The sequence below is a fragment of the Clostridium sartagoforme genome (assembly GCF_039521405.1).
Classification (GTDB): Bacteria; Bacillota; Clostridia; order Clostridiales; family Clostridiaceae; genus Clostridium; species Clostridium sartagoforme.
Genome location: NZ_BAAACH010000010.1, coordinates 57,672 through 110,661, shown reverse-complemented (window position 1 = coordinate 110,661; position 52,990 = coordinate 57,672). Strand labels below are relative to the sequence as shown.

The 52,990-nt window shown below is 30.0% G+C and carries 52 protein-coding genes, 1 pseudogene, 2 riboswitches and 1 other annotated feature; of the genes and pseudogenes, 44 read left to right on the top strand and 9 right to left on the bottom strand.

The annotated features are described in order from the left end of the window. A pseudogene (locus ABDZ60_RS03760) lies at positions 1 to 514 on the bottom strand (helix-turn-helix domain-containing protein); the annotation flags it as partial. A 566-nt stretch (positions 515 to 1,080) separates the two neighbouring features. On the opposite strand from ABDZ60_RS03760, the gene ABDZ60_RS03755 reads away from it, so the two are divergent. Together ABDZ60_RS03755 and ABDZ60_RS03750 are read left to right on the top strand one after the other, a co-directional pair. Next, positions 1,081 to 1,737 carry a Vat family streptogramin A O-acetyltransferase gene (locus tag ABDZ60_RS03755; protein WP_016208153.1) on the top strand — a complete coding sequence of 219 codons (657 nt, stop codon included), beginning with the start codon at positions 1,081 to 1,083 and terminating at the stop codon, positions 1,735 to 1,737. A 143-nt stretch (positions 1,738 to 1,880) separates the two neighbouring features. Next, positions 1,881 to 2,429, top strand: coding sequence for a flavin reductase family protein (locus ABDZ60_RS03750; RefSeq protein WP_016208152.1), 549 nt, complete (start codon positions 1,881 to 1,883; stop codon positions 2,427 to 2,429). Positions 2,430 to 2,570: 141 nt separating this feature from the next. On the opposite strand, the gene ABDZ60_RS03745 is transcribed toward ABDZ60_RS03750, so the two are convergent. Beyond that, on the bottom strand, positions 2,571 to 3,437 hold the full coding sequence (locus ABDZ60_RS03745; RefSeq protein WP_343776137.1) for an AraC family transcriptional regulator: 867 nt from the start codon (positions 3,435 to 3,437) through the stop codon (positions 2,571 to 2,573). Between the two features lie 356 nt (positions 3,438 to 3,793). Here ABDZ60_RS03745 and ABDZ60_RS03740 point away from each other — a divergent pair, with 356 nt between their 5' ends. The 8 genes from ABDZ60_RS03740 to ABDZ60_RS03705 all read left to right on the top strand — a co-directional run bounded on the left by ABDZ60_RS03740 (position 3,794) and on the right by ABDZ60_RS03705 (position 8,538). Continuing rightward, complete coding sequence (locus ABDZ60_RS03740) at positions 3,794 to 4,642, top strand: sialate O-acetylesterase (protein WP_016208150.1); 849 nt, start codon at positions 3,794 to 3,796, stop codon at positions 4,640 to 4,642. A 63-nt stretch (positions 4,643 to 4,705) separates the two neighbouring features. Then, positions 4,706 to 5,227 carry a PadR family transcriptional regulator gene (locus ABDZ60_RS03735; protein ID WP_016208149.1) on the top strand — a complete coding sequence of 174 codons (522 nt, stop codon included), beginning with the start codon at positions 4,706 to 4,708 and terminating at the stop codon, positions 5,225 to 5,227. Between the two features lie 294 nt (positions 5,228 to 5,521). Beyond that, positions 5,522 to 5,845, top strand: a complete 324-nt coding sequence (locus ABDZ60_RS03730) for a PadR family transcriptional regulator (protein WP_047001235.1) — start codon at positions 5,522 to 5,524, stop codon at positions 5,843 to 5,845. Beyond that, a complete protein-coding gene (locus ABDZ60_RS03725; protein ID WP_343776134.1) occupies positions 5,845 to 6,192 on the top strand; it encodes a DUF1048 domain-containing protein in 348 nt (115 codons plus the stop codon). The genes ABDZ60_RS03730 and ABDZ60_RS03725 overlap by 1 nt, the downstream gene beginning before the upstream one ends. A 9-nt stretch (positions 6,193 to 6,201) precedes the next feature. Next, positions 6,202 to 6,552: a DUF1048 domain-containing protein gene (locus ABDZ60_RS03720; RefSeq protein WP_343776132.1), complete on the top strand. Its 351-nt coding sequence runs from the start codon at positions 6,202 to 6,204 to the stop codon at positions 6,550 to 6,552. Positions 6,553 to 6,693: 141 nt separating this feature from the next. Further along, positions 6,694 to 6,882 carry a cysteine-rich KTR domain-containing protein gene (locus ABDZ60_RS03715; RefSeq protein WP_016208145.1) on the top strand — a complete coding sequence of 63 codons (189 nt, stop codon included), beginning with the start codon at positions 6,694 to 6,696 and terminating at the stop codon, positions 6,880 to 6,882. Positions 6,883 to 6,999: 117 nt separating this feature from the next. Then, positions 7,000 to 7,761: an ABC transporter ATP-binding protein gene (locus tag ABDZ60_RS03710; protein ID WP_343776129.1), complete on the top strand. Its 762-nt coding sequence runs from the start codon at positions 7,000 to 7,002 to the stop codon at positions 7,759 to 7,761. Continuing rightward, positions 7,762 to 8,538 (top strand): ABC transporter permease, encoded by a 777-nt coding sequence (locus ABDZ60_RS03705; RefSeq protein WP_343776127.1) that lies wholly within the window; start codon positions 7,762 to 7,764, stop codon positions 8,536 to 8,538. A gap of 32 nt (positions 8,539 to 8,570) precedes the next feature. On the opposite strand, the gene ABDZ60_RS03700 is transcribed toward ABDZ60_RS03705, so the two are convergent. Genes ABDZ60_RS03700 through ABDZ60_RS03690 form a run of 3 tightly spaced genes read right to left on the bottom strand, consistent with a single transcriptional unit; the run spans position 8,571 to position 10,332 of the window. Further along, positions 8,571 to 9,362 (bottom strand): ABC transporter permease, encoded by a 792-nt coding sequence (locus ABDZ60_RS03700; protein ID WP_016208142.1) that lies wholly within the window; start codon positions 9,360 to 9,362, stop codon positions 8,571 to 8,573. Positions 9,363 to 9,365: 3 nt separating this feature from the next. Next, on the bottom strand, positions 9,366 to 10,004 hold the full coding sequence (locus ABDZ60_RS03695; RefSeq protein ID WP_016208141.1) for an ABC transporter ATP-binding protein: 639 nt from the start codon (positions 10,002 to 10,004) through the stop codon (positions 9,366 to 9,368). Positions 10,005 to 10,023: 19 nt separating this feature from the next. Beyond that, complete coding sequence (locus ABDZ60_RS03690) at positions 10,024 to 10,332, bottom strand: PadR family transcriptional regulator (RefSeq protein WP_016208140.1); 309 nt, start codon at positions 10,330 to 10,332, stop codon at positions 10,024 to 10,026. 345 nt (positions 10,333 to 10,677) lie between these two features. On the opposite strand from ABDZ60_RS03690, the gene chrA reads away from it, so the two are divergent. The 6 genes from chrA (at position 10,678) to ABDZ60_RS03660 (ending at position 16,142) form a co-directional block, all read left to right on the top strand. After that, positions 10,678 to 11,871, top strand: a complete 1,194-nt coding sequence (gene chrA, locus ABDZ60_RS03685) for a chromate efflux transporter (RefSeq protein WP_343776124.1) — start codon at positions 10,678 to 10,680, stop codon at positions 11,869 to 11,871. Between the two features lie 63 nt (positions 11,872 to 11,934). After that, a riboswitch (Fluoride riboswitch) is annotated at positions 11,935 to 12,008 on the top strand. Between the two features lie 55 nt (positions 12,009 to 12,063). Continuing rightward, complete coding sequence (locus ABDZ60_RS03680; protein WP_343776122.1) at positions 12,064 to 13,248, top strand: cation:proton antiporter; 1,185 nt, start codon at positions 12,064 to 12,066, stop codon at positions 13,246 to 13,248. A gap of 79 nt (positions 13,249 to 13,327) precedes the next feature. Beyond that, entirely contained in the window at positions 13,328 to 13,792 is a 465-nt protein-coding gene (locus ABDZ60_RS03675) for a flavodoxin family protein (protein WP_343776120.1), read from the top strand. 240 nt (positions 13,793 to 14,032) lie between these two features. Continuing rightward, positions 14,033 to 14,590: a sigma-70 family RNA polymerase sigma factor gene (locus ABDZ60_RS03670; protein ID WP_343776118.1), complete on the top strand. Its 558-nt coding sequence runs from the start codon at positions 14,033 to 14,035 to the stop codon at positions 14,588 to 14,590. Continuing rightward, positions 14,583 to 15,287, top strand: a complete 705-nt coding sequence (locus ABDZ60_RS03665; protein ID WP_343776116.1) for a DUF4367 domain-containing protein — start codon at positions 14,583 to 14,585, stop codon at positions 15,285 to 15,287. The genes ABDZ60_RS03670 and ABDZ60_RS03665 overlap by 8 nt, the downstream gene beginning before the upstream one ends. Positions 15,288 to 15,311: 24 nt before the next feature. After that, complete coding sequence (locus ABDZ60_RS03660) at positions 15,312 to 16,142, top strand: hypothetical protein (RefSeq protein ID WP_343776114.1); 831 nt, start codon at positions 15,312 to 15,314, stop codon at positions 16,140 to 16,142. 63 nt (positions 16,143 to 16,205) lie between these two features. Here ABDZ60_RS03660 and ABDZ60_RS03655 read toward each other — a convergent pair whose 3' ends face one another. Beyond that, positions 16,206 to 17,123 (bottom strand): PadR family transcriptional regulator, encoded by a 918-nt coding sequence (locus ABDZ60_RS03655; protein ID WP_343776112.1) that lies wholly within the window; start codon positions 17,121 to 17,123, stop codon positions 16,206 to 16,208. A gap of 413 nt (positions 17,124 to 17,536) precedes the next feature. Here ABDZ60_RS03655 and rd point away from each other — a divergent pair, with 413 nt between their 5' ends. Further along, positions 17,537 to 17,701, top strand: coding sequence for a rubredoxin (gene rd, locus ABDZ60_RS03650; RefSeq protein WP_016208133.1), 165 nt, complete (start codon positions 17,537 to 17,539; stop codon positions 17,699 to 17,701). An 80-nt stretch (positions 17,702 to 17,781) separates the two neighbouring features. Here the strand turns inward: rd and ABDZ60_RS03645 are convergent, their stop codons facing one another. Then, complete coding sequence (locus ABDZ60_RS03645) at positions 17,782 to 18,213, bottom strand: pyridoxamine 5'-phosphate oxidase family protein (protein ID WP_343776110.1); 432 nt, start codon at positions 18,211 to 18,213, stop codon at positions 17,782 to 17,784. A 140-nt stretch (positions 18,214 to 18,353) separates the two neighbouring features. Between ABDZ60_RS03645 and ABDZ60_RS03640 the strand changes: the two genes are divergently transcribed. Next, on the top strand, positions 18,354 to 19,286 hold the full coding sequence (locus tag ABDZ60_RS03640; protein WP_343776108.1) for a helix-turn-helix transcriptional regulator: 933 nt from the start codon (positions 18,354 to 18,356) through the stop codon (positions 19,284 to 19,286). An 87-nt stretch (positions 19,287 to 19,373) separates the two neighbouring features. Here ABDZ60_RS03640 and ABDZ60_RS03635 read toward each other — a convergent pair whose 3' ends face one another. After that, the gene (locus ABDZ60_RS03635) at positions 19,374 to 20,078 is read right to left on the bottom strand and encodes a FadR/GntR family transcriptional regulator (RefSeq protein ID WP_016208128.1); all 705 of its coding nucleotides are present in this window, start codon (positions 20,076 to 20,078) and stop codon (positions 19,374 to 19,376) included. 419 nt (positions 20,079 to 20,497) lie between these two features. On the opposite strand from ABDZ60_RS03635, the gene hypB reads away from it, so the two are divergent. From hypB to ABDZ60_RS03600, 7 genes are all read left to right on the top strand, one after another. After that, the gene (hypB, locus tag ABDZ60_RS03630; RefSeq protein WP_343776105.1) at positions 20,498 to 21,169 is read left to right on the top strand and encodes a hydrogenase nickel incorporation protein HypB; all 672 of its coding nucleotides are present in this window, start codon (positions 20,498 to 20,500) and stop codon (positions 21,167 to 21,169) included. A 97-nt stretch (positions 21,170 to 21,266) separates the two neighbouring features. Next, positions 21,267 to 23,945, top strand: coding sequence for an FAD-dependent oxidoreductase (locus ABDZ60_RS03625; protein WP_343776103.1), 2,679 nt, complete (start codon positions 21,267 to 21,269; stop codon positions 23,943 to 23,945). A 19-nt stretch (positions 23,946 to 23,964) separates the two neighbouring features. Further along, positions 23,965 to 24,306 carry a hydrogenase maturation nickel metallochaperone HypA/HybF gene (locus ABDZ60_RS03620; protein ID WP_016208124.1) on the top strand — a complete coding sequence of 114 codons (342 nt, stop codon included), beginning with the start codon at positions 23,965 to 23,967 and terminating at the stop codon, positions 24,304 to 24,306. Between the two features lie 30 nt (positions 24,307 to 24,336). Then, a complete protein-coding gene (locus ABDZ60_RS03615) occupies positions 24,337 to 25,317 on the top strand; it encodes a DUF5692 family protein (RefSeq protein ID WP_047001218.1) in 981 nt (326 codons plus the stop codon). A 153-nt stretch (positions 25,318 to 25,470) separates the two neighbouring features. Beyond that, positions 25,471 to 26,472 (top strand): energy-coupling factor ABC transporter permease, encoded by a 1,002-nt coding sequence (locus ABDZ60_RS03610; RefSeq protein ID WP_343776100.1) that lies wholly within the window; start codon positions 25,471 to 25,473, stop codon positions 26,470 to 26,472. Next, on the top strand, positions 26,469 to 27,269 hold the full coding sequence (cbiQ, locus tag ABDZ60_RS03605) for a cobalt ECF transporter T component CbiQ (protein ID WP_343776098.1): 801 nt from the start codon (positions 26,469 to 26,471) through the stop codon (positions 27,267 to 27,269). Before ABDZ60_RS03610 ends, cbiQ begins: the two co-directional genes overlap by 4 nt. Before the next feature lie 9 nt (positions 27,270 to 27,278). Further along, positions 27,279 to 28,016, top strand: a complete 738-nt coding sequence (locus ABDZ60_RS03600) for an energy-coupling factor ABC transporter ATP-binding protein (protein ID WP_016208120.1) — start codon at positions 27,279 to 27,281, stop codon at positions 28,014 to 28,016. Between the two features lie 72 nt (positions 28,017 to 28,088). On the opposite strand, the gene ABDZ60_RS03595 is transcribed toward ABDZ60_RS03600, so the two are convergent. Beyond that, entirely contained in the window at positions 28,089 to 28,298 is a 210-nt protein-coding gene (locus ABDZ60_RS03595; RefSeq protein WP_047001214.1) for a cold-shock protein, read from the bottom strand. A 253-nt stretch (positions 28,299 to 28,551) separates the two neighbouring features. Between ABDZ60_RS03595 and ABDZ60_RS03590 the strand changes: the two genes are divergently transcribed. The 19 genes from ABDZ60_RS03590 to ABDZ60_RS03500 all read left to right on the top strand — a co-directional run bounded on the left by ABDZ60_RS03590 (position 28,552) and on the right by ABDZ60_RS03500 (position 52,617). Beyond that, entirely contained in the window at positions 28,552 to 30,153 is a 1,602-nt protein-coding gene (locus tag ABDZ60_RS03590) for an N-acyl-D-amino-acid deacylase family protein (protein ID WP_343776093.1), read from the top strand. Positions 30,154 to 30,528: 375 nt separating this feature from the next. Then, a complete protein-coding gene (locus ABDZ60_RS03585; protein ID WP_343776092.1) occupies positions 30,529 to 32,184 on the top strand; it encodes a peptide ABC transporter substrate-binding protein in 1,656 nt (551 codons plus the stop codon). A gap of 160 nt (positions 32,185 to 32,344) precedes the next feature. Then, positions 32,345 to 33,286, top strand: coding sequence for an ABC transporter permease (locus ABDZ60_RS03580; RefSeq protein ID WP_343776090.1), 942 nt, complete (start codon positions 32,345 to 32,347; stop codon positions 33,284 to 33,286). Continuing rightward, entirely contained in the window at positions 33,279 to 34,343 is a 1,065-nt protein-coding gene (gene opp3C / locus ABDZ60_RS03575; protein ID WP_343776088.1) for an oligopeptide ABC transporter permease, read from the top strand. Before ABDZ60_RS03580 ends, opp3C begins: the two co-directional genes overlap by 8 nt. 13 nt (positions 34,344 to 34,356) lie before the next feature. Beyond that, the gene (locus tag ABDZ60_RS03570) at positions 34,357 to 35,436 is read left to right on the top strand and encodes an ABC transporter ATP-binding protein (RefSeq protein WP_016208114.1); all 1,080 of its coding nucleotides are present in this window, start codon (positions 34,357 to 34,359) and stop codon (positions 35,434 to 35,436) included. Next, positions 35,426 to 36,349, top strand: coding sequence for an ABC transporter ATP-binding protein (locus ABDZ60_RS03565; protein ID WP_016208113.1), 924 nt, complete (start codon positions 35,426 to 35,428; stop codon positions 36,347 to 36,349). The genes ABDZ60_RS03570 and ABDZ60_RS03565 overlap by 11 nt, the downstream gene beginning before the upstream one ends. 275 nt (positions 36,350 to 36,624) lie before the next feature. Continuing rightward, entirely contained in the window at positions 36,625 to 38,118 is a 1,494-nt protein-coding gene (locus tag ABDZ60_RS03560) for a DUF1538 domain-containing protein (protein ID WP_343776085.1), read from the top strand. Further along, on the top strand, positions 38,105 to 38,776 hold the full coding sequence (locus ABDZ60_RS03555; RefSeq protein WP_343776083.1) for a P-II family nitrogen regulator: 672 nt from the start codon (positions 38,105 to 38,107) through the stop codon (positions 38,774 to 38,776). Before ABDZ60_RS03560 ends, ABDZ60_RS03555 begins: the two co-directional genes overlap by 14 nt. Before the next feature lie 399 nt (positions 38,777 to 39,175). Beyond that, on the top strand, positions 39,176 to 40,390 hold the full coding sequence (locus tag ABDZ60_RS03550) for an MFS transporter (RefSeq protein ID WP_343776081.1): 1,215 nt from the start codon (positions 39,176 to 39,178) through the stop codon (positions 40,388 to 40,390). A gap of 141 nt (positions 40,391 to 40,531) precedes the next feature. Then, positions 40,532 to 40,770: a binding site (T-box leader), on the top strand. Between the two features lie 103 nt (positions 40,771 to 40,873). Next, positions 40,874 to 42,457: an ABC transporter substrate-binding protein gene (locus ABDZ60_RS03545; RefSeq protein ID WP_343776079.1), complete on the top strand. Its 1,584-nt coding sequence runs from the start codon at positions 40,874 to 40,876 to the stop codon at positions 42,455 to 42,457. A gap of 153 nt (positions 42,458 to 42,610) precedes the next feature. Continuing rightward, a complete protein-coding gene (locus ABDZ60_RS03540) occupies positions 42,611 to 43,564 on the top strand; it encodes an ABC transporter permease (RefSeq protein ID WP_343776077.1) in 954 nt (317 codons plus the stop codon). A 4-nt stretch (positions 43,565 to 43,568) separates the two neighbouring features. Continuing rightward, positions 43,569 to 44,420: an ABC transporter permease gene (locus ABDZ60_RS03535; RefSeq protein WP_343776075.1), complete on the top strand. Its 852-nt coding sequence runs from the start codon at positions 43,569 to 43,571 to the stop codon at positions 44,418 to 44,420. 2 nt (positions 44,421 to 44,422) lie between these two features. Further along, complete coding sequence (locus ABDZ60_RS03530) at positions 44,423 to 45,394, top strand: ABC transporter ATP-binding protein (RefSeq protein WP_343776073.1); 972 nt, start codon at positions 44,423 to 44,425, stop codon at positions 45,392 to 45,394. 120 nt (positions 45,395 to 45,514) lie between these two features. Beyond that, the gene (locus ABDZ60_RS03525) at positions 45,515 to 46,495 is read left to right on the top strand and encodes an ABC transporter ATP-binding protein (RefSeq protein ID WP_343776071.1); all 981 of its coding nucleotides are present in this window, start codon (positions 45,515 to 45,517) and stop codon (positions 46,493 to 46,495) included. A 144-nt stretch (positions 46,496 to 46,639) separates the two neighbouring features. Then, positions 46,640 to 46,824: riboswitch (Lysine riboswitch) on the top strand. A 147-nt stretch (positions 46,825 to 46,971) separates the two neighbouring features. Next, positions 46,972 to 47,799 carry a transporter substrate-binding domain-containing protein gene (locus ABDZ60_RS03520; RefSeq protein ID WP_343776069.1) on the top strand — a complete coding sequence of 276 codons (828 nt, stop codon included), beginning with the start codon at positions 46,972 to 46,974 and terminating at the stop codon, positions 47,797 to 47,799. A 29-nt stretch (positions 47,800 to 47,828) separates the two neighbouring features. Then, a complete protein-coding gene (locus ABDZ60_RS03515; RefSeq protein ID WP_343776067.1) occupies positions 47,829 to 48,602 on the top strand; it encodes an amino acid ABC transporter permease in 774 nt (257 codons plus the stop codon). Positions 48,603 to 48,614: 12 nt separating this feature from the next. After that, positions 48,615 to 49,355 (top strand): amino acid ABC transporter ATP-binding protein, encoded by a 741-nt coding sequence (locus ABDZ60_RS03510; RefSeq protein ID WP_016208108.1) that lies wholly within the window; start codon positions 48,615 to 48,617, stop codon positions 49,353 to 49,355. A 271-nt stretch (positions 49,356 to 49,626) separates the two neighbouring features. Beyond that, entirely contained in the window at positions 49,627 to 51,639 is a 2,013-nt protein-coding gene (locus tag ABDZ60_RS03505; RefSeq protein ID WP_343776064.1) for a methyl-accepting chemotaxis protein, read from the top strand. Between the two features lie 87 nt (positions 51,640 to 51,726). Further along, positions 51,727 to 52,617: an SDR family oxidoreductase gene (locus ABDZ60_RS03500; protein ID WP_047000390.1), complete on the top strand. Its 891-nt coding sequence runs from the start codon at positions 51,727 to 51,729 to the stop codon at positions 52,615 to 52,617. The last annotated feature ends 373 nt before the right edge of the window (positions 52,618 to 52,990 follow it).

The window sequence follows — 52,990 nt, the reverse complement described above, 5'->3', positions numbered from 1 at the left end:
GAAATCATGCTTTGACGATTTACTTTAACACTTGTGGTGATTATTTTGTAGTGATTTCTTATCTGCTCTTTAGGCAATTCAGATAAGAAATCTTTTTCTTTTTCTAAATGTAATATAGGTATTTTGCCAGTTAATGTATGGCATGTACTATTAATTCTATTGTTTAAATTAGAGATGTATCTTCTAAATGAAGATTGCGCGCAATCTAGTTCATGATTATCTTTAAGATATTGCCATAAAATGCGCTTAGAATAAAATACTTGAATTGAATCTTTACTAAGAGCTCTTTTATAATAGGCTCAAAAGCTTCTATTTTAGATTTGCAGTTTCTAGTGGTAGGTTTCACATATCCATTTAAATATTTGCCTACGGTTCGAGGATCAACTCCAAGTTCTCTAGCTATTTGGCTTTTATTTATTTTCAAATTGTTTACCTCCATAAGTGACTTTAGTTTATGAAGATCTTCTAACTTATCTATTTTAATTTCTGAATAAATGTTTGTTTGTATAATCATAATTACCCCCAATAAATCTTGAGTAATTATAATTTATTCAAACTAATTTGTACATTCTTATATGATCATTTACTTGCATTCTTATCTTATCATTTATAATCAATAAAAAAGGAAGAAATATATAGAAGTATATACCGCACCTCTTAGAAGCTAATATGACTATTTTTAAATATATTGAAGGATGGTATAACAGAAAAAGGCTGCACTCATAACTAAATTACATCACACCACAGCAATGTGAATTATTAGCTAGAAGTGCAGCATAAAAAAAAGTCTGACTTTTGGTGTCCAAGATATTGACATAAGACCAAAGATTAAGTAGACACGTTAGATATCATGAGGTCGAGTTGACAGGATAGATGTAAAGATTAGTTGTAATAAAAAGTTTATATGTGATAGAGATACGTATAAGTATTTATTATGAAATAAATGAGAATTAAAATAAAATTAAAAAAACTTTTAACTGGTTTACAGAAGAATGTGGTAAGATTGGTCAATTAATTTATGAATAGATTGAATTTACATGTTTATGTGTAGTTTAAGAAAACTAGAAGGAGTGAATATTTATGCTTGGACCTAATAAAGATAAACTTTATCCAAATGAAAATATAAAGACAGTTTGCTATATAAGCAATTTAACTAAAAGATCTAATGTTGAGATTGGTGAATATACCTATTATAGTGATAATAAAAAGTCTCCAGAGAAATTTTATGACAGTATAGAGCACCATTACGAATTTTTGGGAGACAAACTAGTAATAGGAAAGTTCTGTGCAATCGCAGAAGGTATTAGATTTATTATGAATGGTGCAAATCATAGAATGGATGGAATCACAACCTATCCATTTAATATCTTTGGCAGTGGATGGGAGAAGGTAACTCCCACACTGGAGCAACTTCCTTTTAAAGGTGACACAGTAATTGGCAATGATGTGTGGATAGGTCAAAATGTAACTATTATGCCAGGTGTTAAAATTGGAGATGGTGCAATTATTGCCTCTAACTCAACAGTAGTAAAAAGTGTTGGACCATATGAAATATATGGTGGAAATCCGGCTAAATTTATCAAAAAGCGATTTAGTGATGAAAAGGTTGAATTCTTGCTAAAGCTTCAATGGTGGAACTGGGATGAAGAGAAAATATTTAATAATCTTGAGAAGCTAACTTCGGAGAGTGGCTTAGAGAAGTTAATGAATAATACCTTAGATACTAGTTTGAAGTAGAGAAAAAAATAAATTATGCCTCGTAATGGGCATACTTTATCTATATAATAATTCATAATAAAGAAAAAGTCTATTAATTTATTTATTTTCACTTTATAATTCATATTGTCGCGACAAATAAAGATTTCAATAGGAGAACAATTATGAATAAGAAGAAGATAGCCAATATCCCTTTTGGGCCGTATATTACAGTTTTGGCAGGGGCAACTGTTAAGGGAAAACCTAACTATGCAACTATTGGGGCGTACGGAGTTGTAAGCCAAAAACCTGTACTTTATATTTCATTGAAAAATACTCATTGTACAACTAGTGGAGTATTGGAAAATGGATTTTTCACTGTAAATATCCCGTCATCTGGGGCTGTTGAAAAAACTGATTATTGCGGCACTGTTTCTGGTAATAAAGTAGATAAATCAGAGATTTTTGAATCATTTTATGATGAAGCAGGAAATGCACCAATGATAAAAGAATGTCCTGTAAATTATCTTTGTAAGGTAATACAGATTATACCAATATTTGATTTTACAATGTTTATAGGTGAGATTGTTGCTGTATATGCAAATAAAGATTGCTTAGAAAACGGAAGGCCTAACGCACTAAAAGTCAAGCCGACAGTTTTAATGGATTCAGGATACTTTGATTTAAATAATAGAGTAGGATCTATCTTTAAAACATGTAAAGGAAGTAGATAAAATTATATTACATTTATAATATTTTACGTAAAAGCTCATAAAGGAGCCGATAACCACAGGGTATACTCTCCTAGGTTACCGGCTCTGTGTCTATATTCTGTCGCTTTATACACTTATAATTATTTGTATATTTTTTAGTGTCTATTTTTTCGCAACAGGAATCCAAACTTCACTATAAGCATAATCTTTTTTATGCTCATTCATTTTAGTAAAAGAAAAAGTAGGGGCGTTGATTAATTCATAATTAGAAGAAGGAAGCCATTCTGAATAAATTTTTGCCATTGTTTCTTGCAATGTAGAAGGAAATGGTCCTTCATTTGGGAATATAGCCCAAGTACAGGCTTTGACTGGCACCTTTTCTAATAGATTACTTACTTCATTTTCAGTTGTTAAAACACCTATGAGATGAGTTAAATCTCCCTCTTCTTTTAAGAAATTTGCATCAGCCTCATAAGAAGCATTAATTATTTCATAAGGTTCAATATTTTGAAGAGAATGCATCTCTTTTCTTTGTTCGTCTGTTATGCTCTGTGCAAGCTTTACAATTTCGTTATTTACACCTTGAAATTGCATAGGAACACGTTTACTTACACCTACTAAATTAAATGCTTGTTTGTCTTCGATTCTAAATTCCATAGAAATTCCTCCCTTAACAGTTATTATAAATGATAGTTTGGGAAATGATTTACTTATGCCTTTTTTTATGGAATCTGAGGGTAAAAAACTACTCCATTTTTTAAAAGCTCTAGTAAATCCATCCATTGATTGATAGCCATATTTTAAAGCAACATCTGTTACTTTTTCTCCATTTAATAAATCCTTATTTGCTTCTGATAATTTTCTGTTCTTTATATATTCATTAAGGGTTAAACCTGAAAGATAGAAAAATATCTTTCTAAAGTGATAGTCAGAAACTCCAGCATATTCAGAAATTATTTCAAGAGATAGGTTATCATCGGTTATATGATCTTCAATGTAGTCAATCACATGATTTAATTCGTGTAACATATTTCCCTCCTTTTATATTCACATAGTACCAAATATGATTTTATTATGCTCGACTTTTCTAATATAAAAAATATCGAATCTTAATATAATTTTCCACATTATATCACCTAATAAACATGCATACCTTTAAAATGTATTATGAATTTTTATCCTGTTATTCAGGGTATTTTTACATTATATAAAGTATTGATATAAGAATAAAATAGTAAGTAAACAAATATATTATTGACAAATAGTCTAATTAGACTATAATATTTAAGTGTTAGTAGTCTAATTAGACCATAACAAAGTTTGTTTATTTTAGATTTAGAAAATTTACTTGATGCTTAATAACATCAAAAGGAAGGATGAAGAAAATGATTAAATCATTTTTAATGTTAGGACAGTCAAATATGGCTGGGCGAGGGTTTATTAATGAAGTACCAACAATTTATAATGAGAGAATACAAATGTTACGTAATGGTAGATGGCAGATGATGACTGAGCCTATTAATTATGACCGCCCTGTTTCAGGAATAAGTCTAGCAGGTTCATTTGCTGATGCATGGTGTAGTGAAAATAAAGAAGATATAATTGGATTAATTCCTTGTGCTGAAGGTGGAAGTTCACTGGATGAGTGGGCTATAGATAAAGCACTTTTTAGACATGCAATAAATGAAGCTAAATTTGCTATGGAAAGTAGTGAATTAATAGGGATTTTATGGCACCAAGGAGAAAGTGATAGCATTAATGGTAATTATAAAGTATATTACCAAAAATTACTTTTAATTATTGATACTCTTAGAAAGGAGTTGAATGCACCAAATATTCCGATTATTATTGGAGGATTAGGAGATTTTCTAGGTAAAGAAGGGTTTGGGAAAAATTGTACTGAATATAATTTTATTAATCAAGAGTTAAAAAAATTTGCTTTTGAACAAAATAATTGTTACTTTGTCACAGCATCAGGTTTAACTTCTAATCCTGATGGCATTCATATTGATGCAATTTCTCAAAGAAAATTTGGTTTACGATATTTTGAAGCCTTTTCTAATAGGAAACATATATTAAATCCATTAATTAATGAAGATGATATGTTAAATATTAATTATTCTAGAGAAAATACCAGAGGAGAAAAAATATATATAAAAAGTATGGATTTTGCATTAGGTAGAATATCATATGATGAATTTCAAACTCAAATCATGCAAATCAACAATAATTAAATCTTATGATTATGAAATAACTAATAATATAATTTTGATGAGAAATATAAAGGAGGTGTTTTTTTGATACCATTACTAATTCTAGGCTTATTAAAAGAAAATCCAGGATCGTACGGTTACGAACTATTAGCATTAATGGAAAAAAGACACTATAAATATATAGTAAGTTTTACTAAGGGATCATTTTATTATAATCTCCAACAATTAGAAGAAAAAGAGTATATTAAAAAGATTGATCAAGTAGACAATAATAGAGAGACTCATAATTATATAATTACTGAATTAGGAAATAAAGAATTTGAAAACCTGATGTATAAGTATGGATCTAAAACAGATTATATAAATTTATCTTTTTATGCTGCAATGTTATTTGCTAATGAATATAAAAGAGAAGAGATAACAAAATTAATAGAAATACAAATAGAGCAAACAAGAAAGAAGATTTTATTATTAGAAGAATCTATTAATAATAATGAAACTATCTCACTTTATTTTAAAAAGATGTTAGAAAATTCACTTTCTCATCATTTAGTAAATGTTAAATGGTTTGAGGGTTTGCTAAATAATATAAAAAATGAAAGTTAACTTTAAGATAGTTATGAAGTTAATTAAAAGTAATATAGAAAGTTCATGAAAATACTATTTACCGTTTTTTTTCATGAACTTTTTTGTTTTGTATCAATTGTTATTAATAGTATTTAAGAATAGAGAAGTATTGCATGATCTAATTATAAATTAGGTTTCTTTATTTTTAGTATAAGATCAAACATATATAAATTAAATATAACGTATTGACACTTTAACTACTTAGTGATACTATATAGTAGTAGTAAGTAATACAGAATATTAGTATTACTAGATAGTAAAGAGGTGAACCATTTGGAAAATATAACAGAAATGTTAAAGGGGGTACTAGAAGGCTGCGTCCTTGAAATAATAAATCATGAGGAAACCTACGGTTACGAGATTACCAGAAGGTTAAATACATTAGGATTTTCAGATATTGTTGATGGGACAGTTTATACCATTTTAGTGAGGCTAGAGAAGAATAAACTCGTAGATATAGAAAAAAAACCATCAGATATGGGTCCTCCGCGAAAATTTTTTAAGCTGAATGATGCAGGACGTGAGGAACTGAGGATGTTCTGGGAAAGATGGGAATTCGTATCATCAAAAATAAATGAATTAAAGGAGAAGAAATAATGAACTTTTGGGAAAAAATCACAGGAAGTGACATGACTAAAGAATTTAAAGTTTTTGAATTAAGAGCTGAAAAGCTACCAGCTGACTATCAAGCTGCATGGGAAAAGATTAAGGCTAATCTTTGGGAGCACTCAGATTTCACAGGTCGCAATCTCATGCCAATTCTTGAGGGTGTGATTGGCCTACTAGAAGAAACAGCCTCTGATGGTCAGAGTATCCAAGAGGCTTTAGGTGATAACATTAAAGGTTTCTGTTTAGCATTAGTAGGTGAAGAAGGGACCAATTATTATAGAGATAAATGGCGAAAACAACTTAATAATAATATTGCTAAAAAATTAGGCAAATAGGAGGATAAAATGGGAATACAAGATATCATCAAAGGTAAAAAGGAGTGGCGAGCACACGTGGAGCGTGTTAAATCCCTACCAAAAGATTATCAAATTGTTTATAAGGAAATCCAAAAATATCTCTTTAAAGTCGGACCTGTTGAACTAAATGAAGGAACAGATTTGCTTACTGGAATCGTAGATCTTTTTGAAGAGGGTGCCCTTATTGGGAAAGGAGTACTAGAAGTTACGGGTAATGATGTAGCAGCTTTCTGTGACGATTTAATAAAAGATTCAAAAACTTACGCTGAAATATATCAAGAATCTGTTAACCAAGAAGTTAGTAATGCAATGAGAAAGGCTACGGATAGAATAAAGTAAAAGTGAAATATCATGATTGAAAAATTAATGAAGGAAGAAGTTTGCACTGCCTGCAAAGATTGAAGATTAAAAAAATAGCTTAATGTTTGCAGGTATTAAAATGATAGATATCAAGAATAAAATTGAAAAAGGGGGGATAGAGTGAATAAATACGAGTGGATATTATGCCCGGTTTGTAGCAATAAAACAAGAGTCAAGATAGGTGATGATACAGTACTTAAAAATTTCCCGCTATTTTGTCCAAAGTGTAAGCAGGAAACCCTAATAAATGTAATGCAACTAAATATATCAGTTATTAAAGAGCCAGACGCCAAGACGCAGAGCCGATAACATGTGAATAAAATCACAGTTATCGGCTCTTTTTTATTATAATTAATCAAGCTGTATTTAAAGAATTAAACTTAAGTTTGAATAAAATTACTACAGTATGTAGAGGAGGAAAAGAAAATGAAAAAAAATATCATACAAATTAAAGACGTAAAGAAGTCTTACAAAGATGTAGAAGTACTTAAGGGAGTAGATTTGGAAGTGGAGCAGGGAGAGACTTTTGCATTGCTAGGTTCTAATGGAGCTGGTAAAACAACCATGATTAAAATTATGGCTACTTTGCTTAAAGCAGATACTGGAAGTGTTGTAATTAACGGTTTCGATATTGAAAAAAATTCAGGAGGTATTAGAAGCTCTATCAGTCTCACTGGTCAATTTGCCGCTATTGATGAAATTTTGACTGGACGTGAAAATCTTCAAATGATAGCAAAGCTTAGACATCTTAAAAATCAAAATTCAATAGCAGATGAGTTGATTAATCGTTTTGGTATGTCAGAAGCTGCAGATCGAAGAGTATCTACTTATTCTGGAGGTATGAAAAGAAGAATTGATATTGCAATGAGTTTAGTTGGAAATCCAAAGATTATTTTTCTAGATGAGCCAACTACAGGTCTAGACCCTGAAGCACGTCTAGAAGTTTGGAAGATTGTAAAGGAGCTAACGAATTCAGGAACTACAGTATTCTTAACGACTCAATACTTAGAAGAAGCAGAACAACTTGCAGATAAAATCGCTATTCTTCATGGCGGAAAAATTATTGCTCTAGATACACTAGAAGGATTAAAAAAATTATTCCCGCTTGCGAAAGTTGAATATGTTGAGAAAGAACCTACATTAGAAGAAATATTCCTATCAATAATAGGTGGAAGGGGGCAAAAATAGATGAAATTAACAAATAAACATTTCTTAAAAGATATGAGTGTCATGTTTGGACGTTCTATGCGTCATATTTTTAGAAGTATGGATACAATTATTACAGTTTGTATTACACCAATTGCTATGATGTTATTATTTGTTTATGTATTCGGTGGTGCGATTAAAACAAATACAGAAAATTATATTAATTATTTATTACCTGGTATAATGTTAATGGCTATTGGGAGTGGTATTGCATATGTATCATATAGGTTGTTTATGGATAAAGAACGTGGTATTTTTGAGCGTTTTAATTCTATGCCAATTGCTCGCTCTACAGTATTATGGGGACATGTATTAACTTCAGTAATTTCCAATGGAATTTCTGTAGTAGTTATTATACTTGTTGCATTATTAATGGGCTTCCGTTCTTCAGCAGGAATTTTAGAATGGATAGCTGTATTTGGAATTCTTGGGATATTTACATTTGCTTTGACTTGGATTGCTATAATTGCTGGACTTTCTGCTAAAACACCAGATGGTGCAGGGGCATTCTCTTACCCTATCATATTTTTACCATTTATAAGTTCTGCTTTTGTACCAACAGATACAATGCCTTCAATAGTACGTGCTTTTGCAGAAAATCAACCTGTAACACCTATCGTAGAAGCTATTCGTAATTTATTAGCAAATCAATCTGTAGGAAATGATATCTGGATTGCCCTTGCTTGGTGTATAGGAATAATAGTTGTTTCTTATATATTTGCAATGAAAGTATATAAAAATAAATTCAATAAGGCATAGTCTTAGAATCTATAGTATGGACTTATTAAATATTAGTTATAATCATCAATGATTAATTGACTCTGATCATTAAAGAAGGTTTTATATCCTAATTGAACAAATATTATCACAGTTAATGATACACTGCCGAGTATTCCAAGCATAATAGCAATTTGATATTCTATTGCTGTAATAGGGGAGATTCCTGACAGTATTTGACCTGTCATCATGCCAGGTAAAAAAACAATTCCCATACCAACCATGGAATTAATGGTAGGTAGTATTGCAGAATCAAAAGCATTATCTACAATTTGCTTTGAAGCTATTTTAGGTGTTGCTCCAAGCATTAAAGCCCCTTCAACTAAAGTCTTTTGATTCTGCATTCCATCAACTAAATGGTTGACACACAAAGAGACACCAGTCATAGAATTTCCTATTAACATACCTGCAATCGGAATAAAGTATTGTGGGTTATACCATGGTGATATGCGTACAACAATAAGTAAAAAGTAGAATAGACAGGAAGAGGTTCCTATAATCATTGATAAAGTAATTATTTGCTTAAGCTTTGATGAAATTCTTTCCTTAGTTCTCTTTATGATGTTATAAACAGAAAAGAATTCCATCATAATTAAAATAAAAATAGTAAACAGAGGAGATGAGGTGTTAAAAAGTTGAACTAGTATATACCCTGCAATAATAAGTTGTAGTGTCATTCTTAGAGAAGAAATAAGAATTACCTTCTCCTTTGAAATTCCTTTAAATTTAACAATAAGCAGAAGAATTAAAACAAATACATAGGCCGATATCATTTGCCATAGTGATAGATTGATTACACCATTCATTTACTAAACCTCCTTAATATCTATTACTTTACCTTGATGAATCTCTATAATATTTTCTGCGTAAGTCTGTGCGACTTTCTTTGAATGAGTAACCATAATCAAGGTCTTATTTGTTTCCTGAATGTATGAAACTAAAGTTTTAATTATAATATTTTCTGTTTTCTCATCCATTGCTGACGAAGGTTCATCTAATAAGAATACGTCAGGATCAATTAAAATTAATCTTCCTAAAGCAAGTCTTTGCCTTTCGCCACCAGATAACTTATCACCATTATCATCTAGATTTTTATTTAAATGAATTATATTTAGGATAGTGCGAAGTTTTTTATCATCAACTAGTGGCTTTTCTGCAAATTTAAGTCCTATTAGTAGGTTATCTTTAATACTTCCAGGAAAAATAACAGGAAGCTGTGGCAACATTCCTATATTTCTCCTTAGTTCTATAGAATTAATAGAATTTAAAGACTGACCATTGTAAAATATTTCACCACTATCACAGCTTATAAGCTTATTTAGAAGTCGTAAGAGTGTAGATTTTCCACTTCCACTTTCTCCTACGATACACGTAACTTTATATCTTTTTATATTAAGGTCATTAATTTCTAAAATATGTTTGTATATTACTTTTTTGAGTGAAAACATAGAAATCTTTCTCCATTCATCAATCTTTTATTTCTTTGAATAATTCATAAGCTTTCTTTCTAGCCTCATCTAAAACTTCAACACCTTGATCAGTTATTTTATAGTATTTTCTAATTTTCCCATCTACTAATTTTTCATCTTTTTCTAAGAGTCCAGTTGATTCCATACTGTGAAGAAGGGGATATAAAGTTCCTGGACTCATATCATATCCATGCTCACTAAGTTCTTCTATCATCCAAGAACCGTAGAAAGGATCTTTCTTTGCATGATGAAGTATATGGATTTGAATAAATCCTAGAAAAAATTTTCTTAAAATTTTATCTTGCATTTTTGTTCACCTCTAATGTATAATGTGTATATCGAAAACCGATATCGAAGTATGATATAATTATAACATCAAATATTTTTTATTACAAGTGATTATGTTATATTTATCTATTACTAATTTTAATGGACTTATAAAAGTATTTTGACTTAAAAGGAGAATGATTATTTATGTTATAATGCTTTTATTTTATAGTGTTACTTTGTATGAGATAGGAGTATGGTTTTTAGCCATACATTTATTATTCATGGTATTTATTATTCATGGTAATCACATATGTAGTAATAGATGGATTCGCTTATATTAAGTTTATAATATGATAATTTTCTATGAAAGGAGAGGTTCGTTATGAAAAAAGAAAGAGAAAATAAAAATGCTGTTTTATGGAGAATATTTCTAAAAGATGTATTCATTTGCTCTTTAGGAGCATACGGAGGACCAGAGGCGCATTATGGTGTTTTTACAGATCAGATGGTTGTAAAGAAAAAATATTTAAATGAAGAAGAGTTAGTTGAACTTATTGCTTTAACTGGAATTTTGCCAGGGCCAAGTAGTACGCAAACCATTGTAGCTATTGGGTACAAAATTGGAGGACCATTGTTGGCACTCCTAACTATGCTGGTATGGGCTTTACCTGTACTTATTTTGATGACTTTACTTTCATTTTTAAGTCAATTTCTAGGAAATATGAATTTATCTCAAGAAGGATTACGATATATTGGACCAATGGCAGTAGGATTCATAATTATAGCTGCGTACCGAATAGGCAGTAAAGTGATAACAGACAAGATTACTTTAATTTTATTAATAATGGGAGGAGTAACTACTTATTTCATTCGAGAACCTTGGATATATCCATTAGTTCTAATTTTAGGTGGAGTTGTTAGCGTTATTACCTCAAAAGAGAAAAATCTATGGAATCGTGTAAAAATAAGTCCTCCTTGGATATATTTGATTTTATTTGGAGCTTTTGCAATAGGAAGCTTTATTTTAACTCTTATATGGGATAATAAAATAATTCATTTATTTGAAAATTTCTATAGATATGGTTATTTGGTCATTGGAGGCGGACAAGTAGTGGTACCACTAATGTATAGTGAATTGGTTGAAGTAAATCAGTACATGACCAATCAAGAATTTTTAACTGGATTCGGACTTGTGCAGGGGTTGCCTGGACCAATGTTTAGTTTCAGTTCATATGCAGGTGGAATGGCAGCTAGAGGAGGAAGTGCACTAATACAAGTTCTAGGTGCTATTGCAGGTGGCATTGGAATATTTTTGCCAGGGCTTCTTTTGATTTATTTTATATATCCTATATGGGAAAGCTTAAAGAAGATTAGAGGAATTAAAATATCCTTAAAGGGGATTACTGCTGTTGCTGGTGGATTAATTACTGTTTCTGCAATAATTCTAATGCAGAAGAGTGGATTTAGAATTGATAATATTATTGTTATGCTAATTACTATAGTACTTTTATTCACCAAAAAGATACCAGCACCGTTGATTGTATTAGCTACGTTAGTAGCAGGATTTATCGTGTAGATATAAAGAAAATTAATAATATAATGTTTTTATATATTGATAAATTCACTTAAATAATGTATTATATCTTATGGGAATGAAGTTCTCCCTTGGTTAAGACCTAAACCGCGTGTAAAGCTGATGACTTCTGTGATTTAAAATCGCAGAATCATTGGCTTTTTTTATTACTTAAAAAAGATAGGAGAGATGTATATGCTATTATCACTTGCATTATTATTCCTAAGTGGAATGGTGCTAGGAAAAATTTTTGAGACATTAAGACTTCCAAAGTTACTTGGAATGCTAACAACTGGTATTTTACTTGGACCATATGTATTGAATTTACTTGACCCTACAATTTTGAATATTTCTACAGAATTAAGGCAAATAGCTTTAGTTATTATCCTGACTAGAGCAGGACTTAATCTTAATATTAAAGATCTAAAAAAGGTTGGGAGACCAGCTATTTTAATGTGTTTTGTACCTGCTTGTTTTGAAATAATAGGGATGTTAATTCTGGCACCTATGCTTCTGGGAATAACTATATTGGATGCTGCCATAATGGGGACAGTTATAGCGGCAGTTTCTCCTGCAGTAATTGTTCCAAAAATGCTTAAATTAATGGAAAGTGAATATGGAACAAGCAAGAGTATTCCACAAATGATAATGGCTGGAGCTTCTGTAGATGACGTATTTGTTATAGTTATTTTTACAACTTTTACTGGGCTAGCACAAGGTGGTACTATTACAGCAATGCATTTTCTAACTATTCCTACATCAATAATCTTAGGTTTATTAGGTGGAGTGGTAACAGGATTATTTTTATCTATGCTATTTTCTAAAGTGCATATTAGGGATACTGGAAAGGTAATAACTATTCTTTCTATTTCGTTTTTACTTATTACTTTAGAGCATATGATGACGGGGGCAATTGGATTTTCAGGTTTGCTTTCAGTAATGGCACTGGGAGCAACTCTTCACCAAAAGAAATATGAAATTTCACAACGTCTTTCAAATAAATTCTCCAAGTTATGGGTTGGAGCAGAAGTACTTCTTTTTGTTCTTGTAGGGGCAATAGTTAACATTAGTTATGCATTAAATGCGGGAATACTATCAATTTTGCTTATTTTTGGAGTCTTACTATTCCGTATGATAGGAGTTTTTATTTGCCTTATTAATACTAATCTCAATAAAAAAGAGAGAGTTTTTACAGCCTTTGCATATATGCCTAAAGCTACAGTGCAAGCGGCTATCGGTGGATTACCATTAGCTATGAATTTACCTTGTGGTAATATTGTATTGACTGTAGCGGTTCTATCTATTATAATTACTGCTCCACTTGGTGCTATTCTTATAGATACAACATATAAAAAATTTCTATCTAAGAATGTGAATTAGATATTTAATATAGTCTATAATTAAAGAATTGAGGGTATAATGTAAAGTACAATTTATTTAGATGGAGGAAATATAATTTATGAAATCTGTAATTATATATTGTTCTGCGTACAAAAATCATACTGAGAAAATTGCGAAAGTATTTGCAACGGAAATAAATGCTGAATTAATAAATTTAAAAGAATCTAAAGATATTATAATTGATAATTATGATTTAATTGGGTTTGGCTCTGGAGTCTATAAAGAAAGAATGGCTTCACAATTATTTAGTTGTGTTGAAAGTTTGAGCTTAAAAGGAAAAAGTACTTTTGTATTCTCAACAAGTGGAGTTGGTAAAAAGTTTTATAATAAAAAGTTAATTAGGCTTTTAGAATTAAAGGGAGCAAAGTGTAAGGGTAGCTTTGCTTGTAAGGGAAGTTTTATTAGCAAAGATTTTAGTGATAATAAAATTTTTGAATTCATGAGTAAGTTTGCACAAGGACATCCAAATTATAAAGATTTAAGTGAAGCTGAAAGGTTTATTAAAAAAATAGTATCTATATAATAATAGTGCAATAGAATAATATTTATTCTGTTGCACTATTATTTTTTACATAAGTAAAATCATGTTATGAAGAAAAATAAAATATTGACTGCAAACCTTATGATTAAATAAATATATAAATATTTACTAATATCTTTTTTAAATTAATGTTATTATATAAAATAAAAATTATAAATTGGGAGCGTAAGGATAATTTAATACGTCTAATAAATGTAAGCACCATAAGAAAGGAGGTAACTTATGGATTCCCTTTCGGTACCAAAGGAGAATAAATCGGTTATAGGACATGATATAGAAAAAGAAATTCAAAGATTAATGGATGATTATGGTGATGATGTATTGAGAACATCATATATGTATCTTAAAGATTTACAGAATGCTGAGGATGCTTTCCAAGAAGTGTTTATTAGGGTTTTCAATAAATTTGAAAGTTTTAAGGGTGAAAGTAGTGAAAAAACATGGATTATTAGAATAACAATTAATGTATGTAAAGATATGTTACGTAGTTCATGGCTAAAGAAGGTGCTACTTACTGATAAATTAAAAGAGAAAAATACAATTATTGGAATTGATAATAAAATTATTAAAGAGGAAGAGAATAAAATCTTATTTGAAGAAGTAATGTCTCTATCATATCGATTTAAAGAAGTTATCATACTTTACTACTACCATAACTATAATACGATTGAAATAAGTAGGATTTTGAACGTGGCTGAAGGAACTGTAAGAAGCAGATTACACAGAGCAAGAGAAATACTTAAAATGAAGTTAGGAGGGAGGAGTGATTGGGATGAATAAAATGAGGGACTTTAAAAATATAGCAGATGATATCATGAAAGATATAAAAGTTGATGAAGATCTTAAGAAAAAGACATTAGAAAAAAGTTTAAAGAAAAATAATATGCCAATCAGTAAAGTACTGATACCAGCTGCTTGTTTTCTCTTAATTATTGGAATAGTAAATATAGCTCATATTTTACCACTAAAAAATCCCAAGATCCAAACTGAATATTCTGATACTAATATTATCAGTAGCGTTGGTGAAACTGAATCAGCCTCAGAAGATTCCAACATAAATATATTAAATGCTGAGGAAAAATCCTGGGCTATAGATACTTTTGATGACGCAAAAAGAAATTTTGGAAATGCTTTTCTTGTGCCTACTTATATTCCAGAAGATTATGATATTGAAGAAATTACTGCATCAGGCCTTGAAGAAGGAAATGCATCCAAAATTATTATTAATTATTTTTTAGAAAGTAAGTCTTTTTTGATTATACAAGAAAAGATTCAAATTGAAAATGAACTTGTTAATTATGGGAAGGTTGATATCAACGGAACAATAGGATTATTAAAGGAAAATATATTAATAAGTAATAAATATGAAAATACCATAAATACAGAGTTATATTGGTCTAAAGATGGGATTAATTACTCCATTACAGGATTAATAACACAAGAGGATGCTATTAAGATTGCAAGATCAATGAAATGATAAAAAATATTGGAGGTAGAATTTATGAAGAAATTAAAATTTATTAAAACTTTATTTGTTGGAATAGCTATATCAATGGTTTCATCGACTGTAGTTTTAGCTTATACAGATGAAGGCCAGCAAATCGAGGGGCAAGGTCAACAAATTGGTGGGCAAGGACAGCAACCAACTGTTGCAAATAACTTGCTTGAGAAACAAAAACAAATTGATAAGTTTGTATTTGAAGAACATGCTAATGAAATCTCTGATAAGGGGTTTAAAGTTATAAATACTGGCGTTGTTGGAAATTTTATTGAAATTGGAATAATGCCTTATAGTGAAGAAAATGCAGAATATTTATATAATGCTTTTGGTAATGATGTAGTTAAAATTATTGAAGGTAAACAGGTTGTTACAGTAGGTACAGCTACAGATTCACCAGATAATTCTGTTTCAAGCACGGTAGTTTTAGAGGAAGAAATTGATGAAGGTATACTAAACAAACAGATAGAGATTAATCAATATGTATTTAATCAATATAAAGATAAAATTTCTGAAAAGGGATTTGAGGTTACCCATACAGCACCTTTTAAAGATTATGTTGAGGTAGGAATTATTCCTTATAATGAAGAAAATACTGAATATCTATATAGTATTTTAGGTAGAGACATGGTTAAAGTTGTAGAAGGGCAACAGGTAACAATAATGGATGGTCAAGAAGTTTCTTATGAAGCTGAAATTTATGCTACAACATCAATTAATGAAGATAAGGAGAAATCTAGTGGGCTAATATTACCTGTAGTAATACTTTCCATTTGTGTACTTTGTGGAGGCACTATTTTTATGAAAAGAAAAAAAGCTAACTTTAGAAGTTAATATATTTAACTAAAATAAGACAGTAGATAGATTTGTGTAATATCAAATCTATCTATTGCTTAATTATTTCAAAAGCCATTTTTCAGCATCTTCTTTATTTCCATACATTCTAAAATGATTGCCTTTATTTACTTCTAAGGCCATTTCTCTAAATCTACCTTTTTGAATTATATCATTAGGTATAACAGCAACAGACTTTAAATTATAGTTTATAAATTTTTGAAGCATATTACCAGCCACCTTAGTTTTTAGGTTAAAGAAATCTTCTGATAAGGCTTCATAATGAATCATAAGTGCATATACTTCATGCTCCCAACATAAGCTCAATAAATCAAGAGCATCATTTTCCGTACTTAAAGGTGTAGTAGCAGAAATCAATTCTATATATTTTTTATCATTTATTTCTCTAATTTTATAGTTCATTTTTTCTTCCTCCTTTATGATATTATTTTTAAATAGTTTTTGACGAGTTTCACTAATCCAATTTAATTCATTATTATAAGTTGAAATAATATTTTCTGATATCATTTCCCATAGTAAATTTTCTCTAGTACTTCTATTAGGTGAATAAAGAGCACGTTTGTTTTTCTCAACCTGCATAATTAGCTGCACTTTCAATTCATTTTCATATTTTAAGAAAAGATCATTTAATTCTTGATCACTTAATATGTCTGCCCATGCAAGTTGAACTAAAAATGTCTTTTTAATCTCAGGAGCTTCTGGTGATGATGAAATCCATTCTTTTAATTCTTTAAGACCCTCTTTGGTTATAGTATATATTTTTTTTGAAGGAGAATTATCTTGATGTATTATTTCACTAGTAACAAGATGTTCATCTTCCATCTTAATAAGAGATTTATAAATTTGATTATTATTACCAGACCAGTATAAGAAAGAAGATTCTTCAAAAATCTTTTTTAATTCATATCCTGTTGATGGCTTCCAACTCAATATACCTAGTATTGCAAATTTAATTGACATAATAACACCTCTTTTATAAATAACATAGGTTAATAGTAACATATGTTATTTGTGTAGTCAAATAAATATTGATATATATAAATATATGGTATGGTAATAATCTATTAAAATTTATTAAAAACTGTTTTAGTAAGAAATAATGAACTTTATTATATATTTTTTGTGCTAGTCAATGCAAAGATTAGATTTAATTTGTTATGGTAATGAAAGTATAGAGAAGTGTAATAAATATATGATATAATATGTATTAATAAATTAGTAAGTAATACATATTAATCTAAAAATTTGAAAAATAATAATATATAATTATAAGCATACTATAAAAGAGAAAAACTTTATGAGAGAATTAATATTTGTTTGTATCAAAGCATTAGCTTTAGATAAATAAAAATTATAAAGAGGAGGATAAGTTTATGAAAAAATATATATGTATTCCATGTGGCTACATTTATGATCCAGCAGAAGGAGATCCTGATGGCGGCATAGCACCAGGAACTGCATTTGAAGATATTCCAGATGATTGGGTTTGTCCTATTTGTGGTGTAGGTAAGGATGACTTTGAAGTAGTGGAAGAATAAAAGAGCTATATAAAGATTGAAATTATAAAATGATCCATATTATAAAGATTAATATGGATCATTTTAATTTAATAAATATTCTATAGAGTGATCTTACCGCTTTGTCTAACTTCTAAAATTACGTTAGCTTCTTTAAAGTGAATTTCATAAACATCTAGCATATCTCCAGCTTGATTAATTATCATTTCATAGCTTGGCAATTTTTTTATAAATTCTTCTTTTAAGTCATATATGGATAAAGAACTCTTATTGATTGTAGCAGTAGAGACTCTAATGTGCTCACTATTTTCATCAGGAATTTTTGGTACTGTTGTAAATGCTACTTTATTATTTTGTGAAAATTCTATTGTTTTAGGAAGTCCTCTAAAGGATGCAAAATATACCATACCTTTATTTTCAGGATTATAATAAAAATTTACTATTCTAACATTTGGTGTATTATTTATTGCAGTTGCTAAAGCAATATTATTTGTATCTTCCATTATTCTATTAAATTCTTTTGAAAAATCCATTTACATTCTCCTCTTTTTAAATTTGATTCAAAGTAATCTTAAGATTTACTTCTTAATACAGTTTTATTCTATCATGTAACCTTGACAACAGTATGTCATGGTTATATTATAAAATAAATTTAACTAAAGGATTGATGAATTTGAAAATTGATAGATTAATCTCCATTATTATGATATTACTTGAACGTAAAAAAATTAGTGCAGCTAAGTTAGCTGAAATGTTTGAAGTAAGCCCTAGAACTATCTATAGGGATATAGAAACAATAAACTTATCAGGCATTCCTATTATTACTTATCCAGGCGTTAATGGTGGTATTGGAATTATGGAAGAATACAAAATTGACAAGAAACTTTTTACAACTTCAGATATTGTAACAATTTTAATGGGACTTGGAAGTATTTCATCAACAATGACTAATGATGAAATTATTAACACACTTGCTAAATTAAAAGGATTAGTTCCGGATGAGCATATTAAGGATATTGAGTTAAAATCAAATCAAATAGCAATTGATCTTACTCCGTGGATTGGAAATAAGTATTTGCAGCCAAATCTTGAAAGAATTAAAAAAGCCCTTAATGAAAAGAAAGTTTTATTATTTAAATATTATGATAGATATGGGAAAAAGAGTAGTAGAAAAATTGAATCTTATAGATTAATACTTAAAGAATCAAATTGGTATATACAAGGATACTGCTTATCTAGAGAAGACTTTAGAACTTTTAAATTATCACGTATATCAGATCTTGAAGTTCTTCAAGATACATTTGGACCTAGGGAGTTTGAGGAAAAGTCATTAGGGCCGTGGAATTATATAGAGAAAAAAATAATTACAATTAAACTTGTGATTAATGAATCTCTTAGGGAAAGAATGGTGGAGCACTGTGGAGAAGAGAATATTCAGCCGTATAAAGATAATAAACTATTAGTTAAATTTCCGTTTATAGAAGATGAGTTCGGTTATAATCTTTTACTTAGTTTTGGGGATGAATGTGAATGCCTAGAACCACAATATGTCAGAGATGAGCTTATTCGTAGAATTAAAAATTTATTAAATGTTTATAAGTGTTAGTAAAAATATTTTGGAAAGAATGGCTTTTTATTAAATAAGAGCCATTCTTTTAGGTTTACCATATATGTATATCATATAAATACTTAATTAATAGTAAATTTGAGTACTGCCATCTATAATATCATTAAGAGAAGTTTTTAACCATTCTATAGCTTTTGCACTATCTCTTTGTTCGATATATTTAAATAAGGTAGTTGTATTTTTGCGTAAAGATTCTAAACCATGCAATCTACAAAAACGTTCCCATAAGGATAATATAGGAGTTTTAAATGAGGAAAAAATCATGGGCATCAAGGTGTTTCCAGAAAGAAAAGCTAATTCATGATGAAATTCAAAAGCTAATTCAGAAGCTTCTTCAGGTGAATTTGTTTCCTCTATTTGATTAACATAATTTTTTAAATTATTAATTTCCTCATCGGTAATTGTTGGAATACATAATTCTACAGCTAGGGAATCAAATGCAATACGAATTTCTATAATTGAGCGTATCTCTGATTTTCTTAATATACCTCCATTATAATTCATGATGGAAATTAAAGTATCCATAGTTCCATTTCTACGATAATCAGCTACAAATGTACCTATTCTTGGCTTAATATTTAAAAAACCTTTTCTTGCTAATTCAGAAATACCAGAATTAACTACAGCTCTACTAACTTGCATAGATTTAGCAAGTTCTCTTTCGGGAGGAAGCTTTTCACCAATAGGAAGTTTTCCTGATAAAATCATCTTCTCTAATTCGCGTATAAATAATTCTTTTAATGATGGCGAAGTTAATTTTGTAAATTCCATATAATATTTTCACCTCTTTATTCTGATATTGGTATAACCACGTACCAATAATTATTATATTCCAAAATTAAACATAAATCAATAATATATAAGGTATATATATCAAAGAGTGGCATAAAATAAGTATTGATAGATAGGAAAATATTGACTTGAATAATTAAATATGTTAATATTTTATCAAAATGTAATTTTAATAATCTGGTATGACCAGATAAAAAAATTGTTTTTAATACCAATAAAGAAATATGTTTTAATATAATAACTCATATAATTAAAGCTAATATTATAATGCATGATTAATATACTAGTATAAAGAAATCTCTAAAAATATATATGGGAATAGAATGCTTATTAATATCTGAAAATTCTTAATTTTATTAAAATGATGTTTGAAATTTTATAGATATGGGGGATAATTTATGAATGATTTTAGGATTCTTGAAATTAAACAAAGTGTTTTCAAAGACAATGACCACCAAGCAAGTTTACTTAGGGAAGAATTAAAAAAGGAGAAAACGTTTTTATTAAACTTAATGTCTTCTCCGGGTTCTGGGAAGACTACAACACTTACCAAAATAATAGATCTTTTAAAAGAAGAAATGAATATTGGAGTTATGGAAGCTGATATTGATTCTGATGTAGATGCACATACTATTTCTAAAACTGGTGTGAAAGTAATTCAATTACATACTGGGGGGATGTGTCATCTTGATGCAGATATGACAAAACAAGGATTACAAGCACTTGGAACAGAAGAGATTGATTTCGCAATATTAGAAAATGTAGGTAATTTAGTGTGTCCAGCAGAGTTTGATACAGGAGCATCAAAAAATGCAATGATTTTAAGTGTTCCGGAAGGAGATGATAAGCCATTAAAATATCCATTAATGTTCTCAATTGTAGACGTTTTATTAATTAATAAAATTGATGTTTTAGAGTATTTTGATTTTGATTTAGAGGCTTGCAAGGAACGTGTTAAGAAATTGAATCCAAAGGCCGAGATAATTACAATATCTGCAAGAACAGGAGAAGGTATCGAGAAATTTGCAGACTGGATTCGTAGAGAAGTAAGGGATTGGAATCAGTATTAATGCAAAAATTGATAGTGCAAAGTTTTATATGAAAAAATTAGTGAAGTTTATTTAACTTAATTTTCATAATTTAACACTAAATTTAGGGGGAAATATTATGGTAAAGGAAAAGGTGTTGGATCTTGCTAATCATATTAGTAAGAAAAAACGAGGATCGAAAAATGAGATAAAAGCTGAAGATCCAGAATATAGAATATTAGAACCGGTTGTTACGGAAGAAATGGCAGAAGTAGCTCTTTGTATGAAAATAAGAAAAAAAAGTACAGCAAAAGAACTTGCTCCATTATGTGGGAAATCAATAGAAGAAACAGAAAAACTATTATGGGATTTAGCAGTTGCAGGCGTATGCTTTGTAAATAAGATTGATGGTGTTGATAATTATTGGTTTGATACTTGGGTTCCTGGAATCATGGAGATGATGGTCAACAATATAGAAAACGTTAACAAATATCCTCAAATTGCAGAAGCTTTTGAAGCTTATGGAAGAGTAAGAGGACCAAAAACTACAGGGGCATTTCCTGTAGGAGTAGGATTAATGCGTGTTATCCCAATAGAACAAGCTATTGATGGTGAAACCAGAAAAGCGTCTTATGAAGAGGTCTCTAAATACCTTAATGAAAATGATATCTTTACAGTTTCAGACTGTTCTTGCCGTACAGCTAGAAAAGTTATGGGAGAGGGATGTGGTCATTTAGCTGAAGATATGTGCATTCAAATGGGACATGCCGCTGAATATTATATTCGTACAGGAAGAGGTCGCCAAATTACAAGAGAAGAAGCCTTTGAGATAATTAAAAGAGCAGAAGAAAATGGGTTAATGCATCAAATACCTAATTTAGATGGTTCAGGAAAAACTCATGCAATTTGTAATTGTTGTGGATGTTCATGTTTATCTTTAAGAACAGCTGAAATGTTTAAAAATGTAGATATGGTGCGTTCAAATTATGTTTCTCAGGTTGATAAAGAAAAATGTGTTGCCTGTGGAGAATGTGTTGTAAACTGTCCTGTTAATGCTCTTAAGCTAGGGCAAAAGCTATGTTCAGTAAAGCCTATAGAAGTAGAAAAAGTTGAAACTCCACGTGATACAGAATGGGGACCAGAAAAATGGAATCCTAATTATAGAGTTAATAGAAAAAATGTTGTAGATAGTGGCACTAGTCCCTGTAAAACAGAATGTCCAGCTCATATTGCCATTCAAGGGTATATAAAATTAGCTTCTCAAGGAAAATATAAAGAAGCACTTGAATTAATTAAACATGAAAATCCATTTCCAGCAGTATGTGGGCGTATTTGTCCAAGAAAGTGCGAATCTGCATGTACTAGAGGAGATATAGATGATCCTATTGCTATAGATGAAATTAAGAAGTTTATTGCAGATCAAGATTTGAATACAGAAAATAGATATGTGCCAAAGATAAAGCATGATTATAATAAGAAAATTGCAGTTGTAGGAGCAGGTCCAGCAGGCCTTTCATGTGCATTTTATTTAGCAACTGAAGGTTATAAGGTAACTGTATTCGAAAAGCAAAAGGTGCTTGGCGGTATGTTAACTCTTGGGATTCCATCTTTTAGACTAGAAAAGAATGTAGTAAATGCAGAAATAGATGTTTTAAGAGAGTTAGGAGTTGAATTTAAGAGTGGAGTTGAAGTTGGTAAGGATATAACTTTAAATGAGTTAAGGGCTGATGGATATGAAGCATTTTATCTTGCAATTGGAGCTCAAGCAGGAAGGAAAATAGGTATAGAGGGTGAAGAGTCAGAAGGGATAATTACAGGAGTAGATTTCTTACGTAGTGTAAATTTAGGAGAGGATGTTAATCTTAAAGGGAATGTAGTTGTCATAGGTGGTGGTAATGTTGCCATAGATGTTGCCCGAACAGCCACTAGAGTTGGAGGAGAAAGCGTTAATATATTTTGTCTTGAAAGTCTAGAAGAAATGCCAGCTCTTGATGAAGAAATAGAAGAAACTTTATCAGAAGGAATTACTATTAACAATTCATGGGGGCCAAAAAGAATTATTTCGAAAAATGGACATGTTACTGGAATAGAATTTAAGAAATGCATTTCTGTATTTGATGAAAATAATAGATTCAATCCTAAATATGATGAAGACAATACAATGATTATAAAAGCAGATACTATATTACTTTCAGTTGGTCAATCAATTTTTTGGGGAAATTTACTTAATAACAGTAATATAGAGTTAAATAGAAATAATACAATAAAGGGAGATTCATTTACTTATCAAACAGGAGAAAAGGATGTTTTTGCAGGTGGAGATGCATTTACAGGTCCAAGATTTGCAATTGATGCTATTGCAGCAGGTAAAGAAGGGGCAATTTCAATACATCGTTATGTTCATCCAGGACAAAGTTTAGTTATAGGACGAGATAGAAAAGAATATCATTCTATAGATAAAGAAAATATTGAACTAGAAGGATATGATCGTCTACCTAGGCAAAAAGCTAATCACGTGGATGCAGAAAAATCAAAGGAAACATTTAAGGATTTACGTGGTACATTTACTGAAGAACAAATAAAGAAGGAAACTGAACGTTGCCTTAGCTGCGGTGCAACGGTTGTAGACGAATTTTTATGTGTAGGATGTGGGGCTTGCACAACAAAATGTAAGTTTGATGCAATTTCACTTGTTAGAAAATATGACGGAGAAGGGGTAGCTTATGAGGACTTAAAGCCAGTAGTTATTAAGCAAATTCTTAAGCGTAAAGGTAGAATTGCAATTAAAAAGGCTAAAAATATATTTAAAATGAATTAGTGATATTAGGAGAGTTCATATGCATGAGATAGGGGTTCTATTTGAAATTATTAAAACTGTAGAGAATTTTGCAAAACAAAATGATGTAAAAAAAGTTGAAACTTTAGTTTTACAAATTGGAGAACTCTCTTCAATGATTCCAAGATATATGAAAAATCTTTACCCAGCAACAATTGAAGGAACAATATTGCAAGGATCGGAATTAGAGATAGAAATATTGCCCGCTAATGCTTTGTGTAAGGAATGTAATAAAGTATTTAATTTAGTTTCAAATAATGGAATATGCCCAAAGTGTGAAACTAAGGATTGGGAACTGTTAGGTGGTAAAGAATTTTATATAAAAGAGATTGTTTGTTATTAATATAAAAAAATTATAACTGGGGGAATAATAATGTTTAGTTTTAACTATGAAGCGGGAGCTTCTGATTTATCTGTATGGTTAGTTTGGATTGCTATATTCATAATTTTATTTTTACTTAATGAAGTAACAAGGCGTTCAAAAGTTTGTGGATTTATAGCTTTTGTAATATTACCAATGATACTATCTGTTTTATGGTTTACAGTATTGAAAGAGAAAACTTATACTGATTGGTTTCATTTAGCAAAGGTATATTCAGCAACAGCAGGATGTATTGGATTTTGGTGTATAAGGCATTTAAAAGGTAAAAATAAAAAAACAGGAAGGGAATGGAGGCTAGCAGATAATAAAATAGCACTTTGCTTTCCACCTTTGATTCTTGCAATCAATATTTGTGAGGCTGTAGCACGTGATATCCAAGTAGGACTTCAATATGCAGGCGGCGGAATTCTTGCAGACGATGCAATGTATGTGTTAGGCGGTTCATGGAATTATATGAATGCTATTGCAGGTATTTTAAATATAATAACTATTACTGGTTGGTTTGGAATATGTATTCGTAAAAGGACTAATAAAGATAGAAGCAATGACATGATATGGCCTGATATGTTATGGTTCTGGATTATAGCTTATGATTTATGGAATTTTGCATACACTTATAATTGTCTTCCAGGACATTCATGGTATTGCGGTTTTGCATTGTTACTTGCTCCAACAATATGTGCTTTTACTGTTGGGAAAGGTGCATGGCTTCAACATCGTGCACATACATTAGCATTATGGTGTATGTTTGCACAAACCTTCCCAGCATTTATTGATGAAGGCAAATTTGTAGTGTCATCAACCTATAATGAAACACCTTTATTTATTTTCAGTTTGTTAGCACTTCTCGCTAATATTGCAGTTGCTATATATATGATTTATAAAGTAATGAAGACAAAGCGTAATCCATATAAGGGGGAACTTTATACTGATTTAAATAAATATAATGAAGTAAGAGAATTATCTATGTAGCAATAAAAAAAGGTATGTTGCAGGATATATAATTTAAAATATAAAAATCAAAATTAATTACAAAACTAGAATAGGAGCTGATTTACAACAGCTCCTTATTAAATATAAGTAAACACAATAAATTATTTTAAATAAAAGGGAGGAATTTTAAAAATGCACATGGCTGATGCACTAGTTGCACCTACAGTTGCTGGAGTAATGTATTCGTGTTCTGCTTTAGCAACTGGATATTCAATAAAAAAAGTGAGAATGGAAAATGAAACTAAGAAAATTCCAGTAATGGGAGTTATGGGCGCATTTGTATTTGCAGCTCAAATGATTAATTTTACTATTCCGGGGACAGGCTCATCAGGACATATATGTGGAGGAATTTTATTATCTGCATTATTAGGGCCTTTTGCTGGATTCTTGACACTGGGTGGAGTGTTGTTAATACAATGTTTAATGTTTGCAGATGGGGGAATATTAGCTTTAGGAAGCAATATATGGAATATAGCTTTTTATGGATGTTTTATTGGTGCAATGCTTATATGGAAACCTATGATGAGGAAAGGTGCATCTAAGAAAAAAATTATTATAGCATCTATAACAGGATGTGTTTTAACATTACAAATGGGAGCATTTTCTGTAGTTATAGAGACTTTATTCTCTGGAATTACAGAATTACCATTTTCTACTTTTGTTGCAGTTATACAACCAATACATTTAGCAATTGGTTTAATAGAAGGACTTATTACAGCTGCAGTACTTTGTTTTATATATGAAGCAAGGCCAGAATTGCTTTGGGGGATAAATGAAGATGTTAAAAAGACTGTAGGATTAATACCGTTTAAGAAAGTGTTGATAATTATATCATTATTTACTTTGTTAGTAGCTGGAGGTATTTCACTTATGGCATCTGAATATCCTGATGGGCTAGAATGGTCTATTGAGAAAGTTACTGGATCTACAGATATGGAGGCAAATGGGGAAATATATGATAATATGCAAAAGTTACAAGAAGCTACTGCAATCTTGCCAGATTACTCACTTAAAAATTCTGATTCATCAATAGGAACTTCTATATCAGGAGTTATTGGAGGACTTGTAGTTTCGGTATTGTGTATTGGTGGATGCTATACCTTTAAATTTTTCAGAAGGCAAATTATAAAATGAGTAAGTTGAATAATACAATTTATGAAATTAATAATATAGATGCTTTATCAAATGAAGATAAGTGGATGAATAAAATTCATCCACTGATTAAGGTTATCTTAACTATTATATATATTTTATTAGTTGTATCATTCCATAAATATAATATAACAGGAGTTATAGGTATGTTTATATATCCAATAGTTATTTTTATAATTGCTGGTATTTCTTTTAAAGATAGTATAAAAAAAATGAGGTTAGTACTTCCGTTAGTGTGTTTTATGGGTTTGTTTAATCCACTTTTTGATAAAGAAATATTATTTAGTATAAATGGAATTTCTATTTCAGGAGGAATTATTTCCATGAGTACTTTAATGATGAAGGGAATTTTAGCGGTTTTAGCATCTTATATTCTTATAGTTACAACAAATATTGAAAAAATATGCTATGCAATGGAGTGTATATATATACCTAAAATTTTTATAACTCAAGTTCTACTTATCTATAGGTATTTAACAGTATTGCTTAAGGAAGCGAATCAAATTAGTGAAGCATATAGTTTGAGAGCTCCAAATCAAAAAGGAATACATTATAAAGTATGGGGTTCTCTTATGGGTCAACTATTGCTTAGGAGTATGGATAAAGCAGAAAATATATACGAAAGCATGTGCTTAAGAGGGTACACAGGTGAGTTTTCATACGCGCATAATATTAAGTGTAATTCAAAAGATTATGTCTACTTTATTACTTGGCTAACTATATTTATTACCATAAGATTTGTTAATATATCTGAAATAATGGGAAATATACTTTTTTAGGAGGAAAATATGAGTCATATTCATGTAGATGTAGAAAATTTATCTTTTTCTTATGAAAAATCATATCCAATACTAAAGAATATTACATTTACTGCAAAGGAGAATGAATCCATTGGTATTATTGGAGCTAATGGAGTAGGAAAGTCTACAATTTTAAAGTTATTAGTTGGATTAAATTTAAATTATGAAGGTAGCATAAAAATAGAAGATATACCTATACAAAAAAGCACTTTAAGTAGAATTCGTGAAAGAATAGGATATGTATTTCAAGATTCAGACAATCAACTTTTTATGCCTAATGTTTATGAAGAGATAGCATTTGCACCACGGAATTATGGTTTTTCGGAAAAGGAAGTTGAAATGCGAGTGAATTATGCATTAAAAAAAGTTCATATAGAAAATTTGAGAGATAAACAGATATATAAAATGTCTGGTGGTGAAAAAAAACTTGTATCAATAGCTACAATATTTGCTATGAACCCGGATATTATTTTAATGGACGAGCCTACAATTGCATTAGATCCTAGGAATAGAAGGAACTTAATTAATATACTTAATGAATTCGAACATCTTAAAATTATTGCATCTCATGATTTAGATATGATTTTAGATACGTGCACTCGAACAATTCTTATATGTGAAGGAAGAATAGTTAGGGATGGAGATACGAAATCAATTCTTAAAGATAAAGAGTTACTAGAGGCTAATAATTTAGAGCTTCCACTATGCCTACAAAATAATATTTAAATATAAAATATAAAAAACGTATAGTTATTTTTATAATTAAAAAAGCATCTCTTTAAGGAGATGCTTTTTTAATTATAGCTTATGAACATTTACAGCCATGGGACCCTTTTCATTTTCTTGAATATCGAAAGTAACGTTTTCACCTTCGTGTAAATCCTTACCAGGGCCATTTTCTTTAATTTGTGAATGATGTACAAATACATCATTCCCTTGTTCACAAGATATAAATCCATATCCACGTTCATTATCGAACCACTTGACTACACCGGTTATATTAGCCATGAAATTTCCTCCTACTTGAATTTATCATTAAATAGTATTTATCAAAAATTGAATTTTAACACCTTGATAAATAAGGAAATTAAATAATCGAAAAGTATAATAAAAATGAGAAAAAATTAATTATTTTAAATTTATAACAATAAATAACAAAAAATAAATAGATTAAAACTGAATAGTTTTAAATAAAGGAATATAATGAGAAAGGTAGGTTTTATATAAAAATACTAGTAAATTGTATTGAGGAGTGAGATAAATGTTAGATATTCTAGTTAAAGATGGATTGATAGTTGATGGTACAGGAAATCCAGCCTATAAAATGGATATAGGGATTAAAAACGGCAAAATAGTAACAATAAAAGAAAATATAGATAAAGATTGTAAAAAAGTTATAAATGCAAGTGGCTTAGTAATTTCACCAGGATTTATAGACGTACATAGTCATAATGATCTTGTACCTTTTATGGAAGGAGAAATACAAAATTTAAAGATTAAACAAGGAGTTACAACAGAATTAGTCGGGCAGTGTGGATTAGGTGTTATACCTTGTATAGAAGAAGAAAGTAAGATATGGAAAAATTATATTAAAGGAGTTGTTGGAAATCCCAACATAAAAGTCGATTTTAGAGAAGTTAATGATTATTTTAATAAAATAAGTGAAAAAGGATTAAAAAATAATTATTCTGTACTCATTTCTCATGGAGCTGTAAGAGCAAGTGTTATGGAATTTGAGGCAAGAAAGGCATCGAATGATGAAATTGATAGAATGTGTAAAATAATACACAATGCTATGAAGCAAGGTGCATTAGGAATGTCTCTTGGGCTTCAATATATTCCTGGAATATTTAGTACACAAGATGAATTGATAAAATTATGTAAAGTAATTAAAAACTATAATGGAATAGTAATGGTACATGTAAGAAATCATGATAAAAATATAATAGATGCAATAAATGAGGTAATAGAAGTAGCAAGAGTATCAAAAGTAAAAATTCATATTTCACATATGAGGTCGTATGATTCTAATGAGTTGGGATGTAAGGCTGAAAGATTAATAAATATAGTAGATGAGGCTGTTGAAAGTGGGATAAGTATTACATTTGATGAACATCTTTATCTTTCAGGGAGTACTTTGATGACTCAACTTCTACCCCCATGGATAACTAATAAAGGCACTAAAATATTATTAGAAAAGTTAAAAGATAAAGAAATATTAAACACTTTAAAAAAGGAGCTTTTGGATTTAAATGCAAATTATGTTGGTTGGGATAATTATAGTGCAATTTCAGGATGGAATGGGATTTTAATAACATCTTTAAATAAAGAGGAAAACTTAAAATATATAGGGAGAACTGTTGGAGAAATATCCATAGAAAGAAATATTCATCCTATTGATTTTGTAGCTAAACTTCTTATATCAGAAGAAACAGGGGTTGGAATTGTGACACTAAATATTTTTTCGGAGGAAGATACAATAAAATTAATAAATCATCCATTTCAAATGGTAGGTTCCGATAGCATCCCAGCAGGAGAACCACATCCAAGGCTTTATGGAAATTATCCATTGTTTATAGGAAAGTTTGTTAGAGAAAAGAAAGCTATATCTCTTGAAGAAGCTATATATAAATCAACACTTCTTCCAGCAAAAACATTAGGATTAAAAGATATAGGTGAAATTAAAGAAGGAAAAAGAGCGGATATAACTATATTTGATTTTAATAAAATAACAGGATATGAAGATTATAATAATAAAACAAGAAAACCTATAGGAATAAAACATGTTATAGTAAATGGAAATATTGCTATGGAAGATGAAGTAATATCGAATGGAGCATATGGACAAATTTTAAAAATATGAAATAGTTATAAAAATTTATAGAAAAGAAAAAGCTTATTAGTAAAACTCTAATGAGCTTTTTTATTTAAGTAAGAGTTAAATATAAATTATATAATATAGTATTTAAAATAATTATGTTGTCAAAATATAGATGTTTCAAATAATAAATTTTCACGTATAAAATTATTAAATTTCAAAAATTGATTAAAATATAAATTGTTAATAAAAAAAGATATTTAATATAAAAAATCAATTAAAATACTTATTAAATTATTAAATTTTTATATTGACAAGGATAAAAATAACAATATATAATATATAAAAAAGCGAACAATATTATCAGATTGTAAAAAATAATTTTGTTTCTTTGATAAATAAATAATTAGGGGGCGTAATATGAAAAAAGTTAAGAAACTTTTAACCTTGGCATTAGCGATGACGTTGTCAATTAGCTTAGTTGCTTGCGGTGGGGCAAAAAGTACAAGCAATAATTCTAATGGTACACAGACAACACAAGGTTCAGACAAAACTTTAAAAGTTCAATTTGATGTTGAGATTGCATCAATGGATCCTCAAATTGCAACTGATGGTACTTCTTTTGAAGCAATAGCAGCTGTTACAGAAGGAATATATTCTGTGGACAAGGCAGGATCACCAATATTAGCTGCAGCAGAATCAGCAGAAAAGAGTGAAGATGGATTAACTTATACATTTAAATTAAGAGATGCTAAATGGTCAAATGGTACTAAAGTAACAGCAAATGACTTTGTATTTGCCTGGAGACGTTTAGCTGATCCAAAAACAGCTAGTGAATATGCTTTTATGATTGGCATTGCAGGAATTAAAAATGCTGAAGATGTTTTAGCAGGTAAAAAGGGAGTTGAAGAGTTAGGAGTAAAGGCAAAGGATGATAATACTTTGGTAGTAGAACTATCACATCCAGTTACATTCTTTGAATCATTATTATCATTCCCATCATTTTTCCCAGTTAATGAAGAATTTTATAAACAATCTGGAGATAGCTTTGCAACATCACCAAATACTATTTTAGCAAATGGGCCATATAAAATTTCTTCTTATGAACCAGCAGCAACAACAATAGAATTGGTTAAGAATACGGATTATTGGGATGCTGATGCTGTTAAGTTGGATGGGATCAAATTCCAAGTAATAAAAGAAGCTCAACAAACTATGCTTGCATATCAAAATGGTGACTTAGATGTTGCTACACTTGCAGGGGAACAAGTAGAACAATTTAAAGCTGACCCTGAATTTACAAATGTTGCAGCAGGATACCTATGGTATATATCTGTTAATCAAAAGGTAGCAGGATTAGAAAATGAAAATTTACGTAAAGCACTTGCATTAGCTTATGATAAAGATGCTATCGTTAATAATATATTAAAGGATGGTTCTGTTGTAGCAGACTTTGCAGTACCGAAGTTACTAGCTACAGGACCAGATGGAAAAGACTTCCGTGAAACAACTGGAACTTATCTTTCAACAGATAAAGCTAAGGCTTTAGAATTCTATAATAACGCAAAGAAAGAATTAGGAAAAGAAACATTCATATATAAAATGATGGTAGAAGACACTGAATCAGCTCAAAATGTAGCTCAATTTATTCAATCAGAAATTCAAACAACTCTTCCAGGAGTTACAATAGAACTTGAAGTAATGCCTAAAAAGAACAGAGTTGAAAGAATGCAAGCAGGAGACTTTGAATCTGTACTTACTCGTTGGGGTCCTGACTATGCAGATCCAATGACATATTTAGATATGTGGACAACAGATAGTCCTAACAACTACGGTTTTTGGACAAATTCAGAATATGATAAGTTGATTAAATCAGCTAAGGATGGAGAGCTTGCTTTAAACCCTGAAAAAAGATGGGAAGAGTTAAAGAAAGCAGAAAAAATGGTAATGGATGAAGCGGTTATTTTACCTGTATATCAAAAAGGAAATGCTGTTATGATTAAAAAGAGTGTTTCAAGTATTGAATTCCATTCAGTTGGTGTTACTAGAATTTTCAAGAATGTTACTAAGAATTAAATTGTAAAAAAATTTATTATAGTGAAAAGTTAAGAGTGAAAAAGTGAAAAGTTGAGGTGTTTTGCGATGCAAAACTTGAAAGATATAGATTCTAATTCACTTTTTCACTCTTTCCTTTTTCACTTTTCACTTATTATATTACTTTCAGGAGGAATTGCAGATGAAAAAATATTTGCTTAAAAGAATAGCAATTTCCATAACGACACTTTTAGTAATTTTATTAATATTATTTTTAATGCTAGAATTTATGCCAGGATCTCCATTTAATGATGAAAAGTTAACTGCAGATCAAATTGCACTATTAAATCAAAAGTATGGATTAGATCAACCGGTATTTATAAGATTTTTTAATTATATAAAAAATATGCTTACAGGAGATTTTGGAGTTTCTTATACAATTTCAAAGAATACACCAATATCTGCATTATTACAAACACGTTTACCAATATCATTGAGAGTTGGGGGGCAAGCAGTTTTGCTTGGAACTCTAATAGGATTAGTTTTAGGAATAATATCTGCAATAAAGCATAATACGATTTGGGACACTATAACTACTGTAATTTCCGTTTTAGGAGTAAGTTTACCTTCATATGTATTTGCATTAGGATTATCTTATTATTTAGGTTTCAAGGTAACTTTATTTCCACTTTTATATTCAGCAGAAATGCCGCTTAAATCTTCTGTACTTCCAACAATAGCATTATGCATGTTTACAATAGCTACAATAGCTCGTTTTACAAGAACTGAAATGTTAGAAGTTCTTGGCTCAGATTATATGCAGCTTGCAGAAAGTAAAGGAGTAAGTGGAATAAGACTTTTGCTAAGACATGCAGTAAGAAATGCCTTAATTCCAATTATTACTGTTTTAGCACCATTAATAGTAGGACTTATGACTGGTAGCTTGGTAATCGAAAAGATATTCTCTATTCCTGGAATAGGAAGTCTTTTGGTAACTGCAATTCAATCAAATGATTACAATGTAATAGTTGCATTAGCATTTATATACAGCGCAATGTATATAGCAATAATGCTTGTAGTTGATATTTTATATGGAGTTGTTGACCCGAGAATAAGATTAGCAAAGGAGGATAATCATGAGTAAAGAATTTTTAACAGAAAGTATAGAATTTTTAGAAAATGATTTCGAGTTAGTTGGTGAAGAAAATTTAACTAATGTTGATAGAATCTATGCTAGTCAATCTTATTGGAAAGATGTTTTATCACGTCTTAAGAAAAATAAAGGAGCAATACTAGGGCTTATTTGTATTATACTAATTACTTTTATGGCTGTGGTAGGGGTTTGGATGAATGGGCATACATATGATTCACAAACTATAGCACATCAAAACCTTGCACCAAGAATACCATTAATAGAAAATATAGGTATATTTGACGGTGGAGAAAAGATGAATACTTCACAGGGAGCAATTGAAGTTAATAAATATGTATCAGCTAATGGGAGTAAAACAGGACTTGAAGATACTTATTATTGGTTTGGTACAGATGTTTTAGGAAGAGATATATTTACAAGGACATGGATGGGAACAAGGATTTCTCTTTATATTGCATTGATAGCAGTTGCAATTGACATGATATTTGGTTTAAGCTATGGATTGATTTCAGGGTATTTTGGCGGAGCTGTAGATAATGTAATGCAACGTTTTGCAGAAGTATTAAATGGTATTCCAAGTCTTGTAATTGTAACATTGCTAATTATAGTACTAAAGCCTGGGTTATTAACAATAACATTTTCTTTAATGATTACAGGATGGATTGGTATGAATCGTATCGCTAGAGCCCAAATGCTTAAATTAAAAGAACAAGAATTTGTTTTGGCATCTAGAACTTTAGGAGCAAAGAGTTTATTTATTATATTTAAAGAAATTCTTCCAAATATATTAGGAGCAATAATCACAAATACAATGTTTTCTATACCAAATGCTATATTTACAGAAGCGTTTCTAGCTTTTATTGGTTTAGGGGTACCGGCACCAATGGCATCTTTAGGATCATTAATTAGTGATGCATTTAAATCATTCACGACACATCCATATATGATAGTAGCTCCAGTGGTAGTTCTTGCAGTATTAATGCTAAGCTTTAATATGTTAGCAGATGGTGTGCGTGATGCTTTTGATCCTAAAATGAAGGAAATGTAGGAGGTAGGGATAAATGAATAAAGAAAAGGTATTATCAATTAGAGATTTATCCATATCCTTTAAAACATCAGCAGGTATGGTAAATGCCATTCGTGGAGTTAAGTTAGATTTATATAGGGGAGAAACTCTAGCTATAGTAGGTGAAAGTGGTAGTGGTAAATCAGTTACTATGAAGGCTGCTATGGGTATATTAAGTAGTAATGGTGAAGTTAATTCGGGAAGTATTAATTTTACTTATTACAGAGATAATAAAAAAGTTGAAGTTGATATTTTAAAATTGTCAAAGAAGGAAATGAGAACAAGAATAAATGGAAAGCGAATAGCGATGATATTCCAAGATCCTATGACTTCTTTAAATCCAACCATGACAATTGGAGCGCAAATTATGGAGGGGATGATTTGGCATTATAAGACTCCTAAAAGAGAGGCTCAGAAAAAGGCTATTGAGTTGTTAGAACTTGTTGGTATTACTAATGCTGAAAAACGTATGAAAAACTATCCTCATCAACTTTCAGGAGGAATGAGACAAAGAGTTGTTATAGCTATAGCACTTGCTTGTAATCCTGATTTACTAATATGTGATGAACCTACAACTGCGTTAGATGTAACTATACAAGCAAAAATTTTGGAATTAATAAAAGATCTTCAAAGGAAATTAAATATATCTGTAATATATATAACACATGATCTTGGAGTTGTGGCAAAGGTAGCTGATTATGTAGCAGTTATGTATGCTGGCAAAATAGTAGAAAAAGGTAATGTAGATGAAATATTTTATGATCCAAGGCACCCATACACTTGGGGGTTATTATCAGCTATGCCAGATATAGATACTACGGACGATAAACTTTATACAATACCAGGAACACCAGCTAATTTATTAAATAAGGTAGAAGGGGATGCTTTTTCGCCAAGAAATATTTATGCATTAAATATTGACAACCGTATTGAGCCTCCAATGTTTAAGATTACTGATACTCACTATGCAGCAACTTGGTTATTACATGAGAATTCACCAAAAGTTGAAATGCCAGAAGAGTTAAGAAGTAGAATAGATAGAATGTTAAAGGAGGCGTATGTAGATGCAAAATAAGCAGCCTTTACTAGAAGTAAAAAACTTAAAACAACATTTTAAGGTAAGTAGAAAATTTACTGTAAAAGCAGTAAATGGTGTTTCTTTTGAAATATACCCAGGAGAAACTTATGGTCTTGTTGGAGAGTCTGGAAGTGGAAAATCCACAATTGGGCGTTCAATAATCAGATTATATGATCCGACAGCTGGAGAAATAAAATTTGATGGTGCAAATATATCTGGAAAGTTATCAGAAAAGGAAAATAAGCATTTGAGAACTAATATGCAAATGATTTTCCAAGATCCTATGGCTTGTTTAAATCCCCGTAAGAAGGTATTAGATATTATTGCACAAGGTTTAGATATCCATAATTTATATAGAAATAAAGAAGAACGAAATGAAAAGGTATATAAGATATTAGAGAAGGTAGGATTGTCCAAAGAACATGCAAATAGATATCCTCATCAATTTTCGGGAGGACAAAGGCAACGTATAGGAATTGCAAGAGCACTTATAATGAATCCGAAACTTATTATAGCTGATGAAGCAATTAGTGCCTTAGATGTTTCTATTCAAGCACAAGTTGTAAACTTAATGAAAGAAATTCAAAATGAAACTAATACGGCACTTCTATTTATAGCCCATGATTTATCAATGGTAAAGTATATTTCAAATAGAATAGGGGTACTTCATTTGGGGTATTTGCTTGAAACTGGAACAACAGAAGAAATTTTTTCAAACCCAATTCATCCTTATACTAAATCCTTAATATCAGCGATACCACATCCAAATCCAAATGTAGAAAAATCAAGGATATCGGAATCTTATGATTATGAAACTAGTGGAATAGATTATTCGAAAGGGGTAAATAAACATATAGACGGAACACATTATGTACTAGCTACAGATGAAGAGTTTAATAGATGGATATAAAATTCATAATACGACAATGTTAATACGCTCCTTTAATATATATTAAATATCCTATGAGTAACAATTTAGAAGTTATTCATAGGATATTTTTATATAAATAAATTAATTTTATATTTAAGTAAATAATAATTATATAGCCAGGATATTTACAATAAAGATGAATAAAATATTAACATAGTGTAAAAATGATTTAATAATAATAAAAAAAATATGATAATATTGTATAATTATATTATAAGTTAAGTAAAACAATAAAAGAAAGGGATGATACATGTTTGAATTTATTAACTGAAAAAATAAGAGAAGTATTAATGTCTGTTCTGCCAATAACTATAATAGTATTAATCTTAAACTTTACGTTAACACCTATAGATATGAACTTATTAATTAGATTTATGATTGGAACGGTGGCAATTGTTATAGGTTTATCTATATTCTTAGTTGGAGTAGATATTGGAGTAACGCCTATAGGGAATATAATGGGAACGAATATAGCAAAAACCAATAAGCTTTGGATAGTTATTGTAGCAGGATTATTACTTGGATTTTTTATATCTGTAGCTGAGCCGGATTTACAAATTCTTGGAGGACAAGTAGAATTTGTTACATCAGGATTAGTATCTAAATGGCTTATAGTAGCAATTGTTTCTATAGGAATAGCTATTATGCTTTCTTTGGGATTAGGGAGAATAGTATATAATTTTCCTTTATATAAATTATTAACTATTATATATGGATTTATTTTAGTACTTGCATTATTTACATCTCCAGAATTTTTAGCAATATCTTTTGATGCATCAGGAGCTACAACAGGAGCAATGACAGTTCCATTTATTTTAGCACTAGCAACAGGAGTTTCCCGTCTGAAAAAGGATAGTAAGTCATCAGAAAAGGATAGTTTTGGATTAGTTGCTATAGCATCTACTGGTGCTATTATATCAGTAATGTTAATGAGTATTTTATCTAAGACAGACCAAGTTACAGGAAGCCTTGAAGGATCAGAGGTAATATCTACATCAATTATTTTACCATTTATTGAGAAAATACCAGTAATAACATTTGAAATATTATTAGCATTATTACCAATATTGATTATTTTCATTATTTTTCAAAAAGTAAAGTTTAAATTATCAAAAAGATTATTTAGAAAAGTCTTATTTGGGATGCTATTTACATTTATAGGATTAGTCATATTTTTAGTTGGAGTAAATGCAGGTTTTATGGATGTAGGAACTGTAGTTGGTAAAAGTATAGCTGCATTGGACAATAAAATATATGTTATTATTGTAGGTTTTGTATTAGGGTTTGTTACAATATTGGCTGAACCAGCAGTTTATGTATTGACACATCAAATAGAAGATGTTACAAGTGGCTATGTAAAAAGAAAAGTTGTAATGTTCACACTTGCAATAGGAGTAGGTTTTGCTGTAGCGCTATCCATGGTAAGAATATTAGTACCTGAAGTTAAATTATGGCATTACTTATTGCCTGGATATTTAGTCTCAATTGCAATGAGCTATTTTGTACCGAAATTATTTGTTGGAATGGCCTTTGATTCAGGAGGAGTTGCATCAGGACCGATGACAGCTACATTCATATTAGCCTTTGCTCAAGGTGTAGCAGAAGCTATTGAAGGTGCAGATGTTCTTATAGATGGATTTGGTATGATTGCAATGGTTGCAATGACACCTATAATCGCATTACAAATACTAGGATTTATCTTTAAAATTAAATCCAGAAAAGGAGGAATTGTTGATGATGTCCAATAGCCTTGAATCTAAAGGTATGGAGCTTATTTATTTTATAGTCAATTTTGGGTTAGGAAGTAAATTGATACAGAGAGCAAAATATCACGGTGTTTCTGGGGGAACTATATTTTTAGGAAGAGGGACAGTTAATAATAAAATTTTAGATTATTTAGGTCTATCAGATATAAGAAAAGAAATTGTTCTTATGGTTGCTGATAGTGATACTGTTATTAAATCTTTAAAAGAGTTAGATGAAGAATTTAAGTTTGAAAAGCCAAATCATGGGATAGTATTTACTACTTCTATATCAAATATTTTAGGAACAAGAAGGTATAAAAGCGATAATATTAGTAAAGAAAGAGGTGTAGAAAATATAATGTATAATTCTATAACTGCTATAGTGGAAAAAGGCAGAGCAGAAGATGTTATAGATGCAGCCACTAAAGCAGGAGCAAAAGGTGGAACAATAATAAATGCTAGAGGTTCTGGCATCCATGAAACAAGTAAAGTGTTTGCTATGGAAATAGAACCTGAAAAAGAAATAGTTATGATTATATCTAAGAATGATAAAACAGAGGCAATTATAGCTTCTATAAGAAAAGAGCTTGAAATGGATAAGCCGGGAAATGGCATTATTTTCACACAAGATATAAATAAAACTTATGGTTTATATGAGTAAAAATAATATTAATATAAAATTATGGTTAAAAATATATATGTTTTAATTAATATATTGACAATTAACATTTCCAAATATATACTTCAAATATAACTTAATAATATGAGGTGATTATATAAAATGTTAATTTAGTCTTATCCAACAAATTAAAATCAATACGAATAAAATAAAAGACATCTTCCAAAATAAAAGATGTTGATTAGTGTTGAATTTAAACTGCTAAGTAATTATGGATAGGATTATAAAACATTATAGCATCTTATTATATTAAATATAAATTTAATTATTAAAAAATAATAAAGTTGTATTAAATAAAGTATATGTTAATGTTATACCCTTCCAAACTAGCAATTTGGAAGGGTTTTTTATTTAATTTTAGAGAAAGGAATTAAAAATATTATGACAAATATACAGAAAGATTGGAAGAAAAATTCTATATTATTTTTAACAAGTCAAACTATATCTTTATTTGGATCTATGCTTGTTCAATATGCCATCACTTGGTATATTACATTAACTACACAATCAGGAGCTATGATGACAATAGCTATCATATGTGGGTTTTTACCATCATTTTTTATTTCACCATTTGCTGGAGTATGGGCTGATAGATATAATAGAAAATTGCTGATAATTTTAGCTGATTCTATGATAGCTATAGTTACATTAGGATTGGCTATAATATTCCTTTTAGGATATGATTCTTCTTGGATGTTATTTCTAGTGTTGGGAATAAGGTCATTAGGAACGGGTATTCAAACACCAGCTGTTGGAGCTTTTATACCTCAAATTGTTCCAGAAGATAAACTTACTAAAATAAATGGAATAAATAGTAGCATACAATCATTAACAATGCTAATATGTCCTATGCTTAGTGGAGCTTTATTAAGTATGGCCACAATTGAAGCAATATTTTTTATTGATGTTATAACAGCTGGTATAGCAGTATTCACATTATTAATATTTCTTAAAGTGAAAGCTCATGCTAAGGCATTGGAAGCACAAAAAACTACTTATTTTAATGACATGAAGCAAGGAATAATTTATATTAACAATCATAATTATGTTAAAAAGTTCATGGTTTTTTGTACTATTTTCTTTTTATTAGCAGCACCTATTTCGTTTCTGACTCCATTGCAAGTAACCCGTAGTTTTGGAAATGATATTTGGAGACTAACAGCTATAGAAATAACCTTTTCTATAGGTATGATGGGAGGCGGAATTTTTATGGCATATTGGGGAGGATTTAAAAATAGGGTGCATACTATGGTATTATCAGTAGCTATCATTGGAATTGGTACATTCCTTTTAGGAATTGTTTCAATCTTTTGGATATATTTAAGTATTATGGCTTTAGTAGGTATTGCCATGCCTATTTTTAATACACCATCAACAGTATTATTACAGGAAAAGGTAGAGGTAGATTTTCAAGGGCGAGTTTTTGGTGTTCTTGGAATGATATCAAGTATAATGATGCCAGCAGGAATGTTAATTTTTGGACCTATATCAGATATTATTAAAATAGAATGGCTGCTTATAATAACAGGAATATTTTTATTTATTCAAAGTATTTTCATGATAAAAGATAAGGTTCTAATAGCGGCAGGGGAGTAATAATTAATAATTTCAAATTATTGATTTTTATTATCACAAAACTTAAAATTAACTTATATCTTATAGAATAATTTAATTTTGTTGACATTTAAAAACTATCTGCATATAATGAATTTATAATATACATTAATCCGATAGGAATTATAGACAATGATGAGAAGAGTAGATTGTGGAAAGCTTACAGAGAAAACCTCCTTGGCTGGAAGAGGTTTAAGCGGAACTTAATTGAAGTGCATCTCTGAGTCCTGAATCGAAAAATATAGTAGACTTCAGCGGGACGCCCGTTATAGCGAATAGGTATATCTGTACCAATAATTAATGAGATTCATGAATTTTCATGAAAATCAGAGTGGAACCACGAAGCTAACTTCGTCTCTGAAAGTGAGATGAAGTTTTTTTTATCTCTCAAAAGTCCGGAATTTGGGAAATAAGTATATAAATAACTTTAATTATAATTAATATATTATTTGAGGAGGATTAATAATGAAATTCAAAAAAATATCAAAAATATTAGTAGGGTTAATGACTGCTACCTTTGTATTTGTTGGATGTGGAAATGCTAATAAGGGTGACGAAAGTTCAGCTGGAAGCAAAACCTCAACCCAATCAGACACATTTATTTATGGAATTGAAGGGGATCCTGGTAATTCTGTAAATGTAATAACAACAAGTGATAGATTTGGATTAATGCAAATAAAATTAACTTACTCACCATTATACATGTATAATGCAGATGGAATTAACTATTTCCTTGCAGAAAGCATGGAGGAATCTGAAGATCATTTAACTTATACTGCGAAGTTAAAAAAGGATGTTAAGTGGAGTGATGGAGAGCAATTTACTGCAGATGATGTAGTATTCACATATAATGAAATGTTAAAGGAAGAAAATGCTGGATGGGCATATAGTCAATTAATTTTTAATGGCAAACCAGTTAAAATTGAAAAAGTTGATGATTATACTGTTAACTTTGTACTTCCAGAAGTTAGTGCTCCTGCAATGGAACTTTTAGCTAATATATTTATAATGCCTAAGCATATATATGAAGGTGAAAGTAATTTTGCAAATAGTGAAAAAAATGCTACACCTGTTGGTACTGGTCCATATATATTAGAAGAATATAAAGCTGGACAATACGTTAAATTTGTTAAGAATGAAAATTATTTTTTAGGCAAACCACAAATTTCTAATGTTATTTTTAGAACAATACAAGATGCTAATACAGCTAAGCTTTCTTTACAAAAAGGAGAAATAAATGCATTAGTGGTTCAATCAAGTGATTTAGACGGATTAATGAATGATAGTCTAGCTTCCTATACTTATGATGAAGGTAGAATAGCTTATATGGTTCTTAATTCTAATTCTCCAAAACTTCAAGATAAAAAAGTAAGACAAGCTATATTCTATGCATTGAATAGAACTGATTTAATTAATGCTGCTTTTGGATCAGAAGAATATGCAGCTAAAGCTTATACATTTTTACCAAATGAAAATAGCTTCCATACAGATAATGTTGAGAAATATGAATATAACTTAGAAAAAGCTAAGCAACTTTTAGGAGAAGCAGGAGTTTCTGGGCTTAAGCTTAAGCTTGGATATCCTGGAACTAATGTACCTTATCAAAAAGATGCAGCAATAATTCAACAAAATCTTAAGGCAGTGGGAATAGATCTTGAACTTGCAGCTGGTGAAGATGCAGCAATAAGCCAAGAAATGAAAAATGCACAAAGTACTAATTATGATATGTTCCTTGGTGGGTATATTATGGGAATAGATCCAGATACATTCAACTCATTATTTACATCTGAAAGCTTATTTAACTATAGTCACTATAAAGATACAGAAATAGATGATTTATTTAATGCTGGAAGAGTTGAAACGGATGGAGCTAAGAGACAAGAAATATATACTAAAATCCAACAAAGGCTTCAAGATAATGCATACTTCTATCCAATTCTTGAAAATAAAAGAATTTTAGTTATGAGTTCTAATGTAGCGGGAGTAGAAGAAGCTAAATTAGTGCCAGTATATACATTTGAAGATATGTCAAAATTATATCTTAAATAATAGCAATTAAATAATTGACAGTTGGCGATTTTATATAGTCAACTGTCAACTGATTTATAATATTATTTATGAATGTTATATATTATAGTTTAATATAAATTAGTAAATTTATATTTTTAGAATCAAAATTTATTAAAAAGGAAGTGAGAATAAGTGGCAAGATATATATTAAAAAGAATTCTCCAAGCCATTCCATTGATTTTAATAATTTCTATAATAAGTTTTATATTAATTCAGATGGCGCCTTATGATGCTATTGACGCAATGACAACGCCTAAAATGCCACAAGAGACAATTGATATTATAAAAGTCAGGTATGGGCTTGACAAACCTGTATATATTCAATATTTATTATGGCTTAAAAATATATTAAGTGGTGATTTTGGATATTCAATAGTTAATCATGAAAGTATTTCAAGCGCTTTAGCAACAAGACTGCCAGCAACTATCTCTCTTGTTTTACCAGCATATTTAATTGCTCTTATTATTGCAATAGTACTTGGTTTAGTTGCAGGTTCAAATAAAAATAAACTAGTGGATAAAATTATAGATAGCTTTTGTTCAATAGGTATAGCTACACCTAGTTTTTGGTTTGCGATGATACTAATATTCATATTTGGATATAAACTTTCTATCCTTCCTATATTAGGAATGAATACTATTGGAAGAGAAAATTCATTTTCTGATTTTTTACTTCATCTTATAATGCCGTGTACTGTTTTGGTTATTGCATATTTACCAGAATTAATAAGGTATGTAAGATCATCTACTATAGGGCAAATTTCTGAAGACTATGCAATGGTACAAAATGCTTTTGGTGCAAGTAAAAAGGAAATATTATTTAAGCATGTATGTAAAAATGTACTTCTACCTGTAATTACAAAGGTTGGTATGGCATTACCTATGTTAGTTACAGGTGCAATGATAACGGAAACAGTATTTGGATGGCCTGGAATTGGACCATACTTTGTAAATGCAGTTCGTGGGCTAGATTATCCTGTTGTTATGGCTATTTTACTATTGTCATCATCATTAGTTATATTAGGTAATCTTTTATCTGATATATTATATTGTCTAATTGACCCTAGAATAAAGGAAATGGGGTAGACGTATGAAAAGTAGAAGATTAAAAAATGTTATAGAAGAGTTAAAAAATAATAAAAGTGCAATGTTTTCATTATATTTTTTAATATTTATAGTACTTATTTCAACCCTTGCATTTTTAATACCTATAGATCCAGATGCAACAGATACAAGTAATATGCTTCAATCTCCTAGCTTGAAACACTTATTTGGTACAGATGAATTAGGGAGGGATTATTTGGTAAGAACTATATATGGAGGAAGAGTATCTCTAATAGTTGGAGTTCTTGCAATGCTTATATCTACAAGTATAGGGGTATCAGTTGGAACTATAAGTGGATATTTTGGAGGTAAAATAGATAGTGTTCTAATGAGGTTTGTTGATATAATATCATCTATTCCATGGATGATACTTGTGACAGTAATTAGCATATTTTTAAAACCAGGTCTTCAAGCAATAATAATTGTAATAGGATTCTTTTCTTGGATGGAAACAGCAAGATTAGTCCGTGCAGAAACACTTTCAATAAAGGAAAGAGAATATGTGCTTTATGCAATTTCTATTGGCGAATCCTCATCAAATATAATTTTTAGGCACATAATACCAAGTGTATTTCCTACTATCATTATTGCTTCAACTTCAAGTATTGCTGGTGCTATTATGACAGAATCTTCATTAAGCTTCTTAGGACTTGGAATTCAACAACCTATGTCTTCTTGGGGAAACTTACTTCAAAATGCTCAAACAAACTTACAAAGTGCTCCTTATATGGCTATATTACCGGGATTATTAATAATAGTTACAATATATTCATTTAATAAATTAGGTAATGTATTAAGAGTGTTTGTTGAACCTAAGGTTGCAGGAGGTGAAATATAATTATGAAAGAAAATACACTTCTAAGAGTTAATAACTTAAAAACAACATTTTATAGTAAAAATAAAAAAGTACAAGCTGTAAGAGGGGTAAGTCTGCAGGTTAATACTGGAGATATCCTTGGAATAGTTGGAGAATCTGGTAGTGGTAAGAGTGTTCTCATGAAATCAGTAATAAATATACTTCCAGAAAATGCAAAAATAGATTCTGGAAAAATTTATTTTGAAGGGAAAAATATTTTGAATTTATCCTCAAAAGAAATGCGAAAAATAAAAGGTAAAGAAATGGCAATGATATTCCAAGATCCCATGACTGCCTTAAATCCGTTGAAAAAAGTTGGGGATCATATTGTAGAAGTATTAGTTAGACATAAGGGAATGAATAAAAAAGAAGCCTATAAAAAAGCAGTAGATTTATTAAGCGACGTTGGTATACCTACGCCGGAAAAAAGAGTAAACCAATATCCTCATGAGTTTAGTGGTGGAATGAGACAAAGAGTACTTATAGCAATGGCTCTTGCATGTGGACCTAAGCTTTTAATTGCTGATGAACCTACTACAGCTCTTGATGTTACGATACAAGCACAAATACTAGAACTTTTAAAATCCCTTAAGGAAAAAAGTGGTATGTCTATTATTCTTATAACTCATGATCTTGGCGTAGTAGCTGGTACATGTAATAGAGTAAATGTAATGTATGGTGGATTAATAATGGAAGAAGGTCTTATAGATGAAATATTCTATAATCCTAAGCATCCATATACGAAGGCATTATTAAATTCGATACCTAAAGTTGAGGGAGAGGAAAAGAGAAGACTTGAGCCTATAAGTGGTTCTGCACCATCTCTTCTAAATCCTCCAAAAGGATGTCCTTTTGCTGAAAGATGTAAATTTGCACAAGAAATATGTTTTAAAGAAATGCCGGAATATAAAAGTTTTAGTGAAACACATAAAACGATGTGTTTCTTAGCTAAATAGAAATTAATTTTGAATATATATTCTAAGTAAGTTAATATAATTACTAAAAAATTATCTATTGATTATATATAAATTTGCTAATTGTTTATTTGAATATATAGTTATTAGGAGGTGAAAAGTTTGAATAACTCTGATGAAATATTAATAGAGATAAAAGATTTAAAAAAGTATTTTCCTATTAAAAATAACTTCATAGAAAATAAAAAGAAGGTTGTAAAAGCTGTAGATGGGGTTTCGCTTCAAATAAGAAAAGGAGAAACATTTGGCTTGGTTGGAGAATCAGGTTGTGGAAAATCTACTCTTGGAAGATCAATAACGAGACTTTATGATATAACTTCTGGTGATATATTCTTTCAAGGTGATAATATTGCTAAATTAAATAAAAAAGATATGAAGGCTTATTATAGAAAAATGCAAATTATTTTTCAGGATCCTTATTCATCATTAAATCCAAATATGAATGTTGAAGAATTAATTGATGAACCATTAGCACTATATACAAATCTTACAAAGAAGGAAAGAATTGAAAAGATACAACATCTGCTTGAAATGGTTGGGCTTAAAAAAGATGATATGGAGAAGTTCCCATATGAGTTTAGTGGAGGTCAGCGTCAAAGAATTGGAATTGCAAGAGCAATATCAATAGAACCTGAATTTATATTATGTGATGAACCAATTTCTGCATTAGATGTATCAATACAAGCTCAAGTAGTAAATATGTTAGAGGATTTACAAGAAAAATTGGGGTTAACATATCTTTTTGTTGCACATGACTTATCAATGGTAAGACATATTTCAGATAGAATAGGAGTAATGTATTTAGGAAAAATTGTTGAGATAGCTAAAAGTAATGATTTATATAACAAGCCACTTCATCCATATACAAAAGGCCTTTTATCAGCAATACCAGTTACGGATCCTAAAAAGGCGAGAGAAACTCAGATAGAAATTATTAAAGGTGATATACCAAGCCCCATTGATATTCCAACTGGTTGTAGATTTCATACTAGATGCCCTTATGCAACAGAAAAATGTAAAAGTATCGAACCTGAAATGAAAGAAGTAAATAGTGAACATTTTGTAGCATGTCACTTATATTAGAATATAGACTCCTAGCTAATTAAAACTGGGAGTCTATGGATTAATTTACAAAATATAAAAATATATTTTTTTATTAAACTATTGACATTCATTATATAAGCCTGTACACTATAAACATAAATTTAATAAATACCTCACTTTCATATGTGAGGTAGAGGCGCAAAATTTAACAGTCTTTAGTTGAACTAGAGAAAGTAATGATACTAAGGAGAAGGAAATTTTGCCGAAGCTTGTAATATATCTCAGTATTACTTGCTGGGTCTGTAGTTAAGAGCTACAGGACTGTCTTAATAAACTTTCCCGGTTTATTAAGTTGTGCTATCTCAAATGGGAAGATGAGGATTAGGTTATATATAAATTAGGCCTGAGCTTTGCTCAGTTATTTTTTTATAGGGACCTATCCAAAGATTTAAGATAGCACCAATCCAATCAAAGGGTTGGTTTTTTTATTATTAAAAAAGAGGAGAGGATTTACTATGAAGAAAAAACTATCATTATTAATTTCATTATCATTAGTAGCAATGCTATTATTAACAGGATGTGGCTCAGGAAATTCAAATAAAAAGGATGAAAATGTATTTAGAGTTGGGCTTGAAGCTGGATATCCCCCATTTAACTGGACACAAATGGATGATTCAAATGGAGGGGTAAAAATAGATGGAAGTGCAGAATATGCAGGTGGATATGACGTAGAAATTGCAAAGAAAATAGCTGAAGGATTAGGAAAAGAGCTAGTTATTGTTAAAACAGAATGGGATGGATTAGTACCAGCACTAACATCAGGAAAAATTGATGCAATAATTGCAGGTATGTCACCAACAGCAGAACGTAAGCAAACAATAGATTTTTCTAATAACTATTATAAATCACAATTAGTTATGGTTGTTAAAAATGGTGGTCAATATACTAATGCTAAAACATTAGCTGATTTTAACGGAGCAAAAGTTACAGGACAGTTAAACACATTTCACTATTCAGTAATAGAGCAAATTCAAGGTGTAAAAAAACTAGAAGCGATGGATAACTTTCCAGCTATGAGAGTTGCTCTTGAATCAGGGGTTATTGATGCATACGTATCTGAAAAACCAGAAGCTGTTAGTGCTCAAAATGCTAACTCAAACTTCAAGATGATTGAGCTTGAAGATGGATTTGTTACAAATCCAGAGGATACAGAGACAGCAGTAGGTATCAAAAAAGGCAGCGAGTTAACAGCAAAAATAAATGAAATTTTATCAGGTATTTCACAAGAAGAACAAACAGAAATAATGAGCAATGCTATTAAGAACCAACCTGCAGCTCAGTAGTTTTATTAGATATATATTAGGAGGATAATATGAGTATTGAATGGATAGTAAAAATACTTCAAAATAACTTGCCAATGTTTTTACGTGGAGCAGGTATGACACTTTTTATTTCTATAATTGGTACTTTAATTGGTACTTTAATTGGCTTATTAGTAGGGGTTATTAGAACTATTCCTGTGCCTGATAGAGGGCTAAAGAAAGTATTTCTTAAAATTGTTAATATAATTCTTTCTATGTATATAGAATTTTTTAGAGGCACACCTATGATAGTGCAAGCCATGGTAATTTATTATGGTTCAGCTCAATTTTTAGGAATAGATATAAATAAAATAGTTGCAGCATTATTTATAGTATCTATTAATACAGGTGCATATATGTCAGAAATAGTTAGAGGGGGTATTGTCTCAATAGATAAGGGGCAATTTGAAGCAGCACAAGCTATAGGGATGACTCATACACAGACAATGATTAATGTAGTTTTACCACAGGTAATTCGTAACATTTTACCAGCAACAGGTAATGAGTTTGTAATAAATATAAAGGATACATCAGTTTTAAATGTAATTTCTGTTTCAGAACTATTCTTCCAAACAAAATCAATTGCAGGAAATAATTTTAGATATTTTGAATCTTTCTTTGTTGCATGTATTGTGTATTTCATAATGACATATACAGTTACAAGAATTTTAAGAGCAATAGAAAGAAAAATAGATGGTCCAGAAAATTACATTATGGCTGGAAATCAAATGCAAGTAGAAAGACCAGAAGATATACTACAAAAAACTAAAGATGTAGTAGCTTAATGGAGGAAAAGTATGAAGAAAGTAATAGATATTCAACATTTAAATAAATCCTTTGGAACTCATGAAGTGTTAAAAGATATTGATTTTTCAGTAGATAAGGGAGAAGTTGTTTGCATAATAGGATCATCTGGATCTGGTAAGTCAACTTTGCTAAGATGTATAAATCTTTTGGAAAAACCAACTGGTGGAAAAATAATATACAATGGAGAAAATATTTTAGATGACGATCACAATATATATAAATACAGAACTAAGTTAGGTATGGTTTTTCAACAGTTTAATTTATTTAATAATCATAATGTGCTTAGTAATTGTGTTGTTGGACAAATGAAAGTATTAAATCGCTCAAGAGAAGAAGCAGAAAAAGTTGCAATGAAATACTTAGATATAGTTGGTATGAGTAACTATGTTAATGCTAAGCCTAAACAACTATCAGGAGGACAAAAGCAACGTGTTGCCATTGCAAGAGCATTATCGATGGAGCCAGATGTTATTCTTTTTGATGAACCAACATCAGCACTTGATCCAGAAATGGTAGGAGAAGTTTTAAAGGTCATGAAGGAGCTTGCAGAAAGTGGTCTTACAATGTTAGTTGTAACGCACGAAATGGGTTTTGCAAGAGAAGTTTCAGATAGAGTAGTATTTATGAACAATGGGGTTATTGAAGAAGAAGGAACTCCAGAGCAAATATTTAATAATCCAACAAAAGAACGAACACGTGAATTTTTAAAGCGTACATTAAAAGATATGTAAATACAAATTGCTACTGTCAAAATGAATTTGGGAGTAGTAATTTTTTTTATTTACTACTTGTATAGAAAGTAATAAAATATCAATTTGTGATAATGTTTTCATACACAATTTTAAAAGAATTAAGAATGGAAATTAAAAAATATAGAAAAAGGAAAAATAAATGTTTAAATTTGCATATTTATGACTAAATTTAGTGCTTGTTGATACGATAAATTAATATAAGGAAAGTATATTGTTTATAAAAATTTTCATGTAGGTTGGAGGGGGAAAAATGAAAAAAAGAAAAATTAAAGAACAAACTATAAAGCAAGCAATAGTAAGGCTTCTTATTATGACATCCATAATACCATTAGTAGCAATGGTATTATCTAACTTCTATTCTCTTAATAAAAATATTAATGGTGTTATAAATGCAACTATTGATAAAAGCATTGATGTAATATCTCAATCATTAGTAAATGAAAATAATAATAGCACTAAGAATATTGAATATTTAGCTGTTGATGCTAATGCAAGGGGACTGAAAGAGAATAAAAATAATGAAGTAGTTTGGCTTGAAAAGACATTACAGGCATATAAGGAAATAAATGAGGATGTAATTTCTGTGTATATGGGAAGTGAAGATGGGAAGTTTGTATTAGCACCATATGCCGACTTAGGTGACAATTTTGATTCTAGACAAAGAGATTGGTATAAGGAAGCAGTGAGTAATCCATCTAAAACTATAATGTCAGAACCTTATCAAGATATTGCAACTAAAAAAGTAGTGGTTACATATTCTAAAGCAGTATTAAATGATAAGGGGGAAATACAGGGAGTTGTAGGAATAGATAAGAATCTTGATGTTCTATCATTCATAGTTCAGAACCTTGAATTAGGAGATAAAGCTTTTGGTACTGTATTTAGTAAAAATGGAACAATTATTGCTAATAGAGATACAAACTTAATAGGGAAAGGAATTAGTGATTTTCCTTGGATAGAGAGTATAATAAAAGGCGAGGACAATGTAAGAATTACTACAGAAATAGATAATGTAAAATATTTAAGTTACAAAGTTGTAGAAAAAGAGAGTGGATTAATTGTTGCAGTATCTATTCCACAAAAAGATTTAATTACTTCATATATAAAAGAGCTGATGTTATCAGCATCAGTATTAATAATAATGATAATTATGGTGAGTATATCAGCTAAAATATTTACAAAAAGACTTACAAAGCCTATAAGGGAAGTTGTAGATTTATTAAATAAAATAAAAGATGGAGATTTTACAGGAAAAGTAGAAAGTAAATTTTATTATAATAGAGAAATTAACGCTATGATGGATAGCTTAAATGTATTAACTGAAGATATGGGAATACTTTTATCAGGAATACAAGAAGCATCTGAAAAGGTGAACTATGGATCAGAGACATTATTCGGAATAATTAAGGAGTCTAGTAATGTAGGCGAAGAAGTGGCAAAATCAATTCAACAAATAGCAGGGGGAGCTACGGATCAAGCTGCTGGCTTAGATTCGGGAGTTCGTGTAGTGGCTGTGTTAGAAGAAGAAGTTGACAAGTCTATATCAAGTTCTCAAAAGATGCTTAAAACATCAAAAGAAGTTAGATTGTCTTCATCAGAAGGAACAGTTGCCTTAGAGAATTTAACAGATACATATGAGAAGAATATAGAAGCTAGTAATAATATGGTATCTAAAGTGGATTTATTATCAAATAAATCAGAGGAAATAGGAATTATAGTTGATGCTATTAAATCAATTACAGAGCAAACTAATCTTTTAGCGTTAAATGCAAGCATAGAAGCAGCAAGAGCCGGTGAAGTTGGTAGAGGATTTGCCGTTGTTGCAGATGAAGTGAGAAAATTAGCAGAGCAATCAGCTAAATCAGCAACAGAAATTAATTATGTAATAGAAGAAGTAAAAGCAAGTATAAAAGAGCTTTATGAAGAAACATTAGTAACTAAAAAGCTTAATGAAGAAACAGAAGAAAGTTTAGAAATAACAAAAACTAAATTTGATGTAATAAGTAATATGATCAATGAGTTAGAAAGCAATATTAGTGAAGTTACATCATCATTAGATAAGATAACTGAAAGTAAAGATATTGTTGTGTCTAATATATCAGAGGTTGCAGCAGTATCACAAGAAACAGCTGCAATTACGGAAGAAGTAAGTGCTGCATCAGAGGAGCAATCTTCAGGGTTACAAGAAATGGCTGAACAAGCTGAAACACTGAAAAATTATTCAGAGATATTAAATAGATTAATTAAGAAGTTTAAAATTTAAATTGTAATATAGATAGTTTGGGTGATGGAACTAATAGCTTAGAAAAGACATATTATGAATAATGTAATAAGTAAATTTGGAGGATACATGAATTCATATAAAAGAAGTGGATTATGGAGAAATAATTTCTATAGAGATTTTCCACCCCAACATCAAGAGGTTCAACCTGGTATAGAAGCGATAATGGATCCAAGGCCAGTGTTTGATGACCCTGAGTATAGAGGCAGCGGAAAGTTAGAAGATAGAGTGGCTATAATAACAGGTGGAGATAGCGGAATTGGACGAGCTACTGCTGTTGCTTTTGCAAAAGAAGGAGCAAAGATAGTTATTGTATATTTATATGAAAGAGAAGATGCAGAAGAAACTAAAGGATATATAGAGGGCTATGGAAGTGAATGTCTATTAATAGAAGGGGATATTAGTGAAGAACATTTTAGTAAAAATATAGTGGAAAAGACTATAGAAAAGTTTGGTAAAATAGACATATTAGTTAATAATGCAGGAGTACAATTCCCACAAAAGAGTATAGAAAATATAACTTCGGAGCAGTTAGAGATAACATTTAAAGTAAATATTTTTGCTATGTTTTATCTAACAAAAGCAGTATTACCATATTTAAAAAGAGGAAGTTCTATTATAAACACTACATCAGTTACAGCTTATGAGGGACATGAGACCCTTATAGACTATTCAGCTACTAAGGGAGCAGTAACAACATTTACAAGGTCTTTATCACAATCATTAGTAGACAAGGGGATAAGGGTCAATGCAGTAGCACCGGGACCAATTTGGACACCTCTTATTGTATCTAGTTTTTCAGCAGAAGAAGTGGCTACTTTTGGGGAAGATACTCCAATGAAAAGAGCTGGGCAACCTTATGAGTTAGCTCCGGCATATGTATATTTAGCTTCTGATGATTCAAGTTATGTTACGGGGCAGATCATTCACGTAAATGGAGGAACCATGGTAGAAAGCTAAAGATTATCCTCAATACTAATTGCAAAGCAATTTTATAGTATAAAGACTCTAGTAAAACAAATAAAGGACAGTAGGAAACTTAAATTTGTAGGATAAAATAGAGTTAATGTAGATATAAAAAATGATGGAAAAGTTCTTAGGAAGTGTGATCCTTAATATAGTTTCATGTAATTGATATTTTAAATATTACTGGAAATTTGAGTTTCCAGTAATATTTTTTTACTCTTTAGGGAATTACAAAAAAAATATAATTTAGAAAATATTTCCTCAAACTTTTCGAGTGGACATATGTAAGCTGGCGTTGATTTGGAGCGAAGCGACGGAATAAGCAAATTTACATATGTTTAATTTTTGGTAAGTAAATACTAATAAT

Excerpts from the sequence above, each read along its gene's own strand:
- cbiQ (WP_343776098.1), top strand. The coding sequence starts at position 26,469 with ATGAGTAAGTTGAATAATACAATTTATGAAATTAATAATATAGATGCT.
- ABDZ60_RS03705 (WP_343776127.1), top strand. The coding sequence starts at position 7,762 with ATGAAATTAACAAATAAACATTTCTTAAAAGATATGAGTGTCATGTTT.
- ABDZ60_RS03620 (WP_016208124.1), top strand. The coding sequence starts at position 23,965 with ATGCATGAGATAGGGGTTCTATTTGAAATTATTAAAACTGTAGAGAAT.
- ABDZ60_RS03590 (WP_343776093.1), top strand. The coding sequence starts at position 28,552 with ATGTTAGATATTCTAGTTAAAGATGGATTGATAGTTGATGGTACAGGA.
- hypB (WP_343776105.1), top strand. The coding sequence starts at position 20,498 with ATGAATGATTTTAGGATTCTTGAAATTAAACAAAGTGTTTTCAAAGAC.
- ABDZ60_RS03570 (WP_016208114.1), top strand. The coding sequence starts at position 34,357 with ATGAATAAAGAAAAGGTATTATCAATTAGAGATTTATCCATATCCTTT.
- ABDZ60_RS03645 (WP_343776110.1), bottom strand. The coding sequence starts at position 18,213 with ATGGATTTTTCAAAAGAATTTAATAGAATAATGGAAGATACAAATAAT.
- ABDZ60_RS03700 (WP_016208142.1), bottom strand. The coding sequence starts at position 9,362 with ATGAATGGTGTAATCAATCTATCACTATGGCAAATGATATCGGCCTAT.
- ABDZ60_RS03695 (WP_016208141.1), bottom strand. The coding sequence starts at position 10,004 with ATGTTTTCACTCAAAAAAGTAATATACAAACATATTTTAGAAATTAAT.
- ABDZ60_RS03720 (WP_343776132.1), top strand. The coding sequence starts at position 6,202 with ATGGGAATACAAGATATCATCAAAGGTAAAAAGGAGTGGCGAGCACAC.
- ABDZ60_RS03545 (WP_343776079.1), top strand. The coding sequence starts at position 40,874 with ATGAAATTCAAAAAAATATCAAAAATATTAGTAGGGTTAATGACTGCT.
- ABDZ60_RS03595 (WP_047001214.1), bottom strand. The coding sequence starts at position 28,298 with ATGGCTAATATAACCGGTGTAGTCAAGTGGTTCGATAATGAACGTGGA.
- ABDZ60_RS03755 (WP_016208153.1), top strand. The coding sequence starts at position 1,081 with ATGCTTGGACCTAATAAAGATAAACTTTATCCAAATGAAAATATAAAG.
- ABDZ60_RS03675 (WP_343776120.1), top strand. The coding sequence starts at position 13,328 with ATGAAATCTGTAATTATATATTGTTCTGCGTACAAAAATCATACTGAG.
- ABDZ60_RS03750 (WP_016208152.1), top strand. The coding sequence starts at position 1,881 with ATGAATAAGAAGAAGATAGCCAATATCCCTTTTGGGCCGTATATTACA.
- ABDZ60_RS03625 (WP_343776103.1), top strand. The coding sequence starts at position 21,267 with ATGGTAAAGGAAAAGGTGTTGGATCTTGCTAATCATATTAGTAAGAAA.
- ABDZ60_RS03505 (WP_343776064.1), top strand. The coding sequence starts at position 49,627 with ATGAAAAAAAGAAAAATTAAAGAACAAACTATAAAGCAAGCAATAGTA.
- ABDZ60_RS03500 (WP_047000390.1), top strand. The coding sequence starts at position 51,727 with ATGAATTCATATAAAAGAAGTGGATTATGGAGAAATAATTTCTATAGA.
- ABDZ60_RS03670 (WP_343776118.1), top strand. The coding sequence starts at position 14,033 with ATGGATTCCCTTTCGGTACCAAAGGAGAATAAATCGGTTATAGGACAT.
- chrA (WP_343776124.1), top strand. The coding sequence starts at position 10,678 with ATGAAAAAAGAAAGAGAAAATAAAAATGCTGTTTTATGGAGAATATTT.
- ABDZ60_RS03535 (WP_343776075.1), top strand. The coding sequence starts at position 43,569 with ATGAAAAGTAGAAGATTAAAAAATGTTATAGAAGAGTTAAAAAATAAT.
- ABDZ60_RS03660 (WP_343776114.1), top strand. The coding sequence starts at position 15,312 with ATGAAGAAATTAAAATTTATTAAAACTTTATTTGTTGGAATAGCTATA.
- ABDZ60_RS03550 (WP_343776081.1), top strand. The coding sequence starts at position 39,176 with ATGACAAATATACAGAAAGATTGGAAGAAAAATTCTATATTATTTTTA.
- ABDZ60_RS03530 (WP_343776073.1), top strand. The coding sequence starts at position 44,423 with ATGAAAGAAAATACACTTCTAAGAGTTAATAACTTAAAAACAACATTT.
- ABDZ60_RS03680 (WP_343776122.1), top strand. The coding sequence starts at position 12,064 with ATGCTATTATCACTTGCATTATTATTCCTAAGTGGAATGGTGCTAGGA.
- ABDZ60_RS03600 (WP_016208120.1), top strand. The coding sequence starts at position 27,279 with ATGAGTCATATTCATGTAGATGTAGAAAATTTATCTTTTTCTTATGAA.
- ABDZ60_RS03520 (WP_343776069.1), top strand. The coding sequence starts at position 46,972 with ATGAAGAAAAAACTATCATTATTAATTTCATTATCATTAGTAGCAATG.
- ABDZ60_RS03635 (WP_016208128.1), bottom strand. The coding sequence starts at position 20,078 with ATGGAATTTACAAAATTAACTTCGCCATCATTAAAAGAATTATTTATA.
- ABDZ60_RS03585 (WP_343776092.1), top strand. The coding sequence starts at position 30,529 with ATGAAAAAAGTTAAGAAACTTTTAACCTTGGCATTAGCGATGACGTTG.
- ABDZ60_RS03510 (WP_016208108.1), top strand. The coding sequence starts at position 48,615 with ATGAAGAAAGTAATAGATATTCAACATTTAAATAAATCCTTTGGAACT.
- ABDZ60_RS03725 (WP_343776134.1), top strand. The coding sequence starts at position 5,845 with ATGAACTTTTGGGAAAAAATCACAGGAAGTGACATGACTAAAGAATTT.
- ABDZ60_RS03610 (WP_343776100.1), top strand. The coding sequence starts at position 25,471 with ATGCACATGGCTGATGCACTAGTTGCACCTACAGTTGCTGGAGTAATG.
- ABDZ60_RS03555 (WP_343776083.1), top strand. The coding sequence starts at position 38,105 with ATGATGTCCAATAGCCTTGAATCTAAAGGTATGGAGCTTATTTATTTT.
- ABDZ60_RS03690 (WP_016208140.1), bottom strand. The coding sequence starts at position 10,332 with ATGCAAGATAAAATTTTAAGAAAATTTTTTCTAGGATTTATTCAAATC.
- ABDZ60_RS03615 (WP_047001218.1), top strand. The coding sequence starts at position 24,337 with ATGTTTAGTTTTAACTATGAAGCGGGAGCTTCTGATTTATCTGTATGG.
- ABDZ60_RS03515 (WP_343776067.1), top strand. The coding sequence starts at position 47,829 with ATGAGTATTGAATGGATAGTAAAAATACTTCAAAATAACTTGCCAATG.
- ABDZ60_RS03565 (WP_016208113.1), top strand. The coding sequence starts at position 35,426 with ATGCAAAATAAGCAGCCTTTACTAGAAGTAAAAAACTTAAAACAACAT.
- ABDZ60_RS03665 (WP_343776116.1), top strand. The coding sequence starts at position 14,583 with ATGAATAAAATGAGGGACTTTAAAAATATAGCAGATGATATCATGAAA.
- ABDZ60_RS03710 (WP_343776129.1), top strand. The coding sequence starts at position 7,000 with ATGAAAAAAAATATCATACAAATTAAAGACGTAAAGAAGTCTTACAAA.
- rd (WP_016208133.1), top strand. The coding sequence starts at position 17,537 with ATGAAAAAATATATATGTATTCCATGTGGCTACATTTATGATCCAGCA.
- opp3C (WP_343776088.1), top strand. The coding sequence starts at position 33,279 with ATGAGTAAAGAATTTTTAACAGAAAGTATAGAATTTTTAGAAAATGAT.
- ABDZ60_RS03655 (WP_343776112.1), bottom strand. The coding sequence starts at position 17,123 with ATGTCAATTAAATTTGCAATACTAGGTATATTGAGTTGGAAGCCATCA.
- ABDZ60_RS03745 (WP_343776137.1), bottom strand. The coding sequence starts at position 3,437 with ATGTTACACGAATTAAATCATGTGATTGACTACATTGAAGATCATATA.
- ABDZ60_RS03740 (WP_016208150.1), top strand. The coding sequence starts at position 3,794 with ATGATTAAATCATTTTTAATGTTAGGACAGTCAAATATGGCTGGGCGA.
- ABDZ60_RS03580 (WP_343776090.1), top strand. The coding sequence starts at position 32,345 with ATGAAAAAATATTTGCTTAAAAGAATAGCAATTTCCATAACGACACTT.